This window comes from Micromonospora sp. NPDC050686 (assembly GCF_040654475.1).
Classification (GTDB): domain Bacteria; phylum Actinomycetota; class Actinomycetes; order Mycobacteriales; family Micromonosporaceae; genus Micromonospora.
On sequence record NZ_JBFAID010000002.1, the window covers coordinates 169,989 to 225,851 of the forward strand.

General features: G+C 74.8%; 53 protein-coding genes, 2 pseudogenes and 1 riboswitch (2 of these 56 running past the window's edge). Of the genes and pseudogenes, 33 read left to right on the plus strand and 22 right to left on the minus strand.

The features are described from left to right. Positions 1-254 carry the 5' portion of an MSMEG_6728 family protein gene (locus AB0H57_RS02945; protein ID WP_357502016.1) on the minus strand. 226 nt of this gene lie to the left of the window's left edge, so 254 of the gene's 480 nt are visible here — the first part of the coding sequence; the start codon lies at positions 252-254; its stop codon lies beyond the left edge, outside the window. A 105-nt stretch (positions 255-359) separates the two neighbouring features. Between AB0H57_RS02945 and AB0H57_RS02950 the strand changes: the two genes are divergently transcribed. Further along, positions 360-2,144: an NAD-binding protein gene (locus AB0H57_RS02950; protein ID WP_357502018.1), complete on the plus strand. Its 1,785-nt coding sequence runs from the start codon at positions 360-362 to the stop codon at positions 2,142-2,144. A gap of 7 nt (positions 2,145-2,151) precedes the next feature. On the opposite strand, the gene AB0H57_RS02955 is transcribed toward AB0H57_RS02950, so the two are convergent. After that, positions 2,152-3,387: an APC family permease gene (locus tag AB0H57_RS02955; protein ID WP_357502020.1), complete on the minus strand. Its 1,236-nt coding sequence runs from the start codon at positions 3,385-3,387 to the stop codon at positions 2,152-2,154. A gap of 169 nt (positions 3,388-3,556) precedes the next feature. Further along, the gene (locus AB0H57_RS02960) at positions 3,557-4,333 is read right to left on the minus strand and encodes a phosphatase PAP2 family protein (RefSeq protein ID WP_357502022.1); all 777 of its coding nucleotides are present in this window, start codon (positions 4,331-4,333) and stop codon (positions 3,557-3,559) included. Positions 4,334-4,389: 56 nt separating this feature from the next. Here AB0H57_RS02960 and AB0H57_RS02965 point away from each other — a divergent pair, with 56 nt between their 5' ends. After that, entirely contained in the window at positions 4,390-5,652 is a 1,263-nt protein-coding gene (locus tag AB0H57_RS02965) for a DUF4032 domain-containing protein (RefSeq protein ID WP_357502024.1), read from the plus strand. A 49-nt stretch (positions 5,653-5,701) separates the two neighbouring features. Here AB0H57_RS02965 and nagA read toward each other — a convergent pair whose 3' ends face one another. From nagA to AB0H57_RS02980, 3 genes are read right to left on the minus strand one after another with little or no spacing between them, the layout of a single operon-like run. Continuing rightward, positions 5,702-6,811, minus strand: a complete 1,110-nt coding sequence (gene nagA, locus AB0H57_RS02970; RefSeq protein WP_357502026.1) for an N-acetylglucosamine-6-phosphate deacetylase — start codon at positions 6,809-6,811, stop codon at positions 5,702-5,704. A gap of 9 nt (positions 6,812-6,820) precedes the next feature. Further along, positions 6,821-7,849, minus strand: a complete 1,029-nt coding sequence (locus AB0H57_RS02975) for an ROK family protein (RefSeq protein ID WP_357502028.1) — start codon at positions 7,847-7,849, stop codon at positions 6,821-6,823. Continuing rightward, positions 7,846-8,775 (minus strand): sugar isomerase, encoded by a 930-nt coding sequence (locus AB0H57_RS02980; RefSeq protein ID WP_357502030.1) that lies wholly within the window; start codon positions 8,773-8,775, stop codon positions 7,846-7,848. Before AB0H57_RS02980 ends, AB0H57_RS02975 begins: the two co-directional genes overlap by 4 nt. Positions 8,776-8,970: 195 nt before the next feature. On the opposite strand from AB0H57_RS02980, the gene AB0H57_RS02985 reads away from it, so the two are divergent. From AB0H57_RS02985 to AB0H57_RS03000, 4 genes are all read left to right on the plus strand, one after another. Continuing rightward, positions 8,971-9,756, plus strand: a complete 786-nt coding sequence (locus tag AB0H57_RS02985; protein WP_357502031.1) for a DeoR/GlpR family DNA-binding transcription regulator — start codon at positions 8,971-8,973, stop codon at positions 9,754-9,756. Positions 9,757-9,919: 163 nt separating this feature from the next. Continuing rightward, positions 9,920-10,921, plus strand: a complete 1,002-nt coding sequence (locus tag AB0H57_RS02990) for an ABC transporter ATP-binding protein (RefSeq protein ID WP_357502033.1) — start codon at positions 9,920-9,922, stop codon at positions 10,919-10,921. After that, positions 10,918-11,937, plus strand: a complete 1,020-nt coding sequence (locus AB0H57_RS02995; protein ID WP_357502035.1) for an ABC transporter permease subunit — start codon at positions 10,918-10,920, stop codon at positions 11,935-11,937. Before AB0H57_RS02990 ends, AB0H57_RS02995 begins: the two co-directional genes overlap by 4 nt. 134 nt (positions 11,938-12,071) lie before the next feature. Then, entirely contained in the window at positions 12,072-12,596 is a 525-nt protein-coding gene (locus AB0H57_RS03000; protein WP_357502037.1) for a DUF3263 domain-containing protein, read from the plus strand. A 10-nt stretch (positions 12,597-12,606) separates the two neighbouring features. Here AB0H57_RS03000 and AB0H57_RS03005 read toward each other — a convergent pair whose 3' ends face one another. Continuing rightward, positions 12,607-12,822 (minus strand): hypothetical protein, encoded by a 216-nt coding sequence (locus AB0H57_RS03005; RefSeq protein WP_357502039.1) that lies wholly within the window; start codon positions 12,820-12,822, stop codon positions 12,607-12,609. Between the two features lie 155 nt (positions 12,823-12,977). Here AB0H57_RS03005 and AB0H57_RS03010 point away from each other — a divergent pair, with 155 nt between their 5' ends. The 12 genes and pseudogenes from AB0H57_RS03010 to AB0H57_RS03065 all read left to right on the plus strand — a co-directional run bounded on the left by AB0H57_RS03010 (position 12,978) and on the right by AB0H57_RS03065 (position 20,262). Next, positions 12,978-13,895, plus strand: a complete 918-nt coding sequence (locus tag AB0H57_RS03010) for a hypothetical protein (RefSeq protein WP_357502041.1) — start codon at positions 12,978-12,980, stop codon at positions 13,893-13,895. A gap of 174 nt (positions 13,896-14,069) precedes the next feature. Next, a complete protein-coding gene (locus tag AB0H57_RS03015) occupies positions 14,070-14,579 on the plus strand; it encodes a GNAT family N-acetyltransferase (RefSeq protein ID WP_357502043.1) in 510 nt (169 codons plus the stop codon). 288 nt (positions 14,580-14,867) lie between these two features. Beyond that, a complete protein-coding gene (locus AB0H57_RS03020) occupies positions 14,868-15,326 on the plus strand; it encodes a hypothetical protein (protein ID WP_357502045.1) in 459 nt (152 codons plus the stop codon). A 2-nt stretch (positions 15,327-15,328) separates the two neighbouring features. Next, positions 15,329-16,525, plus strand: a complete 1,197-nt coding sequence (locus AB0H57_RS03025; RefSeq protein WP_357502047.1) for an SRPBCC family protein — start codon at positions 15,329-15,331, stop codon at positions 16,523-16,525. Continuing rightward, positions 16,522-16,743: pseudogene (gene gvpJ, locus AB0H57_RS03030) on the plus strand (gas vesicle protein GvpJ); the annotation flags it as partial. The gene AB0H57_RS03025 and the pseudogene gvpJ (AB0H57_RS03030), both read left to right, overlap by 4 nt. Before the next feature lie 206 nt (positions 16,744-16,949). Next, positions 16,950-17,702 carry a GvpL/GvpF family gas vesicle protein gene (locus AB0H57_RS03035; RefSeq protein WP_357502049.1) on the plus strand — a complete coding sequence of 251 codons (753 nt, stop codon included), beginning with the start codon at positions 16,950-16,952 and terminating at the stop codon, positions 17,700-17,702. Positions 17,703-17,705: 3 nt separating this feature from the next. Further along, positions 17,706-18,035 carry a gas vesicle protein GvpG gene (locus AB0H57_RS03040; protein WP_357502051.1) on the plus strand — a complete coding sequence of 110 codons (330 nt, stop codon included), beginning with the start codon at positions 17,706-17,708 and terminating at the stop codon, positions 18,033-18,035. Position 18,036: 1 nt separating this feature from the next. Then, entirely contained in the window at positions 18,037-18,393 is a 357-nt protein-coding gene (locus AB0H57_RS03045; RefSeq protein ID WP_357502053.1) for a gas vesicle protein, read from the plus strand. 1 nt (position 18,394) lies between these two features. Next, the gene (gene gvpJ, locus AB0H57_RS03050) at positions 18,395-18,769 is read left to right on the plus strand and encodes a gas vesicle protein GvpJ (protein ID WP_255609003.1); all 375 of its coding nucleotides are present in this window, start codon (positions 18,395-18,397) and stop codon (positions 18,767-18,769) included. After that, positions 18,753-19,595: a GvpL/GvpF family gas vesicle protein gene (locus tag AB0H57_RS03055; RefSeq protein ID WP_357502055.1), complete on the plus strand. Its 843-nt coding sequence runs from the start codon at positions 18,753-18,755 to the stop codon at positions 19,593-19,595. The genes gvpJ (AB0H57_RS03050) and AB0H57_RS03055 overlap by 17 nt, the downstream gene beginning before the upstream one ends. Continuing rightward, a complete protein-coding gene (locus tag AB0H57_RS03060; RefSeq protein WP_357502057.1) occupies positions 19,589-19,879 on the plus strand; it encodes a gas vesicle protein in 291 nt (96 codons plus the stop codon). Before AB0H57_RS03055 ends, AB0H57_RS03060 begins: the two co-directional genes overlap by 7 nt. Further along, positions 19,876-20,262 carry a gas vesicle protein K gene (locus tag AB0H57_RS03065; RefSeq protein WP_357502058.1) on the plus strand — a complete coding sequence of 129 codons (387 nt, stop codon included), beginning with the start codon at positions 19,876-19,878 and terminating at the stop codon, positions 20,260-20,262. The genes AB0H57_RS03060 and AB0H57_RS03065 overlap by 4 nt, the downstream gene beginning before the upstream one ends. Before the next feature lie 17 nt (positions 20,263-20,279). Here the strand turns inward: AB0H57_RS03065 and AB0H57_RS03070 are convergent, their stop codons facing one another. From AB0H57_RS03070 to AB0H57_RS03100, 7 genes are all read right to left on the minus strand, one after another. Beyond that, the gene (locus AB0H57_RS03070; RefSeq protein WP_357502060.1) at positions 20,280-22,628 is read right to left on the minus strand and encodes an AAA family ATPase; all 2,349 of its coding nucleotides are present in this window, start codon (positions 22,626-22,628) and stop codon (positions 20,280-20,282) included. Positions 22,629-22,684: 56 nt separating this feature from the next. Then, entirely contained in the window at positions 22,685-23,179 is a 495-nt protein-coding gene (locus AB0H57_RS03075) for a hypothetical protein (protein ID WP_357502062.1), read from the minus strand. An 87-nt stretch (positions 23,180-23,266) separates the two neighbouring features. Further along, positions 23,267-24,025 (minus strand): ATP/GTP-binding protein, encoded by a 759-nt coding sequence (locus AB0H57_RS03080; protein ID WP_357502064.1) that lies wholly within the window; start codon positions 24,023-24,025, stop codon positions 23,267-23,269. Further along, positions 24,003-24,461: a DUF742 domain-containing protein gene (locus AB0H57_RS03085; RefSeq protein ID WP_357502066.1), complete on the minus strand. Its 459-nt coding sequence runs from the start codon at positions 24,459-24,461 to the stop codon at positions 24,003-24,005. The genes AB0H57_RS03080 and AB0H57_RS03085 overlap by 23 nt, the downstream gene beginning before the upstream one ends. After that, positions 24,458-24,925, minus strand: coding sequence for a roadblock/LC7 domain-containing protein (locus AB0H57_RS03090; protein WP_357502068.1), 468 nt, complete (start codon positions 24,923-24,925; stop codon positions 24,458-24,460). Before AB0H57_RS03090 ends, AB0H57_RS03085 begins: the two co-directional genes overlap by 4 nt. Continuing rightward, on the minus strand, positions 24,922-27,654 hold the full coding sequence (locus AB0H57_RS03095; protein ID WP_357502070.1) for a nitrate- and nitrite sensing domain-containing protein: 2,733 nt from the start codon (positions 27,652-27,654) through the stop codon (positions 24,922-24,924). The genes AB0H57_RS03090 and AB0H57_RS03095 overlap by 4 nt, the downstream gene beginning before the upstream one ends. Next, complete coding sequence (locus AB0H57_RS03100) at positions 27,641-28,807, minus strand: hypothetical protein (RefSeq protein ID WP_357502072.1); 1,167 nt, start codon at positions 28,805-28,807, stop codon at positions 27,641-27,643. Before AB0H57_RS03100 ends, AB0H57_RS03095 begins: the two co-directional genes overlap by 14 nt. Positions 28,808-29,180: 373 nt before the next feature. Here AB0H57_RS03100 and AB0H57_RS03105 point away from each other — a divergent pair, with 373 nt between their 5' ends. The 6 genes from AB0H57_RS03105 (at position 29,181) to paaN (ending at position 38,256) form a co-directional block, all read left to right on the plus strand. Beyond that, complete coding sequence (locus AB0H57_RS03105; RefSeq protein ID WP_357502073.1) at positions 29,181-32,048, plus strand: alpha/beta fold hydrolase; 2,868 nt, start codon at positions 29,181-29,183, stop codon at positions 32,046-32,048. Next, positions 32,048-32,959, plus strand: coding sequence for an ABC transporter permease subunit (locus tag AB0H57_RS03110; RefSeq protein WP_357502074.1), 912 nt, complete (start codon positions 32,048-32,050; stop codon positions 32,957-32,959). Before AB0H57_RS03105 ends, AB0H57_RS03110 begins: the two co-directional genes overlap by 1 nt. 187 nt (positions 32,960-33,146) lie before the next feature. After that, a complete protein-coding gene (locus AB0H57_RS03115; protein WP_357502076.1) occupies positions 33,147-33,596 on the plus strand; it encodes a DoxX family protein in 450 nt (149 codons plus the stop codon). Positions 33,597-33,794: 198 nt separating this feature from the next. After that, positions 33,795-33,929, plus strand: a riboswitch (SAM riboswitch). Positions 33,930-33,940: 11 nt separating this feature from the next. Further along, positions 33,941-35,227: a threonine synthase gene (gene thrC / locus AB0H57_RS03120; protein ID WP_357502078.1), complete on the plus strand. Its 1,287-nt coding sequence runs from the start codon at positions 33,941-33,943 to the stop codon at positions 35,225-35,227. Positions 35,228-35,510: 283 nt separating this feature from the next. Continuing rightward, positions 35,511-36,530 (plus strand): GNAT family N-acetyltransferase, encoded by a 1,020-nt coding sequence (locus AB0H57_RS03125; protein WP_357502080.1) that lies wholly within the window; start codon positions 35,511-35,513, stop codon positions 36,528-36,530. Positions 36,531-36,582: 52 nt separating this feature from the next. Then, on the plus strand, positions 36,583-38,256 hold the full coding sequence (gene paaN, locus AB0H57_RS03130) for a phenylacetic acid degradation protein PaaN (RefSeq protein WP_357502082.1): 1,674 nt from the start codon (positions 36,583-36,585) through the stop codon (positions 38,254-38,256). A 96-nt stretch (positions 38,257-38,352) separates the two neighbouring features. Here paaN and AB0H57_RS03135 read toward each other — a convergent pair whose 3' ends face one another. Then, positions 38,353-38,871, minus strand: a complete 519-nt coding sequence (locus tag AB0H57_RS03135; RefSeq protein ID WP_357502083.1) for a GNAT family N-acetyltransferase — start codon at positions 38,869-38,871, stop codon at positions 38,353-38,355. Positions 38,872-39,096: 225 nt separating this feature from the next. Between AB0H57_RS03135 and AB0H57_RS03140 the strand changes: the two genes are divergently transcribed. The 3 genes from AB0H57_RS03140 (at position 39,097) to groL (ending at position 42,679) form a co-directional block, all read left to right on the plus strand. Beyond that, complete coding sequence (locus AB0H57_RS03140) at positions 39,097-39,300, plus strand: cold-shock protein (RefSeq protein ID WP_067305333.1); 204 nt, start codon at positions 39,097-39,099, stop codon at positions 39,298-39,300. 133 nt (positions 39,301-39,433) lie between these two features. Further along, positions 39,434-40,783, plus strand: a complete 1,350-nt coding sequence (locus AB0H57_RS03145; protein ID WP_357502085.1) for a hypothetical protein — start codon at positions 39,434-39,436, stop codon at positions 40,781-40,783. 273 nt (positions 40,784-41,056) lie between these two features. Then, complete coding sequence (gene groL, locus AB0H57_RS03150; RefSeq protein WP_357502087.1) at positions 41,057-42,679, plus strand: chaperonin GroEL; 1,623 nt, start codon at positions 41,057-41,059, stop codon at positions 42,677-42,679. Positions 42,680-42,758: 79 nt separating this feature from the next. Here the strand turns inward: groL and AB0H57_RS03155 are convergent, their stop codons facing one another. The 3 genes and pseudogenes from AB0H57_RS03155 to AB0H57_RS03165 all read right to left on the minus strand — a co-directional run bounded on the left by AB0H57_RS03155 (position 42,759) and on the right by AB0H57_RS03165 (position 46,479). Next, entirely contained in the window at positions 42,759-42,989 is a 231-nt protein-coding gene (locus AB0H57_RS03155) for a hypothetical protein (RefSeq protein WP_357502089.1), read from the minus strand. Positions 42,990-43,076: 87 nt separating this feature from the next. Then, on the minus strand, positions 43,077-44,000 hold the full coding sequence (locus AB0H57_RS03160; protein WP_357502090.1) for a GNAT family N-acetyltransferase: 924 nt from the start codon (positions 43,998-44,000) through the stop codon (positions 43,077-43,079). A gap of 54 nt (positions 44,001-44,054) precedes the next feature. After that, positions 44,055-46,479: pseudogene (locus tag AB0H57_RS03165) on the minus strand (S8 family serine peptidase). 65 nt (positions 46,480-46,544) lie between these two features. Between AB0H57_RS03165 and AB0H57_RS03170 the strand changes: the two are divergent. Both AB0H57_RS03170 and AB0H57_RS03175 read left to right on the plus strand, forming a co-directional pair. Then, positions 46,545-48,377, plus strand: coding sequence for a glycerol-3-phosphate dehydrogenase/oxidase (locus AB0H57_RS03170; RefSeq protein WP_357502092.1), 1,833 nt, complete (start codon positions 46,545-46,547; stop codon positions 48,375-48,377). Between the two features lie 63 nt (positions 48,378-48,440). Beyond that, positions 48,441-48,965 (plus strand): hypothetical protein, encoded by a 525-nt coding sequence (locus AB0H57_RS03175; protein WP_357502094.1) that lies wholly within the window; start codon positions 48,441-48,443, stop codon positions 48,963-48,965. Positions 48,966-49,006: 41 nt separating this feature from the next. Here the strand turns inward: AB0H57_RS03175 and AB0H57_RS03180 are convergent, their stop codons facing one another. Continuing rightward, positions 49,007-50,407, minus strand: a complete 1,401-nt coding sequence (locus AB0H57_RS03180) for an FAD-linked oxidase C-terminal domain-containing protein (RefSeq protein ID WP_357502096.1) — start codon at positions 50,405-50,407, stop codon at positions 49,007-49,009. Between the two features lie 56 nt (positions 50,408-50,463). Between AB0H57_RS03180 and AB0H57_RS03185 the strand changes: the two genes are divergently transcribed. Then, positions 50,464-50,736, plus strand: a complete 273-nt coding sequence (locus AB0H57_RS03185; protein ID WP_357502098.1) for a DUF4031 domain-containing protein — start codon at positions 50,464-50,466, stop codon at positions 50,734-50,736. A 99-nt stretch (positions 50,737-50,835) separates the two neighbouring features. Here the strand turns inward: AB0H57_RS03185 and AB0H57_RS03190 are convergent, their stop codons facing one another. Further along, the gene (locus AB0H57_RS03190; RefSeq protein ID WP_357502100.1) at positions 50,836-51,564 is read right to left on the minus strand and encodes a metal-dependent phosphohydrolase; all 729 of its coding nucleotides are present in this window, start codon (positions 51,562-51,564) and stop codon (positions 50,836-50,838) included. An 80-nt stretch (positions 51,565-51,644) separates the two neighbouring features. Between AB0H57_RS03190 and AB0H57_RS03195 the strand changes: the two genes are divergently transcribed. Continuing rightward, positions 51,645-52,907 (plus strand): FUSC family protein, encoded by a 1,263-nt coding sequence (locus AB0H57_RS03195; RefSeq protein WP_357502306.1) that lies wholly within the window; start codon positions 51,645-51,647, stop codon positions 52,905-52,907. Positions 52,908-52,924: 17 nt separating this feature from the next. Next, positions 52,925-54,418, plus strand: a complete 1,494-nt coding sequence (locus AB0H57_RS03200; protein WP_357502102.1) for a PrsW family intramembrane metalloprotease — start codon at positions 52,925-52,927, stop codon at positions 54,416-54,418. Between the two features lie 3 nt (positions 54,419-54,421). On the opposite strand, the gene AB0H57_RS03205 is transcribed toward AB0H57_RS03200, so the two are convergent. Together AB0H57_RS03205 and AB0H57_RS03210 are read right to left on the minus strand one after the other, a co-directional pair. Further along, positions 54,422-54,589 (minus strand): hypothetical protein, encoded by a 168-nt coding sequence (locus tag AB0H57_RS03205; RefSeq protein ID WP_357502104.1) that lies wholly within the window; start codon positions 54,587-54,589, stop codon positions 54,422-54,424. A gap of 118 nt (positions 54,590-54,707) precedes the next feature. Beyond that, the gene (locus AB0H57_RS03210) at positions 54,708-55,046 is read right to left on the minus strand and encodes a co-chaperone GroES (protein WP_357502106.1); all 339 of its coding nucleotides are present in this window, start codon (positions 55,044-55,046) and stop codon (positions 54,708-54,710) included. 109 nt (positions 55,047-55,155) lie between these two features. On the opposite strand from AB0H57_RS03210, the gene AB0H57_RS03215 reads away from it, so the two are divergent. Beyond that, positions 55,156-55,863 carry the 5' portion of an AI-2E family transporter gene (locus AB0H57_RS03215; protein ID WP_357502308.1) on the plus strand. 639 nt of this gene lie beyond the right edge of the window, so 708 of the gene's 1,347 nt are visible here — the first part of the coding sequence; it begins with the start codon at positions 55,156-55,158; the stop codon falls past the right edge of the window.

Here is a 55,863-nt window from a genome sequence, read left to right on the forward strand (position 1 = left end):
GTGGTGAGGGTGGCGGCACAGGTGTCCGCCCGGCCGGGCTCGCACCACACCGCGCAGACGTCCAGCCCGTACCGGACCAGCGTCTCCTCGTAGCCGGCCCACATCCGCACCGCCGGGTGGTTGCGCCAGCCGTAGCCGGGCCGGGTCAACCCGCGCAGCACCTGGATCGCCTCCACCCGCTGCTTGCCGAGGCGCCGCTGGTCCAGCGTGCGGGCGCTGGCCAGGAAGTCCGGGTACGGCAGGAAGGTCTGCACGACGCCTGCTCTACCCGTACCCCGGGAGACCATGTACCTCGGGAGACCATGCGTTCATGATCAAGGGGGCTGCGCGGACGGCGAGCGGCTGACTACCATCCGGACATGGCCGAACCCCTGCGCGACCGGGCCCGGCGCGCGGCCGGTTGGCGGCTGCGCATGAACGGCGACACCCGGCCGCACTACGTCGTCTGCGGCGCCGACCCGCTCGCGTACTGGGTGGTCCGGGCGCTGCTCGGCAGCGCGGCGACCGCCCACCGGCTCCGGGTCACCCTGGTGGTGCCCGAGCGGCGGCGCTCGGAGGGGCCGGACGGCCGGGACATCCCGGGGATCCAGGTGGTCCGGGCCGACCGGCTCGATGAGGCCACCTTCCGCCGGGCCGGGCTGGCCGGCGCGGACGGGCTGGCCCTGCTGCACCAGGACGACGTGGGCAACATGCATGCGGCGCTCTGCGCCCAGGAGGTCGAGCCGCGGCTGCGCCTGGTGGTGCGGATGTTCAACACCAGCCTGGCCAACGGTGTACGGCAGATCTTCCCCGACTCGTCGGTGCTCTCCGACGCCTCGATGGCCGCGCCGGCCTTCGTCGCCGCCGCCCTCGGTGAGGTGGCGCCCACCCACTTCCGGCATGCCGGCCGCACCCTGTACGTGGCCCGCCGGGCCGACGTACGCCCGCAGGACCTGGTCTGCGGGCTGGCCGTGACGACCGATCCGGAGCTGATCCGGGTGCTGCCGGCCGACGAGCCGGCGGCCGACGTGGTGCTCGCCGAGGCGACCGGCCAGCCGCCCGGCACCGAGCTGGCGGCCCGCCGGATGGCCCGGGCGCGCCGGCGCCGCCAGCCGCTGGCCGTGGTGCTCCGGGCCGTCCGCAGCTTCGCCACCCGCAAGATCGGCATAGCGGTGCTCCTGCTGCTGGCGGTGATCGCGGTGCTCGGCTGGCTCAACTCCCGGGCGGCGGGCGTCAACTGGGGCGAGGCGCTCTACCTGACCCTGGTCACCACGCTCAGCGGGCAGGACCCGGACGTCGACAAGCCGGCGGCGGCCCAGGTGATGCAGGTGGTGTTGAACCTGGCCGGGCTGGCGCTGATCCCGCTGATCACCGCGGTGGTGGTGGACGGCATCGTGAACGCCCGGCTGGCCCTGCACGCCGGCCGGATCCAACCGGACCGGACCGGCCACGTGGTGGTGGTCGGGCTGGGCAACATCGGCACCCGGGTGATGGCCCAGCTGCACGACTTCGGCCTCGAGATGGTGGCGATCGACCGGGACCCGGACGCGCGGGGCGCCGCCCTGGCCCGGCGGCTGGGGGTGCCGCTGGTGGTGGGCGACGCCGGGCTGGAGGAGACGTTGCGGGCCGCCTCGGTGGCGACCTGCCAGGCGCTGGTGGTGGTCTCCACCGACGACGGCGTCAACCTGCGGGCCGCGCTGATCGGGCGGGCGCTCAACCCGGACCTGCGGGTGGTGCTGCGGCTGTTCGACGGCGACTTCGCGGAACGGATCCAGCGCGCCTTCGGCATCGGCATCTCGCGCAGCGTGTCCTACCTGGCCGCGCCGTCGTTCGCCGCCGCGCTGCTGGACCGCGCGGTGATCGCCACCATCCCGGTCGGGCGGCACGCGCTGCTGGTCACCGAGGTGCCGGTGGTGGCGGGTTCGGCGTTGGACGGCCGCCCGCTCGCCGCGGTGACCCGGCCCGGCGAGGTACGGCTGCTGGCGCACACCCGGCCGGGGCGCAAGGCGGACTGGTCGGCCGATCCGCGGATGGTGATCCAGGCGGGGGACCGGCTGACCGTGGTGGCCCGGCGGGCGGGCCTGAGCGCGCTGCTGCGGGAGACCACCCCGGCGCCGCCGCCGGAGCCGGCCGGCGCGCCGGTGCCCCGTCAGCCGGAGGAGTGAGGCCGGTTCAGCGGCGGCGGACGGCGTACCAGAGGGCGCCGAGGGCGAGCACGCCGAAGCCGGCGAGCACGCTGGAGACCGGCAGGCTCACCGCGAGCACCAGGCAGCCGACCAGCCCCAACGCCGCGATGAGCTGCGCCGGCAGCTTCCGCCCCGGCTCGCGCCCGAGGGTGAGCGCGGCGGCGTTGGTGATCGCGTAGTAGACCAGGACGGTGCAGCTGGAGAAGCCGATCGCGCCGCGCACGTCGCCGAGCAGGACCACCACCGCGACCACGGCGGCCACCGCCAGTTCGGCCCGGTGCGGCACCTGGCGGCGGGGGTGCACCGCCGCCAGCGCGGCCGGCAGGTCCCGCCGGCGGGCCATTGCGAGCGTGGTCCGACCGACCCCGGCCAGCAGGGAGAGCAGCACCCCGACCACGGCCACGGTGGCGCCGACCCGGACCAGCCCGGCCAGGCCGGGGAACCCGGCGGCGGCCACCACCTCGGCCAGCGGCGCGGCGGCGCCGGCCAGCCGGCGCTCGCCGAGCACCCCGAGGGCGACCACGGCCAGCGCCAGGTAGATCGCCAGTACGATGCCGAGCGCCACCGGCACCGCCCGCGGGATGGTCCGCTCCGGGTCGCGTACCTCCTCGCCGAGGGTGGCGATCCGGGCGTACCCGGCGAAGGCGAAGAAGAGCAGCCCGGCGGCGGCCAGCACGCCCCGGTCGCCGGTGTGGGCGAACCCGTCCAGCCGGGACACCGCGAAGTGCCCGGTCGCCAGCCCGGTCACCGCGACCACGGCCAGCACGGTGAGCGTCACCGCGACCAGCGCCCGGGTCGCCGCGGCGGTCTTGCCGATGCCTCGCAGGTTCACCGCGGTCACCGCCACCACGGCGGCCACCGCCACCCACCGGGCCCGCTCCGGCCAGGCGTACGCGCCGATGGTCAGCGCCATCGCCGCGCAGCTCGCGGTCTTGCCCACGACGAAGCCCCAGCCGGCCAGGAACCCGGCGAACGGGTTCAGCCGCTCCCGGCCGTAGACGTAGGTGCCGCCGGACTCCGGGTACCGGGCGGCCAGCCGGGCCGAACTGGTCGCGTTGCAGAACGCGATGAAGCCGGCCAGCGCCACCGCGAGCAGCAGCCCCGCGCCGCCGGCCGCCGCCGCGGCTGGGGCGAAGACCACGAAGACGCCCGCACCGAGCATCGAGCCGAGACCGATGACCACCGCATCGGGTACGCCAAGTCGCCGCGCCAGCCGTTCCACGCCTGCACTCTAGGGAACCGGGGTGAACGGCCGGTGTCCCGGCCGGTCGCCGGATCGCGCCGGTTGGTGGCGAAAAAGCTGAGCGAGAGTGGGAGGTGCCGCGCGTGACGCTATTCGGCCGGCGGCTGCCCAGACTGAGCGCACCGTCGCCCGACCGCCACCTCCGGTGTCAGGAGGTGGCGGGCGGCGTGGGCCAGCCGGCCGGCCCGCTCCAGTCGCCCAGCCGGCGGGGCAGGGGCAGATCGTCCCAGGGCACCCGGTGCAGCAGCCGGTCCAGCAGTACGCCGAGCAGCAGCGCGGCCAGCCCGTCGGTCAACCAGTGAAAGTTCAGGTAGGTCGTGGTGACCAGCAGGATCACCGGCGGCGCGAACCGGATCAGCCGGTACGCCCCGACGGGCAGCCGCCCGGCGGCGAGCGCGGTGGCCAGCCCGGCGATCACCCCGTACCAGACGATCGCGTTGGCCACGTGGCCCGACGGGTACGACATCGAGTAGGCGCCGACGGGCAGCTCATGGAAGATCCGCACCGCCTCGTCGGGCGGCAGGAACGGCGGCTTCACGCTGGCGCTGGGCGCGGCCCGGTCGGTCCACACCTTCAGCGGGCCGATGGTCAGCGTGGTCAGCAGGAACGCCGTACCGACCAGCAGCAGCGGCCGTACCGACCGCCGGCGCCACGCCACGGCCAGGGCGAGCGCCCCGGCGACCGGCATCAGCAGCCAGCCGCCCTGCCCGAGCAGGTTGAACACCCGGGCGGTCCAGTACAGCGGGGCGGGGTCGTGCGCGAACGCCCAGGCGCTGACGGCCAGGTCGAGGTCGTAGAGCAGCCCACGGGCCAGCGCCAGGGTCAACGCCACGAGACCGGCGAGCAGCAGCAGGTCCCACCGCCAGCCGGCCGGCCGGACCGGGCGCAGGCGCACCTTCCGCCGTACCGTCGTGGTCTCCCGCACCCCGACCACGCTACCGGCCGCCCGTGGCGCCGCCGTGCCGCGGCCGGGGCGGCTGTGTGCCGAACCACGAAGGGAGGCGCTCGGCGGGTACAACCGTCAAACTTGTCCCCGTGCGGATCACCTCGGCCCTCGTGGACCCGGCGCTGCTCGACCTGCCCTGGTCGACCCCGCTGGAGGAGTGGCCTGCCCAACACCTGGTCGCCCTGCCGCAGGGCATCTCCCGGCACATCGTCCGGTTCGTCCGCCTCGGCGACTACGTGTACGCGGTGAAGGAGACCGGCGAGCGGGTCGCCGAGCGGGAGTACGACCTGCTCCGGGCGCTGGAACGGATCGACTTCCCGTCGGTCGAGGCGGTCGCCATCGTGGCCGACCGGCAGGCCGACGACGGCGCTCCCCTCGACCCGGTGCTGATCACCCGGCACCTGCAGTTCTCCCTGCCCTACCGGGCGCTCTTCTCCAACACGCTGCGCCCCGAGACGATGAACCGCCTGCTCGACGCGCTGGCCGCGCTGCTGGTCCGGATGCACCTGACCGGCTTCTTCTGGGGCGACTGTTCGCTGTCGAACACGCTGTTCCGCCGGGACGCCGGCGCCTTCGCGGCCTACCTGGTGGACGCGGAGACCGGCGCGCTGCGCAGCTCGCTCTCCAACGGCCAGCGCGGTGAGGACCTGGAGATCGCCCGGGTGAACATCTTCGGCGAGGCGCTCGACCTGCAGGCCGCCGGGCTGCTGCACGAGTCGATCGACCCGGAGGTGGTCTGCGAGGAGGTCGTGCGGCGCTACGAGCGGCTCTGGCACGAGATCACCTACGAGCAGCAGATCGAGCGGGACGCCCGGCACGACATCGAGGGCCGCATCCGCCGCCTCAACGAGCTGGGCTTCGACGTCGCCGAGGTGGCCCTGTCGACCGTCGACAACGGCCGTTACCTGGTCCGTCCCAAGGTGGTCGACGCCGGCTACCACACCCGGCGGCTGCTCCGGCTCACCGGCCTCGACGCCGAGGAGAACCAGGCCCGCAAGCTCCTCAACGACCTGGACGCCTACCGGGTGGAGAGCGACCTGACCGACGAGCAGCAGGCGGCGCACCGCTGGCTCACCGAGGTCTTCGAGCCGGTGGTCCGCGCGGTGCCGGCGGACCTGCGCCGCAAGCTGGAGCCGCAGGAGCTCTTCGCGCAGATCATCGAGCACAAGTGGCTGCTCTCCGAGCAGGCCGGCCGGGACGTCGGCATGGCCCCGGCGGTGCAGTCGTACCTTTCCGAGGTGCTGGTGCACCGCCCCGACGAGCAGGCCGTGCTCGGCGTGGAGCTGCCGACGGGCTGACCGTCGGCAGCAGGGCGCGCGCGGCGCTACGCGGCCCGGCCGGCCGGGTTTACTCCACCCACTCGCCGGCGCGCATCACCCGCACCACGTTCAGGTCGTCGTCGAGGACCACCAGGTCGGCGCGGAGCCCGACGTGGAGCGCACCCACCTTGTCACCGAGGCCGATCGCCCGGGCCGGGGTGGTGGCCACCATCCGGACCGCGTCGGCCATCGGGACGCCGGCCGCCACGGCGTGCCGCAGGGCGGCGTCCATGGTGAGCGTGCTGCCGGCGATCGCGCCGTCGCGGGCCAGCCGGGCCACCCCGTCGGCCACGGTGACCGCCTGGCCGCCCAGCTCGTACTCGCCGTCCGGCATGCCGGCCGCGGCCATCGCGTCGGTGATCAGCGCGGCCCGCTCGGGGCCGGCGGTCGCGGCGGCGAAGGTGAGCGTCCCGTCGTGCAGGTGCACGCCGTCGGCGACCAGCTCGCAGACCACGTTCGGCGCTTCCAGCAGGGCGACCACCGGTCCCGGTTCGCGGTGGTGCATTGGGCGCATCCCGTTGAACAGGTGGGTGGCGACGCTCGCGCCGGCGGCGACCGCGGCCCGCGTCTGGTCGTACGTGGCGTCGGTGTGCCCGATCGCGGCGACCACCCGGTGCGCGGTGAGCAGCTTGATCGCCTCGGTGGCGCCGTCCCGCTCCGGGGCCAGGGTCACCATCCGTACCGCGCCGCCGCCGAGTTCGACCAGCTCGGTCAGCTCCTCGGTGGACGGGTCCCGCAGGAATTCCGGGTTCTGCGCCCCGCAGCGCGCCGCCGACAGGTACGGCCCCTCGAAGTGGATGCCGGCCAGCATCCCCTCCCGGACCAGTGGCGCGAGCGCCGAGGTGGCCGCCCGCATCAGCTCGTACGGGGCGCTGACCAGGCTGGCCAGCAGGGTGGTGGTGCCGTGGCCGAGGTGGAACGCGGCGGCCCCCCGGGCCGAGTCGGCGTCGCCGGTGGTGAAGGTGTGCCCGCCGCCGCCGTGGGTGTGCATGTCCACGAAGCCCGGCACGATCCAGTGCCCGTCGCGCACGGCGGGGTACTCGGCGACGGCGGTGATCCGGTCGCCGGTCAGCTCCACGCAACCCTGCCGGATCACCCCGGTCGGGGTCACCACCCTCCCGCTCACCCGCAGGGTCATCAGTTCTCCTCAGTCGTCCATGGCCAGCGCGGTTTCCCGGCGCGCGTCGAGGGCGAGCAGGGCGGCGCCGAGGCAACCGGCCTGATCGCCGAGGGCCGCCGGGACCAGCCGCGGCTCGCGGTGGAAGGTCAGCCGGTCGCGCAGCGCCGCGCGCAGCGGATCGAAGAGCAGGCTACCGGCGCGCGCCAGCCCGCCGCCGAGCACCATGGTCGCCACGTCGAAGAGCGCCTGCCCGGTGGCGAGCCCGTCGGCGAGCGCCTCGACGGACTCCCGCCACACCCGCCCGGCCAGCGGGTCGCCCGCCGCCGCCAGCGCCGCCACGTCGGCGGCGCTGAGCCGGCCGCCGGCCGCCGCGCCCGCACCGTCGAATGCCGGCGAGCCGTCGGGGCCGGTCGGCTGCGGCGTGCCGGCCAGGTGCGCGTACCGGCGGGCGACGGCGGCGGCCGAGGCGACCGCCTCCAGGCAGCCGGGCCGGCCGCAGCCGCAGGCCGGACCGTCGGGCCGGACCAGGATGTGGCCGATCTCGCCGGCGGCGCCGTGCGCGCCGGTGGCGGCCCGGCCGTCGACCACGTGGGTGGCGGCGATCCCGGTGCCGATCGCCACGAACAGGACGTGGGCCGCGCCGCGCCCGGCCCCGAGCCGGGCCTCGGCCAGGCCGCCGGCCCGCACGTCGTGGCCGAGCACCGCGGGCAGGCCGAGCCGCGCCGCCACCAACCGCCGCAGCGGTACGTCGCGGAAGCCCACGTTCGCCGACCAGACCGCCGTCCCGGTGCCCTCGTCCACCACCCCAGGGACGACGACGCCGCAGGCCACCGGGGTCAGGCCGGCGGCATGCGCGGTGTCGGCCAGGCCCTCGGCGACGTCCAGCACGGTGCCCACCACCGCGTCCGGGCCGCGCCCGGCGTCGGTGGCGTGCCGCTCGGCGTGCGCCACCGTGCCGTCCGGCCGGACCAGCGCGCACTTCATCCCGGTGCCGCCCACGTCGAGCGCGACGACGACGTCGCCGCTTTCGCCGGGCCGCCGGCCGTTCGCGGTCACGCAAGCACCACGGACCGGCTCAGGTGCCGGGGTGCGTCCGGGTCGAGCCCGCGGCTGGTGGCCAGCGCGACGGCGAAGCGTTGGGCCAGGATCAGGTCGGCCATCGGGTCGACCGGGGTACGCCCGGCGGCCCAGCTGGTCAGCACGGTGCGGCAGCCGTGGGTACGGCTGTGCACGAATGCCGCCCCGGTCGCCGCGACGTCCTCGGCGAGCCCCTCGGGCAGCGGACCGAAGGCCCAGACCAGCCGCCCCGGCGCGCCCACCGAGATCGGCCCGTGCCGGTAGTCCATCGCCGGGTACGCCTCGGCCCAGAAGGTGGCCGCCTCGCGGCACTTGAGCGCAGCCTCCTGGGCCAGCCCGACCGTCCACCCGCGACCGAGGAAGGTGACCTGCTCGATCCGGGCGGGGTCGATCGGCAGTGGGGCCCGGACGGCTACCTCGGCGTCGGCGGCCAGTGCCTCGACGTTCTGGCCGAGCTGGGCGCGGAACAGCGCCAGCGCGGTGGTGGCGAACCGGGTCTGCACCACCGACCGCTCGTCGGCGAAGGGCAGGGTGACCGCCGCGTCGGCGAGGGTGACCGCGGGGGAGCCCGGGTCGCCGACGACGACCGTGGTCGGCACCCGGCCGCGCAGCGCGGTGAGCAGCGCCAGCACCTCGGTGGTGGTGCCGGAGCGGGTGATCGCCACCAGCCGGTCGTAGCGGCGGCCGGCGGGGAACTCGCTGGCCTGGAAGGCGTCCGTCTCGCCGTGGCCGGCCTGCTCGCGCAGCCCGGCGTACGCCATGGCCATGAACCACGACGTGCCGCAACCGACGACGGCGACCCGCTCGCCGCGGGCCGGTAGGCGGCCGGCGACGGTGCCGGCGAGCGCCGCCGCCTGCCGCCAGCAGTCCGGCTGGCTGGCGATCTCCACGTGTACGTGAGCCATGGGAACTCCTCGCAGGAGGGCGCTGCGCAATACAGCTCGTTTGAGCCGCCTTTCGCGCGTCATTCTGCGTGAAGCAGGGTGACCCTGGCAACAAGCAGGCGGTTCGCGCAGGACAGGGTTTTGCGCGCTCCGAGTTTCGCGCACTACTGTGCACGCAATCAATCACCGTTCGTGCAGAGTCGTGGAGGGCCCTCGGTGGACCGGTACGCCAGATGGAACGCCCTGCTCGAGATGCTGACCGACAGCGGGCGGGTGACCGTCGAGGAGGCCGCCGAGCGGCTGGACGTCTCCCAGGCCACCATCCGGCGCGACTTCGACCAGCTCGCCCAGCAGCAGATGATCACGCGGACCCGGGGCGGCGCGGTCGCCAACGGCGTCTCGTACGACCTGCCGCTGCGCTACAAGACGGCCAAGCACTCGGCGGAGAAGCAGCGGATCGGGGCCGCCGCCGCCGCGCTGGTCTCGCCGGGCACCGTGGTCGGTCTCAACGGCGGCACCACCAGCACCGAGGTGGCCCGTGCCCTGGCCGTCCGCCCGGACCTGAACACCAGCGCGGAGGGCGCGCAGTTGACCGTGGTCACCAACGCCCTGAACATCGCCAACGAGCTGCTGGTCCGGTCCCGGATGAAGGTGGTGGTGGCCGGCGGGGTGGTCCGCCCGAAGTCCTTCGAGCTGGTCGGCCCGCTCGGCGGCGCGCTGCTGCGCGAGGTGACCCTCGACGTCGCCCTGCTCGGCGTGGACGCGATCGACCCGCGGCTCGGCGCGGCCGCCCACCACGAGGGGGAGGCGGCGATGAACAACCTGATGGTGGCCCGCGCCAAGCGCGTGGTGATCATCGCGGACTCGTCGAAGCTGGGCGGGCACGCCTTCGCCCGGATCTGCCCGGTGGACCGGGTGGAGACCCTGGTCACCGACTCCGGCGCCGCGCCGGAGGTGGTCGACGCGTTCCGCGCCGCCGGCGTCCACGTCATCTGCGCCTGAGGTGCAAGGCGGGGCCCCCGGTTAACGCATTCCGTCTAGGCGGGGCCCCCTCGTAACCGGCGAGGCGAGAATCAGCCGAACCGCCGATGCATACCGGGTATTGCCCGCTCTGCATACCGCGTATGGTGGCGTCGTCATCCGTCACCATCGGGGGAGGCGCAGCTTGTCGGCTGTCCTGGAAATCGAAGGTCTACGCAAGACGTACAAGAGCCGTCGGCGCGGCACCCGCAACGCGCTGGACGGGTTCGACATGCGGGTGGCGGCCGGTGAGGTGCACGGCTTCCTGGGCCCGAACGGCTCGGGCAAGACCACCACCCTGCGCACCCTGCTCGGCCTGATCCGCCCGGACGGCGGCCGGATGAGCGTGCTGGGGCACGAGGTGCCCGCCGCGCTGCCCGTGGTGGCCGGCCAGATCGGCGCGATCGTGGAGAGCCCGCAGTTCTTCCCGCACTTCACCGCGCGGGACACGCTGGACCTGCTGGCCGGCGCCGGCGAGGTGCCCCGGCGCCGGGTCGACGAGGTGCTGGAGCAGGTCGGCCTGCGGGACCGGGCCGGCGAGCGGGTGAAGACCTACTCGCTGGGCATGAAGCAGCGGCTGGCCGTGGCCTCCGCCCTGCTCAAGGACCCGAAGCTGCTGATCCTCGACGAACCGGCCAACGGCCTCGACCCGGGCGGCATCCGCGAGATGCGCACCCTGGTCCGGGACCTCGCCGCCGGTGGCATGACGGTGCTGCTGTCCAGCCACATCCTCGGCGAGATCCAGCTCATCTGCGACTCGGTCACCATCATCTCGCTGGGCCGCCGGGTCGCGTACGGGCCGGTGAGCGAGGTGCTCGCCGAGCACTCGCACGGCAGTGTCCGGGTCCGGCTGGAGTCGGCCGCCGACCTGCCGTCCGCCGCCGAGCTGCTGGACCGGGCCGGGATCCGGGTCACCGCCCAGCCCGACCACCTGATGCTCGCCGGCGTCGAGAAGCCGGCCGTGGTCAGCCGGCTGCTGGCCGACCAGGGGCTGTACGTCAGCGAGCTGGCGCCGGTCGCGGCCGACCTGGAGAGCGTCTTCCTCGACCTGACCGCCACCGCGCCGGTTCCCGGGCAGCACCGCCAGGTCGACCAGTCCACGAAGGTCGGTGACCGCGAGGTCACCAAGGGAGGTTGGGGCGCGTGAGCCTCTATCGGACCGAGCTGCGCCGGCTCGGCAAGCGGCGCTTCACCCGGTACATGACGTTGCTGGGTCTGCTGGTGCTCGCGGCCGTGATCGCCAGCGCGTTCGTCACCAACCAGAAGGTCGGCCCCGCCCAGATCGCCGCGGCCGAACGCGAGGCCCAGGCCAACTACCAGCAGGCGGTGCGCGACACCGAGAGCGCCAGGGCGGAGTGCGAACGGGTCAAGGCCGACGGCGGGTCCATCACCGCACGCGGTTTCCCGGAGAACTGCGCGGAGATCACCCCGCCCCCGCCGGAGGCGTTCGACCCGCAGTGGTCACTGCCGCCGACGTTCCGCTTCCACGAGGACTTCGGCGAGACGCTGTTGACGTTCGCGATGCTGCTGGCGGTGGTCGGGTTCGTCGTCGGCGCCTCGTACGTGGGTGCCGAGTGGAACACCGGCGGCATGATGAACCTGCTGCTCTGGCGGCCGAAACGGTTGACCGTGCTGCTGACGAAGCTGGCGGCGCTGCTCACCGGGACGGCCGTGGTGACCGTGCTCGCGGCGGCCCTGTGGACGCTCTCCTTCTGGCTGATCGGGCACTTCCGGGGCACCACGACGGACCTGACCGCCGGGGTGTGGCGGTCGTTGGCGCTGACCGAGCTGCGCGCGCTGGCGCTGGTGCTGGCCGTCACCACGGTGGGCTTCGCGGTCGCGTCGCTCGGCCGGCACACCGCCTTCGCGCTCGGCGGGGCGATGGCGTTCCTGGTCGTCGCCCAGTACGGCGTGGCGATCGCGCTGTCCCTGGCCGACGTGCGGTTCCCGGAGGCCTGGCTGGTGCCCACCTACGCCGTGGCCTGGATCAAGAAGCAGGTGACGCTGCAGAACTACGAGGCGTGCAACGCCTCTCCGATGGGGGGCTGCCTGCCGGACCAGCTCACCATCACCTGGCAGCAGTCCTCGCTGCTGCTCGGCGCCGGGCTGGTGATCACGCTCGTGGCGGCGCTCTGGACCATGCGGCGGCGCGACGTGGCCTGACCCGCCGGGGTCCGAGGGGTACTCCCGGCCGGCCCGGCCGGGCCGCGGCGCGTGCTGCGGCCCTGGCCGGGCCTGGTTAGGCTGGGATCCCCCCGGGCCGGAGCCACCGGCCGCCCACCCCTGCGAGGAGCACCATGTCCACCGACGCCTCCGCGGCCGCCACCGGCCGGCCCGAGCCGTCCGGGGGTACCGGTGCCCGGCGGCGGGACGGTGGGGCCGCGGTGCCGCCGCCGCGCTCGGCACCCGAGAACGAACCGGCCCCGGCCGGGCAGCCGCCCCCGGCCACCGATTCGGCCCCGGTCATCGCGCCGGGCCACGGCACGGAGCCGGACCACGTCACGGAGCCGGGCCAGGGGACAGAGCCGGCTCAGGGCGCGGAGCCGGGCCACGGCACGGAGCCGGGTCAGCGCGCCGCGCCGGGCGGAACCACCGGGCTGACCGAGCGGGAACGCGCCATCCTCGCCTTCGAGCAGCAGTGGTGGCGGCACGCGGGGGCCAAGGAGCAGGCCATCCGGGACACCTTCGGGCTCTCCGCCACCCGCTACTACCAGCTGCTGAACGGGCTGCTGGACAATCCGGCCGCGCTCGCCGCCGAGCCGCTGCTGATCGGCCGGCTACGCCGGTTGCGCTCCTCCCGGGCCCGCAACCGCCGCCGCTGACCTACGGCGGTCAGCGCTTCTCGTACATCTGCAGGCCGTTGCCGATCGCGAAGAACGTCGGTGCCCACTCCCCGATAAAGATGCCCCAGCGGTCCGCGCGTGCCATCCCCGCGCGCTCCAGGTGCCTGGAGAGGAACCAGCTGGTGAAGGAGAGCCCGATGCTCGCGAAACCCGCCAGATACATGTGCTCCGCTTTGATCCCTGATGCGTGCAGCTTGGCCAACATGCGATCCCCCTGTCGCGGTTGATGAGCCGGCCTGACTGACGCTACCGGCCCGACCCGGGGCGGGCAGCCGCTTCGCCGGGGCCGGTAGGGTCGGCCGCCCGACGGCATGTCGGGGCCGCGGCGGGGTAGGTGGCGGCGACGGAGGGAGCGGGCAGATGGGGGCACCGGACCGGCGGTACGCGACCGGGAGCCGACCGGCGCGGCCGGTCGCCGAGGCGCCGACGATGCGGGTGAGTTCCGCCTCGGCGGCCGCGCCCGGCCGGCTTGAGAACGAGGACGTGGTCTTCCGGTTCGGGCCGCTGGTCGGGGTGCTGGACGGGGCGACCGTGCCGGACGGGTTCGACACGGGCTGCGTGCACGGGCCGTCCTGGTACGTGCGGCACCTCGCCGCCCGGCTCGGGCTGGCCGCGGCGGCGCGGCCGGCGGCGACGCTGATGAGCAGCCTGGCCGCGGCCATCCTCGCGGTCCGCGCGGATCACGGCGGCGAGTGTGACCTCGACCATCCCGGCACCCCGGCGTCGACCGTCTGCCTGCTCCGCGAGGGCGGTGACCAGGTTGACTACCTGGTGCTCTGCGACAGCCCGCTGGTGCTGGACACCGGCGGCGAGGTCCGCGCGGTGACCGACGACCGGCTCGACGCCGCCACCGCCGAGCTGCGCCGCGCCGTCGCCTCGGTGCCCGCCGGGTCGGCGGACCGGGTCGCCCGGTTCCGGGCGGCGGTGACCGCCCAGCGGCAGCGGATGAACCGGACCCACGGGTACTGGGTGGCCGCGGCCGACCCGGACGCGGCGTACCACGCGGTGACCGGGACGGTCCCGCTGCGCGGCCCCGGGGCGCTGCGCCGGGCGGCGCTGCTCACCGATGGGGCGTCCAGCGCGGTGGAGCAGTTCGGCCTCGTCGACTGGGCCGGGCTGCTCGATCTGGTCGCGGCCGAGGGGCCGGCGGCGTTGATCGACCGGGTACGCGCCGCCGAGCGGGCGCACCCGGACCGGCTGCGCCGGCACAAGCGCACCGACGACGCCTCGGTGCTGTTCTGCGACTTCGCCCCCACCGACCGGCCCACGGCCGACTGACCGGCCGGGCGACCCCGTCGGCGGACGTCGGGCGAGGGGTGGGTCGGGCCGTCTTCGCAACGCAGCGTGAGGGGGGACGCCCCGGTGGCCCGACCGGTCCGTACCACTCGACGTACCGCCAGTGCCCGTGCAAAGGGGTGGACTTGACCGGGTACGGCGGGCAGACTGCGGCACGTGACGGGATCGGTACGACTGGAGCCGGTGGACGAACGCAACCTGGAGCCGTTGCTCTCGGTAGCGGTCGCCGAGGCGGAGCCGGTCGACGTGATGCCTCCGGTGGAGGCGCCCGCCGGGTGGTCGCAGGCCCGGCGGGAAGCGTTCCGCGAGTTCCACCGGGCGAGCTTCGGCGGCCTCGAGGGGCCCACCCGCACCCGGATGTACGCGGTGATCGCCAGCGGCGAGGTGGTCGGCATGATCCGGATGACCCGGTGTGACGAGCCGGGCGTGGTGGAGACCGGGATGTGGCTGGGCCGGTCCGCCCGCGGGCGGGGGCTCGGCGCGGCCGCGCTGCGCGAATTGCTGAACGCCGCCGCGGCGGCCGGGATGCGCACCGTGGTGGCCGAGACGACCGCGGAGAACGCGGGCGCCATTTCGGTGCTCAACAAATGCGGAGCGAAATTGCACGAACACGCCGGGAAGGTGCGCGCGGAAATGTGTCTCGACTCCGCCCTCCCGACACTTTGAGCGATATTCAAAATCGCGCATTCATCGTTGCACGACACCTGCTCTGAGCTGCCTGTCTGACCGTTTTGCGCGGGCTGTCGCCGTCTCTGCCGGGGCATCCTGATGTGCTACGACACGGCTATCCGATAAAGCGCGGAAATGTTTTGTGCACCGGCTGTCGGGTACTGCCCGCCGGGTCCGCCATTACGGGACTCCCGACCACCGGCCCTCCTTGCGCTGTTTCCCCGGTAGCTGCTTCACGGGCCGAGGTGGTCGGGTGTCCGACCCCCGGGGAGTGAAGGAGCATCGATGAAGAGCGGAGCACGGATCGGACTCGCCGTCGCCGCCGGCTACGTCCTCGGCCGCCGGAAGAAGCTGCGTACCGCCCTCACCCTGGCCGCGGCGGTGGCCGCCGGCCGGGCCAGCCAGCGCCCGGGTGGGCTGCTGAAGTACGGCACGGACCTGTTGAACGCCCCTCAGCTGGGCAACCTGACCCGGCTCGGTGGCCCGCTGGCCACCGCCGGCAAGGCTGCCGCGACGGCCGCCGCGGGCAGCGGCATCGACGCGCTGAGCGGCAAGCTGCGCGGCGGTGCGGACGCGCTGCGCCGCAGGTCGGCCGGCAGCGGGGAGGCCACGGGCGGGCCGGACTCGGCCCCCGACGAGGAGCAGGAGCTCGACGAGCAACCCGCGGCGCAGGACGACGAGGCCGGGGACGACGCGGAACGTGACGAGCAGCCGGCACCCGTACGCCGGCGGCGGGGACGGTGACCATGGCGACCGGAAACCTTGCGGAGAAGGCCCGCGACCAGCTCGGTGACGAGCTGCGCAACCTCGCCTCGGCGATCGGAGAGCGGGCGGTGACCGTGGTGACCGAGAAGATCACCGGCGCCACCGGGCGGCTCAGCGAGTACGCGAAGGCCGGAGGGGGCCCCGGCCTGGTCGCCGCCGCCACCGGCGCGCAGAAGCTCGCCGACGGCGACTCGCCGTTCAAGGCCATGTTCCATGCCGGCCTGGCCGGCGGTAAGGAGAAGTTGATGTCGGCGTTCGGTGGCGGCGGCAAGGGTGGCAAGGGCGGCCGGAAGAAGAAGCTCAAGGTCACCAACATCGTCGAGTCCATCGAGGTGGGCGTGCCCGTCCGGGTCGCGTACAACCAGTGGACGACCTACGGCGACTTCCCCAGTTTCATGAAGAAGGTCGAGCAGGCCGACCGCGACTCCGACGAGCAGATGACCTGGAAGGCGCAGGTCTTCTGGTCGCACCGGACCTGGGAGTCGACCATCGTCCGCCAGATCCCGGACCGGTTGATCCACTGGCGGTCAAAGGGCGAGAAGGGCTCGGTCGACGGCACGGTCAGCTTCCACGAGGTCGGCCGCGAGCTGACCCGGATCCTGGTCGTGCTGGAGTACCACCCGCAGGGCCTCTTCGAGCACACCGGCAACCTGTGGCGTGCCCAGGGCCGCCGGGTCCGGCTGGAGCTGAAGCACTTCGTCCGGCACGTGATGACCCAGACCGTGCTCGACCCGGACTCGGTCGAGGGCTGGCGCGGCGAGATCGAGGACTCCGAGGTGATCAAGGACCACGAGACCGCGCTCCAGGAGGAGCAGGAGGCCCGCGAGGCGCAGGAGCAGGGCCGCGTGGAGCAGCCCGAGGAGGAGGAGCCGGAGGAGGAGCGCCGGCCCGCCGGGCGCGGCCGCCGCCGGCCGCCGCAGCGCCGCCGTCCGCCCGAGGAGGAGGAGTACGACGACTACGCCGAGGGCGAGGACTACGGCGACGACGAGTACGCCGAGGAGGAGCCCGAGGAGGAGCCGCGCCCGACGCGGCGCCGGCAGCCCGAGCGGGCCCGCCGCCCCCGCGAGGAGCGCGAGCCCCGCGAGGAGCCGGAGGAGCGACTCCGCCCCACCCGACGGGCCCCGGAAGCCCCCCGACGGCCGGTGGTCCGCCGCCGGCGGGAAGAGCGTGATCGATGACGGTCGCCACCACGAGCAGCCAGCCGGGTAGCGCCCTGGAACGCAGCGGCGGCGGTGCCGGGGGCACCCTCGCCGACGTCGTCGAGACGGTGCTGGACAAGGGCGTGGTGATCGACGCGCAGGTGTCGGTCGCCGTGGTCGGCATCCAGCTGTTGGAGATCAACGCCCGGATCGTGATCGCCAGCGTCGAGACGTACCTGCGGTTCGCCGAGGCGGTCGACCGGCTGAGCATCACCCCGAAGGACACCAAGGGCCTGCCGGACCTGGTGGGCGACGCGACCGGCGCCGCCACCAAGGGCAAGGCGGTCTCCGGTCTCGGCAAGGCGGCCCAGCAGATCAGCGGCGCGGTGGCGGACTCGCTGGGCAGCCGCGAGGACGACCGGGAACGGCCGCGGCCGCGCCGCCGCCGGGACGAGGAGGCCTGATGGGCGAGCAGGGACTGTTCATTTACGGCATCGTGCCGTGCGACGTGGAGCCGACCCCCGACGCGGAGGGGGTCGGCGACCCGCCGGGCGAGGTTGCCGCGATCCAGCACGGCGAGCTCGCCGCGCTGGTCAGCCCGGTCGGGCTGGAGGAACCGCTGGGCCGACCGGCCGATCTCACCGCGTACGAGGGGCTGCTGGACGGCACGGCGGCGGTCGCGCCGGTGCTGCCGGTGCGGTTCGGCACGGTGGTCACCGGCGAGGAAGCGGTCGAGGACCTGCTGGCGGCGCACCACGACCAGTTCGCCGGCGCGCTGGCGGAGTTCGAGGACCGGATGCAGTACACGGTCCACGGGCGCTTCGACGAGCAGGAGTTCATCGGCGGCTTCCTGGCGGAGAACGGTACCGCCGCCGCGCTGGCCGACCAGGTACGCGGCCGGCCGGAGGCGGAGAGCCGGGAAGAGCGGATCCGGCTCGGCGAGATGATCAGTCAGGCGGTGGAGCTGCGCCGCGAGGCGGAGAACCGCGAGCTGATCGACGCCGTCGGCCGGTACGCGGTGGCGAACGCGCCACGCCAGCCCAGCCACGAGCTGGACGCGGTGAACGTGGCCTTCCTGGTCGGGGCGGACGACGAGGAGGAGTTCATCCGGACGCTGGAGGAGTTCGCCGAGCAGCGCCGGGAGCTGATCCGGATGCGGCTGACCGGCCCGCTCGCCCCGTACGACTTCGTCAGCGCGCACCAGTTGGTGAAGTGAGCGATGGACATCCTCTGGGCGTTGCTCACCCTGCCGTACGCCCCGGTGCGAGGGCTGACCTCGGTGATGAAGGTGGTGGCCCGGGAGGCGGAGGCGCGGCAGTTCAACCCGGTCAACGTCCGGCGCGAGCTGGAGGAGTTGGACCAGGCGGCGGCGGCCGGTGACATCACGCCGGAGGAGCGGGACCGGGGCCAGCAGCGGGTGCTGGACCGGTTGACCGCCCCGGCCGCCGGCCCTACCGCCGACCGGCCGGGCGGCGGACGCCGACCGGCGCCCGGCCGGCGGCGGACCGCCGACCGGCGGGACGGCCAGCCGCGTGGGCGAGGGAGATGAGATGACAGCAGCACGGATCCGCAGCGACGGCGACCGCGAACGGCGGCGTGACCGGGGTGCCCGCGAGCCGGACCGGTACGCCGACGACAACGAGTACGAGGAGATCAGCCCGGCCGAGGCGGCCCGCGAGGGGCTGCGCCAGATCGTCGAGCTGACCGGCAAGGACACGCTGGGAATCACCTCGATCGAGGCCACCGACGACGGCTGGCTGGTCGGCGTCGAGGTGGTCGAGGACCACCGCATTCCGGCGTCGACCGATCTGCTCGGCCTCTACGAGGTGGAGTTGGACATGGCCGGTGCTCTGCTCGGGTACCGCCGGGCCCGCCGCTACCAGCGCGGCAAGGGGGACGGGAGCTGAGATGACCACTGCACGGCCACCCATGGTGCAGAACAGCGGCCAGGTGATGGGCGCCGGACACGAGCCGGCGAACCTCGGCGACATCCTCGAACGGGTGCTGGACCGGGGCATCGTGATCGCCGGTGACATCCGGGTCAGCCTGCTCGACATCGAACTGCTGACCTTGAAGTTGCGGCTGGTCATCGCCTCGGTCGACACCGCGCGGCAGATCGGCATCGACTGGTGGGAGCACGACCCGTGGCTCAGTTCGCGGGCACGACCACCGGTGGAGCCGGGTCCGCGGGACCCGGAACAGGTCGAGGCCGAGCGGCGGCCCCGGGTCGCGGCCCGGGCCGAGCGGGCCGCGAGGGAGGACTGGGATGAGTACGACCGCTGACGCCGGCGCGTCCACCGGGCACCGCCCGGACAGTGGCGCCTGGCTGCACGGCGTGGTGCGGGAGGTCGACCCGGCGGCGCTGGCCGGGCTGGTCGGGATGGACGGTCGCGACGTGCGCGCGGTGCGCTCTGCCGGCCTGGTCGCCGTGGTCAGCGACGCCCCGCTGGCCGAGTACGGCGAGGAGCCGCTGCGCCGCAAGCTGGAGGACCTGACCTGGCTGGAGGGGGCCGCCCGGGCGCACCACGGGGTGGTCGAGGCGCTGTCCCGTACCGGGGCGGTGGTGCCGGCCCGGCTGGCCACCGTGCACCGGGACACCGACCGGGTGGCCGCGGTGCTGGCCGACCGGCAGGCCGAGCTGGCCGTCGCCCTGGACCGGCTCACCGGCCGCACCGAGTGGGGCGTCAAGGGGTACGTGGTGCCCGGGGCGACGGCCCCCGAGGAGGAGCAGTCGGCCACCGGCGGCGGTGGCGCGGGGGCGGCGTACCTGCGGCGGCGCCGGGCCCAGCTGACCGCCCGGGAGCAGGGCCAGCGAGTCGCCGCCGAGACCGCCGCCACCGTGCACGACGCCCTCGCCCAGTACGCGGTGGCCGCCCGACGGCACGCCGCGCAGGACCGCCGGCTCTCCGGCGCGCCGACCGCGATGGTGCTCAACGGGGCGTACCTGGTCGACGTGTCCACGCTGGACGGCTTCACCGAACTGGTCCGGATGCTCGCCGGCCGGCACCCCCAGGTGCGGCTGGAGCTGACCGGCCCGTGGCCGCCGTACTCCTTCGTGGCGGACCGGCCGGCGGCGGAGGCGCACACCGTACGGGAGCCGGCATGGTGACCCAGACGCTGGCGCCGAGCAGCGCCGACGATCCGCTGGCCTACCGGCCGGTGGCCCTGGTCGACCTGCTGGACCGGGTGCTGGCCACCGGCGTGGTGATCAGCGGCGAGATCACCATCGCCATCGCCGACATCGATCTGGTGTACGTCTCGCTGCGCGCGCTGATCTCCTCGGTCGGCTCGCTCACCCCGCCGGAGCCGCCCGACGCGCTCCCGCCGGCCGCGGCACCGGACGGCGTGGCGGCGCTCCCGACGGGCGTCGCGCCGGACGGGATGACGTCGTGAGCGGCGGGGGCGAGCTGCGCCGCCTGCCGCCCGGCGACCGGGACACGGCCACCGAGCTGGCCGCCGCGCTGGGCGAGTCCACCTGGGTCGAGCCGCGGGTCCGGCCGCTGGACCGCCGGCTGGCCGTGGACCGCGACTCCGTCGAGCGCGGGCTGGGCAGCCTGGTGCTCACCGTGATCGAGCTGCTCCGCCAGCTGATGGAACGGCAGGCGCTGCGCCGGGTCGAGGTCGGTGACCTGACCGAGGAGCAGATCGAGCGGATGGGCGCCACGCTGATGGCCCTGGAGGAGCAGATGACCCTGCTCCGCGAGCACTTCGGGCTCGCGCCGGAGGACCTGAACCTGGACCTCGGCCCGCTCGGCCCGCTGCTGCCCACCGACTGACGCCGGACCGGCGGCCGTCAGCCGGCCCGCTTCTCCGCGTACGCGGCCAGCCAGGCGACCTGATCCGGGTCCAGCGACGGGCGGACCCGGCGTCGGGCGGCGGCCACGTGCGCGGCGGTGACCGTCGACGCGGTCAGCGACTCGCGCATCGCGGCCAGCGCCGCCTCCCGGACCAGCGCCGCGCAGTCCGCCGCGGAGAAGCCGTCCAGCTCCGCGCCCAGCCCGGCGAGGTTCACCTCCGCGTCGAGCGGCACGTTGCGCGCGCCGGCGCGGAGGATCTCCGCCCGGGCCGCACCGTCGGGCGGGGGCACGTAGACCAGCCGTTCCAACCGCCCCGGCCGCAGCAGCGCCGGGTCGACCAGGTCGGGCCGGTTCGTGGCGCCGACCACCACCACGTTGCGCAGCGCCTCCACCCCGTCCAGCTCGGTCAGCAGCGCGGCGACCACCCGGTCCGTGGTGCCCCCGTCGGTGGCCTGCCCGCGGACCGGGGCGAGCGCGTCCACCTCGTCCAGGAAGATCAGCGTCGGCGCGGCCTCCCGGGCCCGGCGGAAGAGTTCCCGGACCGCCCGCTCGCTCTCGCCCACCCACTTGGAGAGCAGCTCCGCGCCCTTGACCGAGAGCACGTTCGCTCGGCCCGACCCGGCCAGCGCCGTCACCAGGTACGTCTTGCCGCAGCCGGGCGGGCCGTACAGCAGCACGCCGCGCGGCGGATGCACGCCCAGCCGGGCGAAGGTGTCCGGGTAGGTCAGCGGCCACAGCACCGACTCGGTGAGGGTCTGCTTCACCTCGGCCAGGTCGCCCACGTCGTCGAGGGTCACGGTGGCCAACTCCAGGGTGGAACCGGCCATCGTGGTGGGCCGGACCACCTCCAGCGCGGCCGAGAAGTCGGCCATCGCCACGGTCGGCGTCGGCTCGGACCGTTGCCGCAGCGCGGCCCGTACCCCGGCCTCCCGGACCAGCGCGGCCAGGTCGGCGAGGACGAACCCGGGCGTGCGCCCGGCCACGTCGTCCAGCCGGACGTCCTCGGCCAGCGGCACCTGCCGGGTCAGCACGGTCAGCTGTTCCCGGCGCAGCGCCGCGTCGGGCAGCGGCACGGTGATCCGCACCGGCAGCAGGTCCGGCCCGTGCAGGCCGGGGTGGACCGCCTCCGGCCGCCCGGTGGTGCAGACCACCGCCACGCCGGCCCGGAGCAGTTCGCCGAGGAGCTGGCGGAACACGGTGGCCACCGGGCCGGGCCCGTCCGCCGGGGCGAGCGCCTCGACGTCGCCGACCAGCAGCACGGCGGGGCCGTCGGCGCGTACCGCGGCGGCCGCCTCGCGCAGCCGGCGGGCCGCCGCGTCGTTGCTGAGCGCGGCCAGCTCGGGCGCCCAGACCGGGTGGACCCGGAGCCGCAGCGCCGCGGCCACCGCCCGGACCAGCGCCCCCTTACCGGAGCCGGCCGGGCCGGTGAGCAGCACCCCGAGCGACACCTCGGTGCCCAGCCGGTCGAGCACCTCGCGGTGGTGGAAGCCGAGGTCCAGCAGCTCGGTGAGCTGTTCGGCCTGGGCCCGCAGGCCGGGCAGCTCGTCCAGGCCCGGCGCGGACCCGCCGGCCGGCTCCGGTCCGCCCGCCTGCCCGGTGGACCCGGCCGGTGCCGGGCCGCGCGGGGTGCCGCCGGGGCGACCGCCGACCGGGTCGTGCGCCGGCCGGGCGCCGTTCGTCGCCCACGCCGACGCGTCACTGGCCGACGTCCCCGCTGCGCCGTCCGCCGCCCATGTCGACGGTTCGTCGTCCGACACCGCGCCGTGCGTGGCCGGGCCGTGCTCCCAGCCGACCAGGGTGTCCATGGTGACCAGCCCACCGACCTCCGGCTCGGCCGCCGACACGGTGAGCAGGGTGCTGGTCCAGGCGTACCCGACGGTGTTGGACAGGCTCCGGCGGGCTGCCTCGACCAGGCTCCGCACGGAGGCGTCCGGTAGCACGTCCTGCGGGAGCAGCGAGACGTCGTCGCCGGCCGTCACCACCTTGCCGAGCAACGCCAGCCGCAGCATCTCCGGGGAGACGGCCGCGACGATCGCCACCGGGCCGGTGAGCCGGACCCGCCGGGCCGGGGCCACCGGCAGCGGGCTCACCGTCACCTGCCCGCCGGAGCGCAGGCCCAGGTTGCCGAGCATCAGGTCGTCCGCGTGCAGCAGGGTGGGCCCGCTGTCCGCCCCCGCCGGGGCGGCGATGCCGGCGGTGACCCGCCGCCCGGCCAGCCGCACCGGGTCGCCGGGGCGCAGCGCCAACGCGGTGAGCACCTCCGGATGCAGCCGGACCACCCCGCGTCGGGCGTCCAGCGCCGCCGGTCGGAGCAGCGCGGTCAGGGTCAGCCGGGGTTCCGCCACCGCCCGACCCTAGCCGCCCGCCGCACCTCCGGCCGAAGGGACCGGAGCGGGGACTCTTACCGCGCCGGGCCGTCGCCGGTCAACAGCGACGGGTCGCGCCGGATCAGGTCGGCCAGCCGGGCGGCCGGATCCGCGCCGGCCGCGTCGGGTGCCGGCCAGGCGGGCGGGGGCCCGGGTGGCGCGGGCCACACCAGCGCCCCCGGCTCGGCCGGCCCGACCCGCAGCGGGTACGTCCGCCCGTCGTACTCCACCCGCAGCTGCACCGTGACGTCCGGGTGCTCGGCGACCACCCGGCGCACCGCCTCGGCGATCTCCGCCACCGGATCCCGTTCCGCGCCGTGCCGCCCGACCGGGGCCTCCCGGTGTGGCGCCGCCCGGCCGCCGTTCTGCGGACCCGCGTTCGGCCGCCCCACGACCGGCCGGCCGGCCTCCGCAGGTCCGGCCGCCGGGCCGTCGGTCGCCGCCCGCTCGGCCCCCTCGGCGTCGCCCCGCCGGCGCAGTTCCTCCCGCCGCGCCAACCGGGCCAGGGTGTCGTCCAGACCACCTCTCATGTCTTCCCCCCTCCTGTGCCGGCTCCGGCTCGACGTGGCCGGTGCCGCGCCACGACCCGGAGCCCCCACCGCTGTCACCGACGAGCCTCAGGCCCCCCGATCCCTGGTCGCCCGGTCCAGCGCCCGGTCCAGGACGACCAGGAGGGCGTCCCGGACCGAGTGCCGCTCCCGGGCGTCGAACCGCACCAGCGGTACCTGGTCCTCGATGGCCAGCGCCCACCGGATCGCGGTGAGGTCGTGGGCCAGCCGGCCGTCGAAGGCGTTCACCCCGACCACGAACGGCAGCCCGGCCCGCTCGAAGAAGTCGATCGCCGGATAGCAGTCGTCGAGCCGGGCGCTGTCCACCACCACGAGCGCGCCGAGCGCCCCCCGGGCCAGGTCGTCCCACATGAAACCGAACCGCGCCTGGCCCGGGGTGCCGAAGAGATAGAGCTTCAGGCTGCGGTCGAGGGTGACGCAACCGAAATCCATCGCCACGGTCGTGGTGGTCTTCGCCGAGCGGCTGCCCGGGTCGTCCACGCCGATCCCGGCGATGGTCATCTCCGCCTCCGTGGTCAGCGGGGCGATCTCGGAGATGGCGGCGACACTCGTCGTCTTCCCCACCCCGAAGCCGCCGGCGATGAGGATCTTGACCGGGATCGGCGGCGCGGTGGTGGACGTGGGCGGGGATTCCGCCCGGGCCACCGTCATGGCCGGCGGCGGCACCACCGGCACCCGGGGCGCCGGGCGGCCACGTTCCGCCGCCGGCGCGGGGCCGGTCGGGTGGCCGTAACGGCCGCCGGCGCTGTTGGCCGAGAGGTCGCCCGGCGGGTTCGGCGGCCACTCAGGAGATCGCACGTAGTCCATCGATCACTCGCAGGATGAGTTCGGGGTCATGGACGTCCGGGACGTCCGTGACGTGGACGTCGAGGTGACCGGCGGCCCGCAGGTCACCGACCAGGACCCGGGTCACGCCGAAGTGCAGCCGGGTCCGGGCCGAGATCTCGGCCACCGAGATCGGTTCCACGCAGAGCGCCACGATCGTCCGCAACTCCGGCGCCAGGTGGCCGGTCAGGACGACGGGCGGGTGCGCCGGCCGGGCGGTCACCTGGGTCTCCAGGCCGATCGCCGGGTCCGCGCCGGCCACCCGGCCGGCGGTGAGCACGAAGGGCCGCGGTCCGTCGGGCCGCTCGGGATCGACGGGCGCCGGCGGGTACTCCCCGGTCGACGACGTCCGCAGGTAGGGACGGATCCGGACCGACGGTTCCGGATCGGGCCCCGGCCCGGTGACGTCGGGGTTCATTGCTGGACGGCGTTCTTCAGCTCGACGATCAGGCGGGGGGTCAGGGCGCCGCCGGCCCGGCCGGCGAAGAGGGTCATCTCGTACGCGACGGTGCCGAGGTTGGCCGAGCGGTCGGCGACCACGCCCAGCACCGAGCCGCTGCTGATCGCGCTGATCAGCAGGTAGCCGTCGGCCATGTCCACGATCACCCGGTTCAGCCCGCCCAGCGCGTACCAGCTCGCGGCGCCCCCGGCCAGGCTGGTCATGCCCGAGACCACCGCGGCCAGCCGCTCCGCGTTGGACCGGTCCTTGATCGCGGACATCGCCATCAGCAGCCCGTCGGAGGAGACGGCGATCGCCTCCATCACCCCCGCCGTGCTGGAGGTGAACGAGTCCAGCAGCCAGTTGAAGGTGCGGGCCTCCGGGCTCAGTTCCGCGCCGGTGCTCTGGTGTTCGACGTTGTCGTGCAGGAAAGGGCTGGTCACCGTGATCCCTCTTCGTTGCGGCGGTCTGGACTGACTTCGCGCAGAGCACGGGCGACGCCCGCCTCGAACTCGGTGATGAGGTCGCGTACCTCCGACGGGTCGCCCGGGCCGGTGCTGGCCAGCGGCGGGGCCGGCGGGGCGACCGTCAGGTTGGCCCCCGGCACCCGGCGGCTCAGCCGCGGGCGGTGCGGGGTGGCGACGACCACCGGCTCGGCCGGCGGCCAGGTGCCGGGGCGGTGTCGCTCGGCCCGGCGTACCCCGGACTGGAACTCCTCGACCAGGGCGCGGGCGGCCGCCGGGTCGGCTCCGACCGCGTCCACCGGCTGGGTGGCCGCCCGCGCCGGGGGCAGGCTGGCGCCGGGCACCCGGCGGCTCGGTGGCCGCCCGCCGGCTGGCGTTGGGCCCGCGGTCCCGGGCGGTGAGCCGGCTGCCGTGGGGCCGGTGGCCCCGGCCGGCCACCCGGCGGTCGCGACCGGTCCCGTGGCCTCGGCGGCCCCGGCGGTTGCGGCGGTCCCGGCCGGCGTGGGTGGCGCGGGGGAGGTGGGCGGCGCGGGGACAGCGGTGGGGCCGAGCGCGGGCGGGCCGGCCGGTGCCGGGGTGAGCTCCAGGAACTCGCTGATCCCGGCCGGCGCGGGTGGCAGCGGCACGGTCTCCTGCGCGGCGGAGCCGAAGGCGTCCCACGATTCGCCGGTCGCCATGCTGCGGGTGGCCCGGCTGAGCAGGTCCGCGTCGAAGCCGCCGGCGGACCCGGGATCGCCGGCCGGGCGCGGATCGGGGGCCGCGGTGAGCGCCCGCCCCGGTTGGGCCCGGTCCAGCGCCACCGGCGCGCGCCGCTCCCGCGACGGCACCGTGGCCCAGGCCACCGTCGCCCCCGCCCGGTCCGCCTTCCGGATCACCAGCAGCGCCAGCGGGATGTCCAGCCGGGCGGTCACCCCGCCCCCGGCGGTGTGGACCAGCCGCACGGTGAGGCCGTGCCGGCGGGCCAGCCGCCCCACCACGAAGAGCCCGAGCACCTCGGTCGGGGCCAGGTCGAGCCGTTCCCGCCGGGTCAGCCGGGCGTTCTCCTCGGCCAGCCGGTCCTCGGTCATGCCGAGGCCGCGGTCCACCACGAAGAGCCGGGCCCCGGTGTTGGTCAGCTCCCCGGCGACCAGCACCCGGGCGTGCGGCGGGGAGAAGACCGTGGCGTTCTCCATCAGCTCGGCCAGCACCAGCACCAGGTCACCGGCGACCGCCGGCGCCGCCGACACGGCCGGCGGCACCTGCACGTCCACCCGGGTGTAGTCCTCGATCTCGCCCAGCGCCAGCCGGACCACGTCGGCGAGCGCCACCGGGGCGACCGGCCCGTCCGACCCGTCCGAGCCGGAGAGCACCACCAGGCTGCCGGCGTTGCGGCGCAACCGGCTGGAGACGTGGTCCAGCCGGTAGAGCTGCGCCAGCCGCCGCGGGTCGGTCTCCTGCCGCTCCAACTGGTCGATCAGCGCGATCTGCCGGCCCACCAGGTTCTGGGTACGCCGGCCCACGTGCCCGAACATCTGCGCCACGTTCCGCCGGCCGGCAACCTGCCGCTCCACCAGCCGGGCGGCGGTGTGCTGCACCCGCTCGAAGGCCCGGGCCAGGTCACCGATCTCGTCCCGAGCCCGTACGTCCACCGGGTCGAGGCGCACCGGCGGCACCGACTCGGTCTCGTCGTCGGCCACCCGGGTCAGCTCCGCCTCGGCGACCCGGGCGACGCGCTCGGCGGAGCGGGTGAGCCGGCTCAGCGGCCGGGACACGGTACGGGCCACCGCCACGCTCAGCAGCACCACGAGCAGCAGGATCACGGCCGCCGTCAGGGCGACCAGCCAGGCCGTGGTCAGCGCGTCCCGCTCCTCGGTACGGGTCTCCGCGATGACGTCCGCGACGACCTTCTTCTCCACGAACTGGCCCAGCGTGATCATCGAGCGGACCGAGGGGAAGAGGGCGTCCAGCGGCACCGGGGCGATCGCCGCGGCCGGGTCCCGGACGCTGTCGGCCAGGAAGGTCGGGCTGGTCCGGGCGGCCACCGCCGCGTCGTCCAGCAGGGCCAGCGTCAGCTGCTCCGGGGTGATCAGCTTGCGGAACCGCTCGTTGTCCACGTCGAGCGCCGCCATGCAGGCGATGTACGAGCTGGACACCCGCGGGTCACCGGTCGCCTTGACCAGCACGATCTGGGTGGCGCACGAGCTCAGCCCCTCGTCGGTGCGCAGCAGCGCGTCCAGGGCGAGCACCTGCCGCCCGGCCGAGGTGTCGGTGTCCACCTGGAACGGCAGCCGCAGCGCGTCGATCAGGGCGGTGTCGACCGCGGCGAAGATGGTCAGGATCTGTTCCGGCGTGGCCCGGCCGGCGAGCACCGCGGTGCGTACGTCGGCCAGCCTGCGTACCCCGTCGAGGGCCTCGCGGACCGGCGCCGGCAGCGACTCGGCGCGCAGGTCGGCGACCCGGTCGTTGACGGTGGCGGACTTCTGGACCAGCTCCGTGCGGGCCACCCGCCCGAGCAGCAACCCGACCGAGAGCAGGCGTTCCTGCTGGAGATCCTGGACCAGGCTGCCGATCCGGCTGGCGACGCGAACGGTCTCGGCGGTGTCGGCGGCCCGCTGGGCGGCGGCCACCCGGTCGACGACCACCGGCACGGCCAGCCCGATCATGCTGAGCAGGGGAATGATCACCAGCAGGGCGAGCTTGCCCCGGATCCGCAACCTAGCGAGCAGCATCGAACGGCCTCCACCGCGCCGCCTCGGCGCTCCGGCCCACCGCGACGGGCTGGCGGTCGGCTTCCCCGGGGGCGACCGGCGGGTCCGGGCGGACCGCCGTGGGCGGCCCGGCCTGAGCCGGCGCCCGGTGCGCCTCGGTGGCCCGGGGCCGGCTCCGGGCCAGCGCCACGGCCAGCCCGATGAGCAGGGCCACCCCCACTCCCGCCGCGATCCGGGCCAGCACCCGGTCCCGGTCGAGTGCGTCCAGCCGTTCCTTCAGCAGCGCGTCGAGCTGGTCGAGGATGACCGTGCGGAGCTGCTTGGCGGCGGCCTGGGCGGTGAGCCCGGCGCGGGTCAGCTCGTCGGTGCTCGGCGCGGCCCATCCGGTCCCCGGGGTCGAGAACGCGGTGAACGCCTCGAGCGAGCGCTGGTAGGTGTCCAGCGGGGTGAGCACGTTGGCGCCCAGGTCGGTGCTCTCCGAGCTGTCCACCGCCGCCCGCAGGTCGGCGACCAGGTCGTTGGCGGGGCCGAGCGCGGCCACCCGCAGCTCGGCCAGCTCGGCGCCGGTCTGCACGCGCTCGGCGGCGGGGCGCCCGGGGGCCAGCCGGACCAGGTCGGCGAGCCGGCCGGCCAGCACCGCCGCGGTGGGCAGGTCACCGCCGATGCCGTCCTGGAGGAAGAACGAGTCGGACCGGGGGTCGCGGACCAGGCCGGAGGACTCCCGTACCTTCCGGTAGAGCGCCAGCAGCAGGTCGTTGGCCTCGCCGTATGCCCGGTAGGCCGCCTCCGGGTCGGCGAGCCCACGGTCCGGCAGTCCCTCCACCTTCGCCCGCAGCCCGGCCCAGCGCTCGTGGCTGCGCAGCTCGTCGCCGACGGTGCTGTCCACCTCCGCCACCTGTTCGATCGCGGCGTTGAGCGCCGCGCGGGAGACCGGTGCCCGGGCGACCGCGGTGGACTGGGCCTCCACCAGGGCGTCGGTGACCGGCCCGAGGGCGCGCAGGTAGCGGACGCCGAGCCGTTCCCGGGCCGTCAGGTCGCGGTCGTCGGCGCTGTTCCCGTCGGCCTGCGCGAAGAGCAGACCGAGGGGGGCGACCAGCGCCAGCACCAGCAACAGGGGCAGGGCACGGCCCGGCACGGAGGGCCGCCGACGGACCCGCGGCGCGGGGACTGTCATGGTCTGTCTCCTCCGGCGACGGCGGGGCGGTCGGTGTCCCGGGGAGGTCGCCGTACGTAGTCCCGTTCACCGGACCGGAAAGTAGTCGAATCGGACGTGGCTGGGAGTCGATCGCCGAGTCGGCTTGACGTCAGTTCTGCCCGGGTGACCGAATGTGGAGTCGGTCGACACGCAGCGTCCGATCGGATCGCCGAGACGTGACATCGACGACGATTTGCGGCTGTAGATGTGAATTCACGTGATCCGAATACGTCCCGCTGGGATTCTCTGGACCTTCCGCGGACGACGGACGGCGCGCGCCGAACGGCGCAACCGGACGAACGTACGGCGGATCTCAGGGAACGCTCAGGATCCGGGCCGTACCGTTTCCGGAATGAGGTCACCGTTGTCGGGCGTCCGGGTCCGACGTGTGCTGTCCACCCGGCGGCGGATCGTGGCCGCCTTGGTGGTCGTCGTGCTGCTGGCCGCGGCCCTGGTCTGGCTGGCCCGGCCGGGCGGCGACGGGTTCCGCACCGAGTCGGCGCCGCTCACCGTCCGGTCCGGGCCGGCCGGGGACGAGCCGGTCGACCTGGACACCACGCTCTACCTGCCCGGCGACGCCTCCGCGGCGAACCGGGTGCCGGCGGTGCTGCTGGCGCACGGCTTCGGTGGTACCAAGGACTCGGTCCGCTCCGACGCCGAGGACCTGGTGGCCCGGGGCTACGCGGTGCTGACCTGGACCGCCCGGGGCTTCGGCCGCAGCGGCGGCCAGATCCACCTGGACAACCCGGACTACGAGGTTCGGGACGCCCAGCGGCTGCTCGACTGGCTCGCCGCCCGCCCGGAGGTCCGGACCGACTCGGCCGGTGACCCCCGGGTCGGCGTGGTGGGCGGCTCGTACGGCGGTGGGCTGGCGCTGCTGCTGGCGGCGCAGGACCGGCGCGTCGACGCCATCGTGCCGATGATCACCTGGAACGACCTGTCCCGGGCCTTCCTGCCGGAGAGCACCGGCCGGCCGGCCACCGAGGGCGTGTTCAAGAAGGGCTGGGCCGGCATCTTCTTCGGTGGTGGCGGCAACGCCGGTTCCGGCCCGGCCGGCATTGGCGGCACCTCGGCCGCCCAGCCGGAGGGCGCGCCCGCCTCCGCCGGCCCGCCCAGCCCCGGCCCGGGCGCCGGGCCGGGGTCCGGCCCGGGGCGAGGGCCGGCGGGGGCCGCCGACCCGTCCTGCGGGCGGTTCGCGGCCGACGTCTGCGCCGCGTACCTGCGCATCGCCACCACCGGGCGGGCCGACCAGGCGGCGGTGGACCTGCTGCGCCGGTCCAGCCCGGCCGGCGTGCTGGACCGGATCAAGGCCCCGACCCTGCTGGTGCAGGGCGAGGCGGACACCCTCTTCCCGCTCGCCGAGGCGGACGCCAACGCCCGGGGCATCGCCGCCGACGGCACCCCTGTCCGGGTCGCCTGGTTCACCGGGGGCCACGACGGTGGCGCCGGGCCGCAGACCGACTCCGACCGGGTGAAGTTCCTGACCGCGCAGTGGCTGGACCACTACGTCAAGGGCGAGGGGGCCGCGCCGGGCGACGACTTCACCTTCTCCCGGATCGCCGGCTTCGACGCGCTCGACCGGGGGCTGGTGGCCACCGGCTACCGCACCGCCGACTATCCCGGGCTGGCCGGCACCGCCCGGCGGGAGGTGGCGGTGACCGGGCCGGCCCAGCCGGTCGCCAACCCGCCGAACGGCAACCCGGCGGCGATCTCCTCGGTGCCGTTCGCCGGCGCGCTCGGCTCACTGCTGGACGGGGTGGCCGGCGACATCCCCGGCCAGCACGCCCGGTTCGAGTCGGCGCCGCTGGACGAGCCCGTGGACGTGGTCGGCGCGCCCACCGTGCGCATCCGGGCCGCCTCCCCGACCGGTGAGGCGGTGCTCTTCGTCAAGCTCTACGACGTCGACCCGAACGGCGCCGCGGCACTGCCCGACGGGCTGGTCGCCCCGGTCCGGCTGACCGGGCTGCCGAGGACCGTCGAGGCGGGCACCCCGGTCACCGTCACCCTGCCGGGGATCGTCCGCCGGATCGAGGCCGGGCACCGGCTGCGGGTGGTGGTGGCCACCTCCGACCAGGCGTACACCACCCCCGCCGAGCCGACCGTCTACACGGTGGCGGCCGGTGACGGCCCGCTGACCCTGCCCACGGTCGCCGGGGAGCCCATCCCCACCGCCGCCGCCGTCTGGCGCTGGGTGCTGGCCGGGCTGCTCGCCGCGATCGTGGTCGGGCTCGTCGTGGTCGTCCTGCTCGCCCGCCGCCGGCACCGCCGCCAGGACCGCTCCGTCCACCCGGAGTACGCGGGCGTCCCGCTCGTCGTCCGGGACCTCCGCAAGGAGTACGCGGACGGCTTCGTCGCCGTCTCCCACGTGGACTTCGAGGTGCACCCCGGCCAGGTGATGGGCCTGCTCGGGCCGAACGGGGCCGGCAAGACCACCACGCTGCGGGTGCTGATGGGGCTGACCCAGCCGACCGCCGGGGAGATCTACGTCTTCGGCCACCGGCTGGTCCCCGGCTCGCCGGTGCTGTCCCGGATCGGCGCGCTGGTCGAGGGCCCCGGCTTCCTGCCGCACCTGTCCGGGCTTGCGAACCTGAAGGCGTACTGGCGGGCGACCGGGCGGCCGGAGGCCGACGCGCACTTCGAGCAGGCGCTGGAGATCGCCGGGCTGGGCGACTCGGTACATCGCAAGACCCGCAAGTACAGCCACGGCATGCGCCAGCGGCTGGCCATCGCGCAGGCCATGCTCGGCCTGCCCGAGCTGCTGGTGCTCGACGAGCCGACCGACGGCCTGGACCCGCCGCAGATCGCCGAGATGCGCCGGGTGCTCCAGCGCTACGCCACCGGCGGCCGGGCGGTGCTGGTCTCCAGCCACCTGCTGGCCGAGGTGGAGCAGACCTGCACGCACGCGGTGGTGGTGAACAAGGGCCGGATCGTCGCCTCCGGGCCGGTCGAGGAGATCGTCGGCGAGTCGCCGAGCGTGCTGTTCGAGGTGAGCGACCCGGACGCGGCCCGGACCGTGCTGGACCGGCTGGACGGCGTACGGGTGCTGCCGGACGGCGACGGCCAGTTGGTGGTGGACACCAACGGCACCGCGCGCAGCGAGGTGGTGGCCGAACTGGTCCGGGCCGGCATCGGGGTGGACCGGGTGGTGCCGCGGCGGCGCCTGGAGGACGCGTTCCTCGCTCTGGTGGGCGAGAACTCTCGGGGAAGCGGGGACCGGTGATGGCGGGTTCGTCGGTGGCGTCGGGCGCGGGTTCGTCCGGCGCGGGTACGGCCGGGTCCGGTGGCGCGGCGCGCGGCTACCGCCCGTCGGCGACGCTGCCGTTCGCGGCGGAGTTCCGGCGGCAGGCGTCGCGCCGGCGTACCCAGCTCGCGCTGGGGTTCATGGCGCTGCTGCCGATCATCATCCTGATCGCGTTCCAGTTCGAGTCCGGCGGCGACGACGGCAACGGCCGGGGCGAGTTCGCCAGCCTCGCCGACCTGGCCACCTCGGGCGGGTTGAACTTCACCCTCTTCTCCATCCTGGTCTCGGCGTCGTTCCTGCTGGTCGTGGTGGTCGCGCTGTTCTGCGGCGACACGGTGGCCAGCGAGGCGAGCTGGGGCAGCCTGCGCTACCTGCTGGCGGTGCCGGTGCCCCGGGCCCGGCTGCTCACCGTGAAGCTGGTGGTCGCGCTGGCGTACTCGCTGCTGGCGCTGCTGCTGCTCGCCGGCACCGCGCTGCTGGTCGGCACCCTGCGGTACGGCTGGGAGCCGCTGCGCAGCCAGGTCGCCGCCGAGCTGGCGCCGGGGGAGGGGGTGCTGCGGCTGCTCGCGGTGCTCGGCTACCTGGCGGTCGTACTCCTGGTGGTGGCCGGGCTGGCGTTCCTGCTCTCGGTGACCACGGACGCCGCGCTGGGCGCGGTCGGCGGCGCGGTGCTGCTCTGGATCCTGTCCAGCATCCTCGACCAGATCACCGCGCTGGGCGTGCTGCGCGACTTCCTGCCCACCCACTACAGCAGCGCCTGGCTGGGGCTGCTCTCCACGCCGGTGCAGACCGACGACGTGGTCCGCGGCAGCATCTCGGCGATCGCCTACGCCACCCTCTTCTGGTCGCTGGCCTACTGGCGCTTCACCCGCAAGGACATCACCAGCTGAGGTGCAAGGCGGGGCCCTCTGTCACCGCGTTTTGTGTAGGAGGGGGCCCTGCTTAACACCACCTCACCGCACGCCCATATCATGGGAGCGTTCCCATGGGATTGTCCCGCGAGCAAGGAATCGATTAACTTCAATCACTGCGCCCGCCATCCTGGACGTCGTCCGACACCCGTCCCAGGAGGTCCCCATGGTTACGGCGCAGTTGAACGGTCCCGTGCTCTCCCTGTTCCGCATCGTCGCCGGCGCGCTCTTCCTGTGCCACGGCGCGGCGTCGATCTTCGGCGTCCTCGGTGGCAACCCGGCCACCGGCGGAGCGATCCCGTTCGCCACCTGGCCCGGCTGGTGGGCCGCGTTGATCCAACTGGTCTGCGGCACGCTCGTGCTCGTCGGGCTGGCAACCCGGCCAGCCGCGCTGCTCGCCTCCGGCTCGATGGCGTACGCGTACTTCGTGGTGCACCAGCCGCACGACCTGCTGCCGCTGCGCAACGGCGGTGAGCTGGCGGCCCTCTTCTGCTGGTCGTTCCTGCTGGTCGCGGTGCTCGGCCCGGGCAGCTGGGCGGTGGACGTGCTGCTGTCCCGCCGTCGCGCCGGCCCGGCGGAAACCACCCCCGCCCCCCACGCGTCGGTCCCCGCCTGAGCCCCGAGCCCGCCCGGCGCCCGCTTCGGGTGCGGTTGTTGTCCTCCCGGCGACAACCACCGCACCCGGCGGTGGGTCAGTGCCGGCGGACCGCTCCGGCGGCGACCACGCGGCGGTGACGGCGGGGCGCGGTTCACAGGCTGGGATCACGGGTGAGCAGGGGCAGCCCTCCGCCTAGACTCGGCGGCACAACTGAATACCTCATCCAGAGGGGCTGAGGGATACGGCCCGACGACGCCCCGGCAACCACCCCGTGCGACTCGACGCAGAGCGCGACGGGGCAGGTGCCAATTCCGTCCCCGCCGCAGGGTGCGACGCGGGGAAAGATGAGAGGACTCCTCGACATGACGTCGACCCTTCCCGTCACCGGTATCGACACCACCGCCAGCCCGGCCCGGGCTCTGGTCTGTCGCGCCTGCTCCGCGCGGTACCCGCTGGCCGCCCAGCACGCCTGTTACGAGTGTTTCGGCCCGCTGGAGGTCGACTACGACAGCACCGCGCTGGCCGCCGTCACCCGGGAGCGGATCGCGGCCGGGCCGGCCAACATCTGGCGGTACGCGCCGCTGCTGCCCGCCGGCCAGGATCCGGCCACCCGGGTGACCCTGGACCCGGGGCTCACCCCGCTGGTGGCCGCCCCGCACCTCGCCGCCGAACTGGGCGTCACCGCCCCGCTCTGGGTCAAGGACGACAGCGCCAACCCGACCCACTCGTTCAAGGACCGGGTGGTGTCGGTGGCGCTGACCGCCGCGCGGGCGCTCGGCTTCACCCGCTTCGCCTGCGCCTCCACCGGCAACCTGGCCAACTCGGTGGCCGCGCACGCCGCCCGGGCCGGGGCGCCGTCGGTGGTGTTCATCCCCGGCGACCTGGAGCAGGGCAAGGTGGTCACCACCGCCGTCTACGGCGGCGAGCTGGTCGCCGTCGACGGCTCGTACGACGACGTGAACCGGCTCTGCGGCGAGCTGGTGGAGACCGACGAGTTCGAGGACACCGCCTTCGTCAACGTCAACGTCCGGCCGTACTACGCGGAGGGTTCCAAGACGCTCGGCTACGAGGTGGCCGAGCAGCTCGGCTGGCGGATCCCCGCCCAGGTGGTGATCCCGATGGCCTCCGGCGAGCTGCTCACCAAGATCGACAAGGCGTTCACCGAGCTGGTCGAGATCGGCCTGGTGGAGGCCCCGGCCGGTGGCTGGAAGGTCTTCGGCGCTCAGTCCGCCGGCTGCAACCCGATCGCCACCGCGCTGCATTCCGGCACCGACACGATCACCCCGGTCCGGCCCACCGGCCTCGCCAAGTCGCTCAACATCGGCGACCCGGCGGCCGGCCTCTACGCGCTGGAGGCGGTCCGCCGCACCGGCGGCTGGATGGAGTACGCCGACGACGACGAGATCCGCGCCGGGATCCGGCTGCTGGCCCGGACCACCGGCGTGTTCGCCGAGACCGCCGGCGGGGTCACCGTCGCGGTGCTGCGCAAGCTGGTCGAGTCCGGCCGGCTCGACCCGACCGCCGAGACCGTGGTGTTCAACACCGGCGAGGGCCTGAAGACCATCGACGCCGTCGCCGCCCAGGTCGGCCCCACCCACCGCATCAAGCCCTCCCTCCGCGCCGCCCGCGACAGCGGCCTCCTCACCTGACCCCGGCCCGAGTGGGCTGGGTGGATCGCCCGGCTGGGGGATGGGGTCGTACGCATCAGTAAGCGGTCATTCGCCCTCGGTGGGGGAAAACCGCCGCCGAGGACTTGACGGCAGGATTCGGACGGCGGAAGATGCTCCGTGCGGGAGGGCGTTTCGCCGGAGACTTTTCAAGTTCTTACGACCCAACGCCGGAGGCGTTGTGCGATCGTCCCTCCCGACCAGCCTCCGATCGGGCCAGCGAAATTCGCTGGCCCGATCGCCTTCTCCGGGGCAGGCTCCCGCCATGGCCCTCACTGTCACGCCGTTCGACGCCACCGATTCGGCCGCGATCGACGCGGCGTACCGGATCGGCGTGGCCGCCCACGCCGCCGACCTGCCGGACTTCCCGCCGTTCTGCCGGCGCCGCTTCGACGCCTCGCTGACCCACCCGTTACCGGGCAACGCGCCCCGCTGGGCGCTGGCCCTGCGCGACGGCGCCCCGGCCGGCTACCTGGCGCTGGACCTGCCGCAGTTGGAGAACACCGGCAACGCCACCGCCGACCTGGTCGTCCACCCCGACCACCGGCGGCGCGGGGTCGGTCGGGCGCTGCACGAGCACAGCCTGCGGGTGCTCCGCGAGCAGGGCCGCAAGCGGTTGGTCGCGGTCACCTTCGGCACGCTGCCCGGCGGCGTCGAGCGCTCCCCGGCCGGCGGCGCCTTCGCCGCGGCGACGGGCGCCCGGCCCGCGCTGGCCGAGGTACGCCGCCGGCTGGACGTCACCCGGCTCGATCAGCGCTCGCTCGACGCGCTGGCCGCCGACGCCCGCGCGCACGCCGCCGGCTACCGGCTGGTGGCCTGGCGGGGCGACACCCCGGAGGAGTACGCCGAGGACGTCGCCTTTCTCGACGGCCGGTTGATGGCCGACGCGCCGACGGGCGACCTGGTACTGGAGGCGGAGCAGGTCGACGTGGACCGGCTGCGGGCCACCGAGCGGGCGCTGGCCGCCCGGGGCCGGCGGCGCTACCACCAGGCGGCGGTGCACGAGGCGACCGGCCGGCTGGCCGCCTGGACGCTGATCGACCGGGGCCCGAACGCCGACTGGCACGCGTTCCAGCAGATCACCATCGTCGACCCGGCGCACCGCGGGCACCGGCTCGGCCTGCTCGTCAAGATCGAGAACCTGCGGCACGTGCTCGGCCACGAACCGGCGCTGCGCGTCGTCGACACCTGGAACGCGGCGGAGAACTCGCACATGGTGGCGATCAACGAGCGGCTGGGCTTCCGCCCGGTGGACGCCTGGACGGACTGGCAGTTGACCATCTGATCTGTGACACGGCCCTACTGATCCTGGGCCATCCTGTTGCATGATGGCGGGCATGACGGAGACCCCGCACCCCCTGTACGACAGGCACGCCGACACCCTCAGCCGGGCGCTTACCGCCATCTCGGAGCGCGGGTACTGGTCCGCCTACCCGGAATCGCCCAGCCCTCGGGTGTACGGCGAGACCGCCGCCGCCGACGGCAAGGCCGCCTTCGAGGCGTACCTGGACGCCGACTTCCCGCTGGACCAGCCCACCGACGGCGAGCGGGTCGCCACCGAGGCGAGCCCGTTCGGCGTCGAGCTGAACGTCCGCTACCCGCACGCCACCGCCGACCAGTTGGTCGGGGCCGCCACCGCCGCGCTGCCGGCCTGGCGGGACGCCGGCCCGCAGGCCCGGGCCGGGGTCTGCCTGGAGATCCTCGACCGGCTGCACCGGAACATCTTCGAGCTGGCCAACGCGGTGCAGTTCACCAGCGGCCAGGCCTTCGTGATGGCCTTCCAGGCCGGCGGCGCGCACGCGCTGGACCGGGCGCTGGAGGCGGTCGCCTACGCGTACGCCGAGATGACCCGGCACCCGGGGACGGCCGGCTGGGAGAAGGCCGCCGGCAAGGGCGACCCACTGCGGATGACCAAGACGTTCCACGTGGTGCCGCGCGGGTTGGCCCTGGTCATCGGCTGCAACACCTTCCCGACCTGGAACTCGTACCCCGGGCTCTTCGCCTCGCTGGTCACCGGCAACCCGGTGGTGATCAAGCCGCACCCGCGCGCGGTGCTGCCGCTGGCGATCACCGTGAAGTACGCCCGGCAGGTGCTCGCCGAGGCCGGCTTCGACCCGAACCTGGTGCAGCTCGCGCCCGAGGCCGCCGGCGAGAAGCTCGCCTCCACCCTGGCGCTGCACCCGGCCGTGAAGATCGTCGACTTCACCGGCTCCACGGAGTACGGCGACTGGCTGGAGGCCAACGCCCGGCAGGCCGCCGTCTACACGGAGAAGGCGGGCCTGAACACGGTGGTGGTCGACTCCACCGACGACTTCGCCGGGATGTGCCGCAACTTGGGCTTCACCCTCACCCTGTACAGCGGCCAGATGTGCACCACCTCGCAGAATTTCCTGATCCCCCGGGACGGCATCGACACCGACCAGGGGCACAAGAGCTTCGACGAGGTGGCCGCCGGGATCGCCGCGGCGGTCGGCAAGCTCACCGCCGACCCGGCCCGGGGCGTCGAGCTGACCGGCGCGATCGTCAACGACGGCGTGCTGGAACGGCTCGACGAGGTGACCAAGGTCGGCGAGCCGGTGCTGGAGTCGCGGGCCGTCGAACACCCGGCGTTCCCCGGCGCGGTGGTGCGTACGCCGGCCATCGTGAAGCTGGACGCCGGCGACACCGCGACCTACTCCCGGGAGTGGTTCGGGCCGATCTCGTTCGCCATCGCCACCGACTCCACCGAGCACAGCCTCCGGGTCCTGCGCGACACGGTGGGGGAGAAGGGCGCGCTGACCGCGGGCGTCTACTCGACCGACGAGGCGGTGCTGGACGCGGCCGAGGCGGCGGCGATCGACGCCGGCGTGCACCTGTCCTGCAACCTGACCGGCGGCGTGTTCGTCAACCAGTCGGCGGCGTTCTCGGACTTCCACGGCTCGGGCGCCAACCCGGCGGCGAACTCCGCCCTCACCGACGGCGCGTACGTCGCCAACCGCTTCCGCATCGTCCAGAGCCGCCGCCCCGCCTGAGGTGCGAGGAGGGGCCCTGCTTGACGCATTCTGTACAGGCGGGGCCCCCGCCTAACACCCGAGCCGCCAGCGGGCCGCCGTCAGGCAAGTGGAGTGTCAGGCAGCTCGGCGCATCTGGAGCTCGCGGAGGGCGGGCACGGTGGGGTGGGGGACCCGGACGCCGGTGTCCTCGAAGCCGAGCCGCCGGTACGCGCGCACCGCGCGGTCGTTGCTGACCACCACCTCCAACATCAGCTCCGGCCGTCCGCTGGCCCGGGACCAGTCGGCGACCGCCTCGACGAGGTCGCCGAGCAGGCCGCTGCCCCGGCGCGCGGGCGTGACGTAGACGGCGTACACCACGGTGAGCCCGGGTTCCGCCGGGGCGGCGACCCCGCCGGCGTGCCCGACCAGCCGGCCGCCCGGGTCGGCGACGAACTGCGCCGTCCCGGCCCCGGTCGACACCGCGGCGATCCGCGACCGGTACGCCTCGTGCGGCCGCCCGGCGGCCTCCGCCAGGGTCTCCAGGAAGGCCAGCGGGGCGTCGGCCAGCATCTCCAGCCGGAGTGCCCGCATCCGGGCGGCGTCCTCCGGCCGCACCCGGCGGACGACGACCGGCTCGGCGGGAACGTGCATCATGCCGCATGCATACCGCAGCGGAACCGCCGGTCGTGGGACGGGGGGAGAGACGGTCCTTTCCGCCCGTTTTGTGGTCGTGCGCCGCCGTCACGCCTCGTGTAGCGTGCGATTTCGGTCACCGGTTCAGCGACCGTCGATGATCGCGGAAACGGTGGTCCCCCGGGTGCCGGCCCCGACCGGTGTCCCGAGGGTTGTGGAACGCCGCGCAGAGTGAGGAAGTGCACCGTGGCACAGGGCACCGTGAAGTGGTTCAACTCCGAAAAGGGCTACGGCTTCATCGCCGTCGACGGCGGGCAGGACGTCTTCGTCCACTTCTCCGCGATCGAGATGGACGGTTACAAGGCGCTCGACGACGGCCAGCGGGTCGAGTTCGAGATCGCCCAGGGGCAGAAGGGTCCGCAGGCCGAGCGGGTCCGCGTCATCGCCTGACCGGAGTACGGTCCGGCGCCACGACCGGTGCCGGCGGACCACCCGCACGGTGCCGGCCGGACGGGGCTGCGCAACCGGGCCCGGACCAGGGAAGATCATGAGCCGTTCCAGCCCTTGTCGCTGAGGAGGCTCCATGTCCGACCAGCCCGTACCGGGACCGGCCCCCGGCGAACCGGACAGGTCCGGTCAGCCGGACGCCGGGGAGCCGGGCCGGGCCGGTTCGGTCGACCCGACGGCGTCCCTGCCGGTCGACCCGACGGCGTCCCTGCCGGTCGACCCGACCGCCCCGCCGCCCGGCCCGGTCACGCCGCCCGGCCCGGTCACCCCGCAACCGGGCCAGGCCGGCCCGTCACCCGAAGCCGCCGCGTCGCATTCCGGGCCGGCCACGCCCTGGGGCGGGTCGGTTCCGCCCGGCGGTCACCCGCCGCCCGCCGACCCCTACGGCGGCCAGCCGCCGCACGTCCCGCCGCCCGCCGACCCCTACGGCGGCCAGCCGCCGTACGGCGCGTACGGCACGCCGGCCGGCCCGTACGGCGGTTACCCGCCGGCGATGCCGCCGGTCGGCTACCCGCCCGCCGGCCCGTACGGTGGCTACCCGCCGTATCCGCCCGGGCCGCCGTACGGTGCCGGCTGGAATCCGCAGGACCCGCTGGTCAACCCGCCGTACGCCGGCCTGGGCGGCTGGTGGAACCGGGGCGTCGCGGCGATCGGCCGCAGCTGGCGGTTGCTGGTGCCGCTGATGCTGGTGACCCAGGCGCTGCCGGCGTTCGCGCTGTCGTTGCTCTCCGTGCTCCTCACCCCGGCGGGGAACCTGCCCACCACGCCCGGCGCCGACGCCGAGCCGCCCCAGCTGCCGCCCGGCTTCTTCACCGACCTCGCCGTCTACGGCGGCTCGATCGGCCTGGGGGCGCTGCTCTTCGGCCTGGTGCAGGCGGTCGGCTGGGCCGGGGCCACCTGGGTGGTCACCCGGCAGGCGCTGGGCGAGCAGGTGACGCTGGGTGCCGCGCTGCGCTACGGCGGGCGTCGGGCGCTCGGCCTCTGGGGCTGGTACCTGCTGGTCGGGCTGCTGGTGGCGGTCGGCTTCTGCTTCTGCGTCCTGCCCGGCGTCTACCTGGCCTTCGCGTTGAGCCTGAGCATCCCGGTCTATCTCTACGAGCGGCAGAACCCGATCGGCCGGGCGTTCCGGATCTTCCACGACCGGGTGGGCATGGTGCTCGGCCGGATCTGCCTGCTGGTTGTCGTGATCATCATCGGCGGCATGGTCACCGGCGTCCTGGAGAACCTCGCCATGGCCCCGTTCCTGGCCGACCCGTTCGGCTCGGTCGGTTCGATCGTCGGGGTGGTCCTGGTGCTGCTGGTCTCGGCCGTGCTGTCCGTCCCGGTCTCGCTGGTCCAGCAGGTCGGACTGGTGGTGACCTACGCCGAGCAGCGGGCGCAGGAAGGGCCGGTGGACACTGCGCGGTTGGCCGGTGAACTTGGCTGACCGGTAGCCATCGTGCTTGCACTCGGCTAGGGAGAGTGCTAAACAAGTCATTGGCACTCGCGTATGGTGAGTGCCAATGGTCGGGACGGTGGGGCCACGGTCGCGCCGGCGTTGGAGACGCCGGTGGGGCACATGGCCGGTCGTCGCGGGCTATCCGGCCCGGCCGAAGGACGTCGTCGTCGCCAGGTGGCGACGTCCCAAGGTGCGTACACCAGGCGGCCCATCCGGCGACACATCCGGGTGGCCCGTGAGTGTCCAGGAGGACAACGCCGTATGGCCAAGATGATCGCGTTCGACGAAGAGGCGCGCCGCGGCCTCGAGCGGGGCATGAACCAGCTCGCCGACGCCGTGAAGGTGACCCTCGGCCCGAAGGGCCGCAACGTCGTGCTCGAAAAGAAGTGGGGTGCCCCCACCATCACCAACGATGGTGTGAGCATCGCCAAGGAGATCGAGCTCGAGGACCCGTACGAGAAGATCGGCGCTGAGCTGGTCAAGGAGGTCGCCAAGAAGACCGACGACGTGGCCGGTGACGGCACGACGACGGCGACCGTCCTGGCCCAGGCCCTGGTCCGTGAGGGCCTGCGCAACGTGGCCGCCGGTGCCAACCCGATGGCCCTGAAGCGGGGCATCGAGGCCGCCGTGGCCAGCGTCTCGGAGGAGCTGCTCAAGCTCGCCAAGGACGTGGAGACCAAGGAGCAGATCGCCTCCACCGCCTCCATCTCCGCCGGTGACAACACCGTCGGCGAGATCATCGCCGAGGCGATGGACAAGGTCGGCAAGGAAGGCGTCATCACCGTCGAGGAGAGCAACACCTTCGGCCTCGAGCTCGAGCTCACCGAGGGCATGCGCTTCGACAAGGGCTACATCTCCGCCTACTTCATGACCGACCCGGAGCGTATGGAGGCCGTCTTCGACGACCCGTACCTCCTGATCGTCAACAGCAAGATCTCGTCGGTGAAGGACCTGCTCCCGATCCTGGAGAAGGTCATGCAGTCGGGCAAGCCGCTGCTGATCATCTCGGAGGACATCGAGGGTGAGGCCCTGGCGACCCTGGTCGTCAACAAGGTCCGGGGCACCTTCAAGTCGGTCGCCGTCAAGGCGCCGGGCTTCGGTGACCGCCGCAAGGCCATGCTCGCCGACATCGCCATCCTCACCGGTGGCCAGGTCATCAGCGAGGAGGTCGGCCTCAAGCTGGACGCCGTCGACCTCGGCATGCTGGGCCGTGCCCGCAAGGTCGTGGTGACCAAGGACGAGACCACCATCGTCGACGGTGCCGGCGACGCCGAGCAGATCCAGGGCCGGGTCAACCAGATCCGGGCCGAGATCGACAAGAGCGACTCCGACTACGACCGCGAGAAGCTGCAGGAGCGCCTGGCCAAGCTGGCCGGCGGTGTTGCGGTGATCAAGGTCGGCGCGGCCACCGAGGTCGAGCTGAAGGAGCGCAAGCACCGCATCGAGGACGCCGTCCGCAACGCGAAGGCCGCCGTCGAGGAGGGCATCGTCCCGGGTGGTGGCGTCGCGCTGGTGCAGGCCGGCAAGACCGCCTTCGACAAGCTGGACCTGACCGGCGACGAGGCGACCGGCGCGCAGATCGTCAAGATCGCGCTGGACGCCCCGCTGCGGCAGATCGCCGTCAACGCCGGCCTCGAGGGTGGCGTCGTCGTCGAGCGGGTCCGCAACATCGACCCGGGTCACGGCCTCAACGCCGCGACCGGCGAGTACGTCGACCTGCTGGCCGCGGGCATCATCGACCCGGCCAAGGTGACCCGGTCGGCGCTGCAGAACGCGGCGTCGATCGCCGCGCTGTTCCTCACCACCGAGGCCGTCGTCGCGGACAAGCCGGAGAAGACCCCGGCCGCCCCGGCTGGTCCGGGTGGCGGGGACATGGACTTCTGAGTCCAGCCCCAGCAAGACGCCGAAAGGGCGGGCCGCGTCAGCGGTCCGCCCTTTCGCGTGCCTGGGGCGGGGCCCCGGGTCAGCCGGGCAGCGGGCGCTGGTTGCGCCGCTTCTGCGCGCCGCCGTACGGGGCCCGGATCCGGACCGGCTCGTCCACCGCGAGCGGCTCGTCCTCGGCGCCGGCCAGCTCGGCCAGTTGCTCGGCGTCGCCGTCGCCGCGCCGCTCGGACGGTAGTCCGGCGGGCGGCTCGCCGATCTCGGGCCAGCCGGGCGGCCGTTCCTCGTCGGTCTGTCCGTCTTCCGTGGCCATCGCCGCCTCCTCCTGACAAGCACGGTAGGCGGCGTCGATGCCCGGCATCGGGGAACGGCGCTATGCGGGGTTATGCGCTTTTGGTCGTCATTGCCCGATCGGCTTGCGGTACAGCCAGAAGACCCGCTCGATCCGGGCCCCGGCGGCGCCCGAATAGAACGGCACCGGCCCCACCCAGCCGATCTGCGCCGACCGCAGCCCGGCGGCCCACTGGTCACGCAGGCACCGGCGCAGCAACACCCCGCCGATACCCATGCCCTCCGCCGCCGGGGCGGTGCCCATCGGCCCGAACCAGCCGGGCCGGGACGACCCGTACGCGGCGAAGCCCAGCAGGACGCCGTCGCGCTCGGCGAGGTGCGCTCCCGCGTCCGGCCGCCCCACCGACCCGGTCAGTTCGCCGTCCCACGCGCCGCCGAAGACCTCGCGCGCGAACGCCGCCAGCGCCGGCACGTCGGCCGGCTCGGCCCGGCGTACCGTGACGCCCCGCTCGGCCAGCCGGCGTTCCGCGGCGTCCGTCGGGCGCACCGCGGCGGAGCCGTCCGCCAGGTCCGCGGTCATGTTCCAGGCCGTACGGTCCTGGGTGTGGCCGAGCGCCAGCGCGGCGCAGATCGCCGGCGTGTAGCGCACGTCGATGCCCGGCCAGGCGTAGAACGGCGGGTTTCCGGCCAGCAGCAGTTCGGTCGCGCCCAGCGCGGCGAGTCGCCGTTCCGCCTCGGCCAGCAGCGCCCGCCCGACGCCCCGGCGGCGCTCCTCCGGCGCCACCGCGACCAGGTCGACGTGGCCGAGCCGCGGATCCCGCTGCGACACCGACCCGACCAGCACCCCGACCAGGTCCCGTCCGTGGATCGCGCCCAGCAGCACGACCGGCCGGTGCGCCGCCGCCCGCCGGGTCAGCGTCTCCAGGATGCTCGGTGCGTCGGCCGCGTCCTCGGCCAGGTCGAGTGCTCGCCGGCAGAGGTCGACGACCGCTGGTTCCGGTGCTGACCCCAGGTCAATGATCTCCACGCTCATGGTGGCCGACCGTAGCCTCCGGTAGCGTCGTCGATGAGTGGTGGTCGGCGCGGCTCACCCGGCGCGGGCCGCGCGCACGGCCGCGTACGCGTCGACCAGGCCGGCGCCCGCGACGTCCGCCGGCCCGCCGCAGGTGTCGGTCGCGGCGGGCGGCGGCGTGACCGGGGTGGCGGTGTCGCGCAGGATGGCCGTCGTCCGGGGCAGGTCACCCACCAGTGCCGGGTTGGCCGACCACATCAGCGCGACCACCCCGGCGACCTGTGGCGTGGCCATCGAGGTGCCGTCCATGGCGGCGTACCCGCCGCCCGGCATCGCGGAGACCACCTCGGCCCCCGGGGCGACCAGGTCCGGCTTGGCCTCGCCGGCCGGCGTCGGGCCGCGGCTGGAGAAGTCCGGTGACCCGGCGCTGCCGGTCGACCGCCCCCACGGTCAGCACGTCGGCGTACGGCGCGGGCGGGTCGGCGACCGTGCCGCAGCCCGGCCCGGAGTTGCCGGCGGCGGCGACGACCATGATCCCCGCCGCGTCCAGCGCCGCGGTGGCCGGCCGGAGCGCGCCGGAGTCGCAGCCCTCGACCGGTGGGCAGCCCCAGGAGTTGGTGAGGACGTCGGGCGCCCGCTGCGGCCGGCCGTCGGTGAACGGGTCGCCGCCGGCCGGGAAGGGCGCCAGCATGAACTGGAGGCAGTCCAGGTAGTAGGCCGGGTTGCCCAGGTTGCGGTCCAGATTGACGCAGCCGACCCAGCTCGCGCCGGGTGCCACCCCGATGCCGTCGCGGCCGACCGCGCTGCCCGCCGTGTGCGTGCCGTGCCCGCCCCGGTCGGCCGGCCGCCGGGAGTGCGTCCACGGGTCGTACCAGGAGTCGTCGCCGCCCCGGAAGCCGGCGGCCAGCGCCGGATGCGCGCCGTCCACCCCCGAGTCGGAGCTGCCCACCACCACCCCGGCCCCGGTCACGCCCAGTTCGGACCAGACCCGATCCGCCCCGAGCAGGCGGATGTTCCACTCCGGCCCGGTCGGCGCCGGCCGGTCGCCGTGGCTGGTCGGCGCGGGCGCGGGCAGCGGGCGGACCCGCTGGCTGAGCAGCACCCGCGACACCTCCGGCCGCTGGCCCAGCCAGGCCCGTACCGCCGGCCCGCCGTCCACCTCGATCGCGTTGACCAGGTAGTACGGCGTCGGGTTGAGCCGCAGCCGGGTGAGCTGGCGGCGCAGGTCCGCCTGGGTCCGGTCGGCGGTGGCGACCAGCCGCCGGTAGACCTCGGCGGCCCGGGCGTCCCGGCCGGCCCGGCCGGGAGCGCCGGCCGGGACGCCCGTCAGGTCCGCCTGCTCGCGCAGCACCACCAGCAGCCGCTCGCCGTGCAGCCCCGGCTGGCCGGGGCCGACGTCGACCAGCACCGCCGTGGCGGCGAGCACCGCGGCGGTCACCGCCGCCACCCGCCGGCTCGGGGTGCGCGCCCGCCGGCGGGCGAGCAGCACGCCGTAGCCGGCGGCGAGCAGCAGCGCCGCGGCGAGGCCGAGCCCGGCCGCCACCGCGGTCCAGTACGGCACGTCCCGGGTCGCGATCAGCGGCAGCGAGATCTCCTCCGGGTCGGTGAACGCCAGCGGCCCCAGCACGGCCAGCCCGACCAGCCAGCGGGTCGGCCCGGCCCCGGCCGGGTCGCCGGCCCGCCGGGCCGCCGCGTGCAGCGCGGCGGCCAGGAAACCCGCCGGTGGCACGGTGAGCAGCGCGGGCAGTTGCGTACCGGACTGCCCGGTGCCGGCCGCGACCAGCAGCAGGGCCACCCCGGCGACCAGCCCGCCCAGCAGCACCAGCCGGGCCGGCCGGGGTGGCTCGCCGACGCTGAACGGGGCCCAGAAGTCGGCGTCGAGCAGCGCGGCGGCCAGCGCCCCGACGGCCGCCGCGGCCAGCCCGGCGAGCACCGTCTCCAGCAGGCCGCCCAGCGCGCCGAGCCAGAGCCAGGGCAGCAGCAGGGCCAGGCCGGCCGCCGCGGCGAGCAGGGTCACCGCGCCCGGTCGCCGCCCGCCCGGGCCCGTCCCGACGGGGGTACGCCGGCGCGCGAGCCGGGTCAGCGCCACCGCGCCCAGCGCGGCGGTGCCGGCCAGCGCGGCCAGGTACGCCTCGTGGTGCACCGGCGGCAGCGCCCGCCACAGGCCGAGCGCGAACAGCACCACCGCGCCGCCCAGCCACACCCGCCCGGTGGCCCGGACCGCCGCCGACCGGGGCAGCAGCGCGAGCAGCAGGGCCGGCACGCCGACCAGCACCGCGGTGACCAGCCCGAGCAGCGGCCAGAGCCAGACCAGCCGGGCACCGCCGTCCAGCTCGAGCTGGTCCACCGCCCAGCCGGCGAGCTGCGGGAGGGCCACCACCGGGACGGTCCAGAGCCCGGTCAGGACGGCGGCGACAACCGGCCACGGGCTGGGCCGCGCCGGCGGCGGGGCGGCCCAGGGGCCGGGCGGACCGTACGGCGGCGGGGGACCGACCTGCATGCCCACAGACAGTACGGCGTGCCGGGCGCGTGCCGGGGCGGGCCCGGGACGGTTACCGTGGACGGGTGCGTGACCCCAACGTCTCCCGAGCCGTCGCCGGTCAGTTGTCCCCGCAGCGCCGCGCCACCGACCTGCGCAGACTCCGCGCCGAGCGGTTCGACGTGCTGGTCATCGGCGGCGGGGTGACGGGCGCGGGCGCCGCCCTCGACGCGGCGTCCCGGGGGCTGAAGGTGGCCCTGGTGGAGGCGCGCGACTACGCCGCCGGCACCTCCAGCCGGTCCAGCAAGCTGATCCACGGCGGCCTGCGCTACCTGGAACAGCTGGAGCTGCACCTGGTCCACGAGGCGCTGACCGAGCGCGGGCTGCTGGCCACCCGGCTGGCGCCGCACCTGGTCCGGCCGGTCCCGTTCCTGGTCCCGCTGCCCGCCGGGGAGCGCCTGCGCGACCTGCCGGCGCGGATCTTCCGCCGGTCCTACTACGGCGCCGGGGTGGCCGCCTACGACGCGTTCGCCGGGCTGTTCGGCGGCGGCCGGGGCATGCCGCTGCACCGGCACCTGAGCCGGGAGGGGGCGCGCCGGGCGTTCCCCAGCCTGCGCGGCGACCGGCTGGCCGGGGCGATCCGCTACTACGACGGCCAGGTCGACGACGCCCGGCTGGTGGTCACCCTGGCCCGGACGGCGGCCAGCCTGGGCGCGACGGTGGTGAACAGCACCCGGGCGGTCGGCCTGATCCGGCAGGCGCGCGAGGTGACCGGCGTCCGGGTCCGCGACCTGGAGGCGCCCGCCGGGTCGCCGGACGCCGAGTTCGAGGTACGCGCCCGCACGGTCGTCGCCGCCACCGGGGTGTGGAGCGACGACATGTCCCGGATGCTCAACGACGTCGGGCTGCGCCCCGGCATTCGGGTGCGCGCGTCCAAGGGGGTGCACCTGGTGGTGCCCCGCTCGGCGATCACCGGCGGGACGGGGCTGATCCTGCGCACGGCCAGCAGCGTGCTGTTCGTGATTCCGTGGGGCGGGCACTGGATCATCGGCACCACCGACACCGACTGGCGGTTGGATAGGTCCCACCCGGCGGCCAGCGCGCGCGACATCCAATACCTGCTCGACCAGGTCAACACGGTGCTGGACCGGCCGCTCACGGTCGACGACATCGAGGGCGTCTACGCCGGGCTGCGCCCGCTGCTGGCCGGCGAGGCCGACTCCACCTCCAAGCTCTCCCGCGAGCACGCGGTCTTCGAGCCGATGCTCGGGCTGCTGCTGGTGGCCGGCGGCAAGTACACGACGTACCGGGTGATGGCCTCCGACGTGGTGGACCGGGCGGTCCGCCGGCTGGGCGGGGCCCGCCACTCGCGTACGGCGGATCTGCCGTTGCTCGGCGCCGACGGGTACGCGGCGATGTGGCGGGACCGGGCCGACCTGGCCCGCCGGCACGGGGTGCCGGTCGGGGTGGTCGAGCACCTGCTGGAGCGGTACGGCTCACTCACCCTGGAACTGCTCGCCCTGATCGACGCCGACCCGCTGCTCGCCTCGCCACTGGCCGGCGCGCCGGAATACCTCGCCGCCGAGGTGACGTACGCGGCCCGCTCCGAGGGCGCGCTGCACCTGGAGGACGTGCTCACCCGGCGTACCCGGATCTCCTTCGAGACCAGCCACCGCGGCCTGGAGTCGGCGGAGCACGCCGCGGAGCTGATGGGTGCGGTGCTCGGCTGGGATACGGCGACCCGGGCCCGCGAGGTGGCCCACTATCGGGCCCGGGTGGAGGCGGAGCGGCAGTCGCAGGCCATGCCGGACGACGCCACGGCGGACGCGGCCCGGCTCGGCGCCCCCGACGTACGCGGATTCGCCGCCGACCGGGGCGGCGACGGCGACGCCGCCGAACTGCCCTCGTCGTCCCGCTGACCGATCCCGCCGCGACCGGTCGGCGGGTGTCCGCGATTCCCATCGTGCGGTAGTTTCCGCCGCGTGGTTTTCCCCTTCTGGTCGCGCCTGGCTCTGCTCCCCGTCGCCGCCCTGCTGGCCACCACCCTCGGCGCCTGCTCGATCGGGCCGGTCCGGCGGGCCGGGGCGGGCGACGCGTCCGCCGGTGGCGGCACCGCGTCGGGCCAGCCGGTGGCGGGGACCGGCGCGAACCGGGTCAGCCTGGTCCAGAAGCTCGGCTCCGACGGGCCGCTGCGCACCCTGAACGTCGAGCCGGACGGCCGGTGGGAGTGCGTCGACTGCGCCGGCGACGGGGTGACCTCGACCGGGGCCCTCGACCCCGGCCGATTGCAGCGGCTGCACGGGCTGCTCGCCGACCCGCGGCTGGCCGGGGAGACCGACGAGGCCCGGCAGTACCGGGCCAGCTGCATCGACGCGCTGACCTCCAGCCTGCTCACCACCGCCGGCCTGATCACCTCACAGGACTGCCCGGGCGAGGAACGGCCGCCAGTGGCCGGGGAGATCCTGCTGCTGCTCACCCAGGCGACCCCCGCCGAACCGACCTCCTGAGGACTGCCTGCCGAGGGGCGGGAGCCGCCGGCGCGCGGCGGTCAGAACACCTTGCCCGGGTTGAACAGGCCGGCCGGATCCAGCGCCCCCTTGATCGCCTGGTGCACCCGGACCCCGACCGGCCCGATCTCCCGGGCCAGCCAGTCCCGCTTCAGCAGCCCCACCCCGTGCTCGCCGGTGCAGGTGCCGCCCAGCGCCAGGCCGAGCCGCATGATCTCGTCGAACGCCCGCCGGCCGCGTTCGACGCTCGGCGGATCGGCCCGGTCGATCACGATGTTCGGGTGCAGGTTGCCGTCCCCGGCGTGGCCCACCACGCCGATCGGCACGTCGCACTCGGCCGCGATCCGGGCCACCCCGTCCAGCAGCGCGGCCAGCGACCCGCGCGGCACCGCCACGTCGTCGATGACCAGCCCGCCGTTGCCGCCCGGGAAGGCGTCCGCGGCGAACTTCTCCATCGCCGGGTGGGCCAGCCGCCGGGCCTGCAACAGCGCCGCCGCCTCGACCGCGTCGGTGGCCGCGTACACCTCGCTCGCGCCGGCCGCGGTGCAGACCTCGGCGATCCGGGCCAGGTCGTCGGCGGCCCCCGCGCCGGTGTCGGCGGCGGCCAGCAGCAGCGCCTGCGCGTCGGTGCGCAGCCCCATCGGCCGGTACGCCTCGATGGCGGCCAGGTGGGTGCGGTCCAGCAGCTCCAGCAGGCTCGGGGTGAGCCCCCGCGCGGCGATGTCCGCCACCGCCGCGCCGGCCGCCGCGGTGGTGTCGAAGACCGCCACCATGGTCAGCGACTCCTCGGGCGCCGGGCGCAGCGCGACGGTGATCTCGGTGATCACCCCGAGGGTGCCCTCGGCGCCGACGAAGAGCCGGGTCAGGTCGTACCCGGCGACGCCCTTGGCGGTACGCCGCCCGGTGCGCAGCACCTCGCCCGAGGCGAGCACCACCTCCAGCCCGAGCACGTACTCGGCGGTGACCCCGTACTTCACGCAGCACATGCCGCCGGCGTTGGTGGCGACGTTGCCGCCGATGGTGGAGGACTCCCAGGAACCCGGGTCCGGCGGGTAGTAGAGGCCCCGCTCGGCCACCTGCCGCGCGAGCCGCGCGTTGACCACGCCGGGCTGGACCACGGCGATCCGGCTCACCGGGTCGATCTCGAGGATCGCGTCCATCGCCACGGTGCTCAGCACGACCGACCCGTCGACCGCGTTGGCCGCCCCGGCCAGCCCGGTGCGGGCGCCCTGCGGCACCACCGGCACACCGTGCCGGGCCGCCGCGCGGACCACCGCCACCACCTCCGCGGTGTCGCGCGGGCGGGTCACCACCAGCGGCGTACCGGCCGCGCAGAGGTCGGCCTCGTCGCGCCGGTGGGTCCGCAGCAGGTCCGGGTCGGTGAGCACGGCGGCGTCGCCGAGGGCGGCGCGCAGGTCGGCGAGGAGGGGGGAGTCGGCCATGTGCGAACGCTAGCGCGGTGTCCACCGACCCGGTCCGAGCGGCTACCGTGGCTGCCATGCTGTACCTGGACGAGCCGCGGGTTCCCTGGCGGGGCCGCCGCTGGTCGCACCTGGTCAGCGACGTCTCGTACGCCGAGCTGCACGCCTTCGCCGAGGCGCTGGGCGCGCCCCGGCGCGGCTTCGACCGGGACCACTACGACATCCCGGCCGAGCGTTTCCCGATGGCGGTCTGGCTCGGCGCCCGGGTCGTCCCGAGCCGCGAGATCGTCCGGCTGCTCCGCGCGGCCGACCTGCGCCGCCCCAAGCACCTGACCCGCCGCGCCGCCTGACCCGCGCCCGCGCCGGCTCCCGCACTTCGCAGCCCCGCCCCGCCCCGCAAGATCGTGCTCGATCCGGGAAACGGTGGCCTCGGAGTCCGGACGAGGCCACTACTTCCCGGGTCGAGCGTGATCATGGCCGTCGGGGCCGCCAGGAGCGCCGGGGCCGCCAGAACTGCCGGGGCCGCCAGAACCCCCGACGTCGGCGAGGCCGGCGAGTTCGCGGGTGAGGTTGGTGCGGGCGTGGGTCTCCCAGCGCGCGGCCAGCGGCGGCAGGCGGTACAGCGCGGGCAGGGCGAGCAGGGCGGTGAGCACCCGGGCGCGCCCGGCCCGGAAGTCCGGCTCGGGCACGTGCGCGTACTCGCGGCGGACGGCGGCCGCGTAGGCGTCGTACTCGGGCTCGGGGCGGGCCAGGACGGCCAGGTCGGCGTCGCAGAGCAGGGCGCCGTCACGGTCGCCCGGGTCGACCCGGTGCCCGGCAGTGAGCAGCACCAGCCGGGCCACCTCGGCCACCCCGGCGGCCGGCACCCCCAGCCCGGCCAGCAGCCCGCCGACCAGCCCGGCGCTGGCCCGCTCGTTGGCGTCCCCGGCGGCGCGCGGGTCGTAGACCGCGTCGTGGCCCCACCCGGCGAGCCGGACCAGGTGCGGCCGGTCGGCCAGGTCGGCGTACCGGCCGACGGTGGCCAGCACCGCCCGCAGGTGGGCCACCGTGTGGTAGTGCCGGTGCGGTTCCCGCCAGCGGTCCAGCAGCCGCCCGCCGGCCCGGGCCAGGGCCGCCCGATCCGCCGTCGCCCCGGCGTCGCGCGCCGCGGCGCACCACCCGTCGGTCAGTGCCTCCATCCGGGCGAGTCTGCCGCATCCCGGCCGCCCCACCCGCCCGCTGCGAGGATTGCCCCGCTCCGGTGCGGGTAGTACCCGCCATGGCCGTTGCCCGGGACCGCCGACCGTCGTTCCTGCGCCGGGCCGGTCTGGGCGACGGCGGGACGGACATCGACTCGACGCGGATCGCCGCGGCGGTGAGCGAGCTGCGCCACCGCAGCAAGGCCACCCTGCACGACCGGCTGCACCGGGTCCGGATGGCCCAGGGCCTGGCCGTCCAGGCCGGGCTGGCCGCCGCACTCGCGTGGGTCGTCTCGCACGAGCTGCTGCACAACCCGCAGCCGGTGTTCGCGCCGATCTCGGCGGTCGGCACGCTGGCCGCCTCGGTCGGCCAGCGGCTGCGCCGCACCGTGGAGCTGATCGTCGGGGTGGCGGTCGGGGTGTTCGTCGGCGACGTGCTGATCTACTTCCTGGGCACGGGGGGCTGGCAGCTCGGCCTGGTGGTGACCGCGGCCATCGTGCTGACCATCTTCTTCGGCGCCAGCGTGGCCATCGTGATCCAGGCCGCCGCCACCGCGGTGCTGATCGTCACGCTCAGCCCGTCCACCCACAACCTCGAACTGCCCCGCTTCGTCGACGCGTTCATCGGCGGCGGCATCGCCCTGCTGGTCACCGCGATCCTGCTGCCGCTCAACCCGCTACGGGTGATCAACCGGGCCGCCCGCCCGGCCCTCGACCTGCTCGCCGACCAGCTCGAGATCGCCGCGACCGCGCTGCGCCACCGGGACCGGGACAGCGCCCAGCGGGCCCTGGAACGGCTCCGCGAGAACAAGGAGGAGCTGGCCACCTTCACCGAGGCGATCGATGGCGCCAAGGAGACCAGCACGCTGTCGCCGGCGCGCTGGCACCGGCGCAACGAGCTGACCCACTACGCCGAGGCGGCCGACCCGATCGACCGGGCGATGCGCAACACCGGCACCCTGATCCGGCGCTCGGTCACCATGATCGAGGACGAGGAGCCCATCCCGGAGCCGATGCCGGACGCGCTGGCGCACCTCGCCGAGTCGGTCCGGCTGCTGCGCCACGAGTTCGCCGTCGGCCAGGAGCCGGAGCAGGCCCGCGAGCGGTCGCTGCGCGCGGTCAGCGAGGCCGGCCGGGCGTACGCCCAAGGGGTGGGCTTCTCCGGCAGTGTGGTGATCGCCCAGGTCCGGACCACCGCGAGCGACCTGATGGTGGCCTCCGGCATCGGCCAGGAGGAGGCGAACCGGCTGGTCCGGCAGTCGTTCGGCGAGCCGGAGCAGGCCACCGGCGCCGCCGAGCAGCACGGCACGCCGAAGCCGCCCACCGCGCCCCCGGTGGGCTGACCGGCGGCGGGGCGCCGATGCGGCCGGCCGGGGCGGCCCCGGATGACTACGCTGACCGCATGGCCGACACCCCGCCGGGCGGCTCGCCGCCGCCGCCGTCGCCCGCGCCCGCCGTCCCCCCGCCGCCCGGCGACGCCGCACCGCGGATGCCGCTGCGCCGGCTGGGCGGGCGTCGCCTCCTCGCGCTGGCCGGGGTGATCCTGCTGATCGCCGCCTGCGCGGTCTTCATGGTGATCCAACTCGGGTCCAGCCTCGGGCCGCAGGCGCTGCTGGTCGGCCTGGTCGCCGCCATCCTGCCGGTGCCGGTGCTGGTCGCCTGCTTCCTCTGGCTCGACCGGTACGAGCCGGAGCCGCTCAAGTACCTGATCTTCTGTTTCGCCTGGGGCGCGTTCGTCTCCACCGCCGCGTCGCTGACGGTCAACGAGAACGCCGCCCGACTGTTCAAGGACTGGGGCCTGCCGCAGGCGCTGACCGCCGTGCTGGTCGCCCCGTTCATCGAGGAGCTGACCAAGGCGCTCGGCCCCATCCTGCTGCTGATCTTCCGCCGGCGGGAGTGGTCGGGGATCACCGACGGACTGGTCTACTGCGGCCTTTCCGCGATCGGCTTCGCCATGGTGGAGAACATCCTCTACCTCGGCGGCTACGGCTACGCCTCGGGCGTCGAGCAGTACGGGCCGGCCACCGGCGTCCGGCAGGTGATCGCCATCTTCATCGTCCGGATCCTGCTCTTCGGCTTCGCCCACCCGCTGTTCACCTCGATGACCGGCGTCGGGCTGGGCATCGCGGCCCGCACCGCCGACCGCCGGGTACGGTTCCTCGCCCCGGCCGCCGGCCTGCTGCTGGCGATGATGCTGCACGGCACCTGGAACCTGTTGCCGTCGCTGGTGGCGGCCACCGGGCAGGGGCTGATCGCGCTCTACGGCTACCTCGGCGTGATGGTGCCGATCTTCTTCGGCATGGTCGGGCTGGCCGTCTGGCTGCGGGCCTGGGAGGGGCGGCTCACCGAGCGGACCCTGCCCGACTACGTCCGCGCCGGCTGGCTCACCCCGCCCGAGGTGGCCGCCCTGGGCAGCCTCGGGCGGCGGCACGCGGCGCGTACCTGGGCCCGGCGGGTGGCCGGTGACGCCGGGCTGAAGGCGATGCGGGGCTACCAGTTCACCGCGACCCGGCTGGCGCTGCTGCGCGACGGGATGCGCCGTGGCCTGGACGCCCGCCCCGCCGACCGGGAGCGGACGATGCGGGAGGAGCGCGAACTGCTGGACGCGATCAGCGCGTACCGGTCGTTCTTCGTCGGGCGGGACCCGCAGGCGCCGGTCGGCGTCTGGGACGGGCAGCGCTACCACCTGCGCTTCCCGGACGGCTCGCAGCGCACGATCGAGGCGCCGGACGAGCCGGTGGTGCCGATCCCGGTGGTGCTCGCCCCACCGCCGCCCGCCCAGCCGGCCGGGTACGGCCCGCCCGGCTGGTACGGCCCGGGCCCGGCCGCGCCGTGGCCCCCGGGGCGGCCCTGACCCTCAGCTCATCACGCCGGTGAGGAAGTCACCCAGGCCCTGGGCGATCGCCATCAGCGCCGCACCGATCCCCCGGAACAGCTGGGCCGCGCCGTCCGGTCGGAACGCCATGAAGTAGATCAGGAAGGCGACGAAGCCCCAGAGCAGCAGCTTCTTCACGAAAACCGGCATCGTCCCTCCCCAGGGCCCCGCGGACATGCCTGGCTTCCCGCCTCGCCGCGGCGCAAACGACACCGGGAACGGCGGGCACGCCGGGGGCCTCGGCTCTACCGCCCGTGGGAAACCCGGCCTACAGGTACAGGCCGGTCGCGTCCGGCTCGACCCGCTCGGCGGCCACCGCGTGCACGTCCCGCTCGCGCAGCAGCACGTAGCCCCGGCCGTGCAGCTCGACCTCCGAGCGGTCGTCCGGGTCGAAGAGCACCCGGTCGCCGGAGACGATCGAGCGGACGTTCGGGCCGACTCCCACCGCGGTGGCCCAGGCCAGCCGCTTCCCGACGGCGGCGGTCGCCGGGATGACGATCCCCGCGGTGGAGCGGCGCTCGCCCTCGCTGCCCTCCGTCTTCACCAGCACCCGGTCGTGCAGCAGGCGGATCGGCAGGCCGGCGTCGAGATTCTGGTCGCTGGTCACGCCGCAGACGGTACCGGGTGCCCCGGGACGGGTGCGCCGGTGGTTACGGAGGATGACGGTTGGGCAATGTGTGGCGGATCTACCCTACGGTGACGCTGTCGGACGTACCCTGTGCGGACCGCGCCGTGCGGGCCGCCGTCGTTGCCAGGAGGTGCGCTTGAGCCGCTTCGAGCGGATACGCGGACGGCTGCGCCGTGCGTACGAGAACGGCCGGAGTTCGGCGCGCGAGGCCCGGGCCCACCCGGCGGACGTGCCGGAGGAGGCGCACCTGGCCTCGCCGTCCTCGCCCGGACCGGCGGCGGCGCCGTCCGCGGTGGTGGTCGGCGCGGAGCCGCCCGCCGCTATGCACAACTCCACCTCCAGCCGGGACGACGCGGACGTCCCGCACGGGCTGCGGATCGCCGCCGCCTGGTCGTGGCGGCTGATCGTCATCGGGGTGGTTGCCTGGGCGCTGCTCAAGATCGTCGGCACGATCAAGGTGGTGATGATCCCGCTGGCCGTCGCGCTGCTGCTCTCCGCGCTGCTCGCGCCGGCGGTGGGCTGGCTGCTCCGGGCGCGCTTCCCGCGCTCGGCGGCGACCGCGGTGGTGCTGGTCGGCGGCCTGGCCGCGGTGGTCGCCACGATGACCCTGGTGGTGAACGAGTTCATCCAGGGTGTGCCCGAGCTGAGCGCGAAGTCGTCGCAGGGCGTCCGGCAGATCCAGGACTGGCTGAAGACCGGCCCGCTGCACCTGTCGGACAGCCAGCTCACCCGGTACATCGACGAGGCGCAGAACTGGATCAACGGCAACAGCGCCAAGTTCACCAGCGGCGCGCTG

Bases quoted from the DNA above. Each gene is read 5' to 3' on its own strand.
- paaN (WP_357502082.1), top strand. From the start codon at position 36,583: ATGACGGAGACCCCGCACCCCCTGTACGACAGGCACGCCGACACCCTC.
- AB0H57_RS03200 (WP_357502102.1), top strand. From the start codon at position 52,925: ATGCGGCCGGCCGGGGCGGCCCCGGATGACTACGCTGACCGCATGGCC.
- AB0H57_RS03095 (WP_357502070.1), bottom strand. From the start codon at position 27,654: ATGCTGCTCGCTAGGTTGCGGATCCGGGGCAAGCTCGCCCTGCTGGTG.
- AB0H57_RS03035 (WP_357502049.1), top strand. From the start codon at position 16,950: ATGGGCGAGCAGGGACTGTTCATTTACGGCATCGTGCCGTGCGACGTG.
- AB0H57_RS03115 (WP_357502076.1), top strand. From the start codon at position 33,147: ATGGTTACGGCGCAGTTGAACGGTCCCGTGCTCTCCCTGTTCCGCATC.
- AB0H57_RS03105 (WP_357502073.1), top strand. From the start codon at position 29,181: ATGAGGTCACCGTTGTCGGGCGTCCGGGTCCGACGTGTGCTGTCCACC.
- AB0H57_RS03145 (WP_357502085.1), top strand. From the start codon at position 39,434: ATGTCCGACCAGCCCGTACCGGGACCGGCCCCCGGCGAACCGGACAGG.
- AB0H57_RS03085 (WP_357502066.1), bottom strand. From the start codon at position 24,461: ATGAACCCCGACGTCACCGGGCCGGGGCCCGATCCGGAACCGTCGGTC.
- AB0H57_RS03160 (WP_357502090.1), bottom strand. From the start codon at position 44,000: ATGAGCGTGGAGATCATTGACCTGGGGTCAGCACCGGAACCAGCGGTC.
- AB0H57_RS03005 (WP_357502039.1), bottom strand. From the start codon at position 12,822: ATGTTGGCCAAGCTGCACGCATCAGGGATCAAAGCGGAGCACATGTAT.
- gvpJ (WP_255609003.1), top strand. From the start codon at position 18,395: ATGACCACTGCACGGCCACCCATGGTGCAGAACAGCGGCCAGGTGATG.
- AB0H57_RS02980 (WP_357502030.1), bottom strand. From the start codon at position 8,775: ATGGCTCACGTACACGTGGAGATCGCCAGCCAGCCGGACTGCTGGCGG.
- AB0H57_RS03060 (WP_357502057.1), top strand. From the start codon at position 19,589: ATGGTGACCCAGACGCTGGCGCCGAGCAGCGCCGACGATCCGCTGGCC.
- AB0H57_RS03010 (WP_357502041.1), top strand. From the start codon at position 12,978: ATGGGGGCACCGGACCGGCGGTACGCGACCGGGAGCCGACCGGCGCGG.
- thrC (WP_357502078.1), top strand. From the start codon at position 33,941: ATGACGTCGACCCTTCCCGTCACCGGTATCGACACCACCGCCAGCCCG.
- AB0H57_RS03135 (WP_357502083.1), bottom strand. From the start codon at position 38,871: ATGATGCACGTTCCCGCCGAGCCGGTCGTCGTCCGCCGGGTGCGGCCG.
- AB0H57_RS03000 (WP_357502037.1), top strand. From the start codon at position 12,072: ATGTCCACCGACGCCTCCGCGGCCGCCACCGGCCGGCCCGAGCCGTCC.
- AB0H57_RS03080 (WP_357502064.1), bottom strand. From the start codon at position 24,025: ATGGACTACGTGCGATCTCCTGAGTGGCCGCCGAACCCGCCGGGCGAC.
- AB0H57_RS02950 (WP_357502018.1), top strand. From the start codon at position 360: ATGGCCGAACCCCTGCGCGACCGGGCCCGGCGCGCGGCCGGTTGGCGG.
- AB0H57_RS03055 (WP_357502055.1), top strand. From the start codon at position 18,753: ATGAGTACGACCGCTGACGCCGGCGCGTCCACCGGGCACCGCCCGGAC.
- AB0H57_RS03025 (WP_357502047.1), top strand. From the start codon at position 15,329: ATGGCGACCGGAAACCTTGCGGAGAAGGCCCGCGACCAGCTCGGTGAC.
- AB0H57_RS03155 (WP_357502089.1), bottom strand. From the start codon at position 42,989: ATGGCCACGGAAGACGGACAGACCGACGAGGAACGGCCGCCCGGCTGG.
- AB0H57_RS03110 (WP_357502074.1), top strand. From the start codon at position 32,048: ATGGCGGGTTCGTCGGTGGCGTCGGGCGCGGGTTCGTCCGGCGCGGGT.
- groL (WP_357502087.1), top strand. From the start codon at position 41,057: ATGGCCAAGATGATCGCGTTCGACGAAGAGGCGCGCCGCGGCCTCGAG.
- AB0H57_RS03045 (WP_357502053.1), top strand. From the start codon at position 18,037: ATGACAGCAGCACGGATCCGCAGCGACGGCGACCGCGAACGGCGGCGT.
- AB0H57_RS03020 (WP_357502045.1), top strand. From the start codon at position 14,868: ATGAAGAGCGGAGCACGGATCGGACTCGCCGTCGCCGCCGGCTACGTC.
- AB0H57_RS03040 (WP_357502051.1), top strand. From the start codon at position 17,706: ATGGACATCCTCTGGGCGTTGCTCACCCTGCCGTACGCCCCGGTGCGA.
- AB0H57_RS03075 (WP_357502062.1), bottom strand. From the start codon at position 23,179: ATGAGAGGTGGTCTGGACGACACCCTGGCCCGGTTGGCGCGGCGGGAG.
- AB0H57_RS03180 (WP_357502096.1), bottom strand. From the start codon at position 50,407: ATGGCCGACTCCCCCCTCCTCGCCGACCTGCGCGCCGCCCTCGGCGAC.
- AB0H57_RS03100 (WP_357502072.1), bottom strand. From the start codon at position 28,807: ATGACAGTCCCCGCGCCGCGGGTCCGTCGGCGGCCCTCCGTGCCGGGC.
- AB0H57_RS03195 (WP_357502306.1), top strand. From the start codon at position 51,645: ATGGCCGTTGCCCGGGACCGCCGACCGTCGTTCCTGCGCCGGGCCGGT.
- AB0H57_RS03185 (WP_357502098.1), top strand. From the start codon at position 50,464: ATGCTGTACCTGGACGAGCCGCGGGTTCCCTGGCGGGGCCGCCGCTGG.
- nagA (WP_357502026.1), bottom strand. From the start codon at position 6,811: ATGACCCTGCGGGTGAGCGGGAGGGTGGTGACCCCGACCGGGGTGATC.
- AB0H57_RS03190 (WP_357502100.1), bottom strand. From the start codon at position 51,564: ATGGAGGCACTGACCGACGGGTGGTGCGCCGCGGCGCGCGACGCCGGG.
- AB0H57_RS03205 (WP_357502104.1), bottom strand. From the start codon at position 54,589: ATGCCGGTTTTCGTGAAGAAGCTGCTGCTCTGGGGCTTCGTCGCCTTC.
- AB0H57_RS03125 (WP_357502080.1), top strand. From the start codon at position 35,511: ATGGCCCTCACTGTCACGCCGTTCGACGCCACCGATTCGGCCGCGATC.